Source organism: Burkholderia sp. DN3021, assembly GCF_049805555.1.
Taxonomy (GTDB): Bacteria; Pseudomonadota; Gammaproteobacteria; order Burkholderiales; family Burkholderiaceae; genus Burkholderia; species Burkholderia pyrrocinia_C.
On record NZ_JBNCAB010000046.1, the window covers coordinates 1 to 55,487 of the forward strand.

Sequence of the window (55,487 nt, forward strand, 5' to 3'; positions counted from 1 at the left end):
CGCGTCGGGCGCGGCCTGGGCGGCGGGCGACGCGCCGCCGCGCGCTGCATACGGCGGCAGCCAGGTTCGGGGAGAGGTGGCGTTCACGATCGAATCTCTTGCGGGTAAAGCGTCAACATACGGCCGGGCGTCGCGCGGACCAACCAACGATTGCGCATATCGAAACCGTGCCGACGCATAAGCGTCGATCGCGGCGTCGAAGCGGCGGCACCGCTCAACTGCCGCCGGCGGTTGCCGGATCGTCGAAGAAGTAGTCGCGCCACGACTTCGGCTCGTTGCGGATCGCGCCGGTGCGATGCATGAATTGCGCGAGCGGCAGCGTGTTCTGCGGCGCGGTCTTGAACTGCACCTGCGGATTGCGCAGGATCTTCAGCAGCAGCGCACGATCGATCTTCGATGCGTTCACGCGGATATAGGTATCGGCCGCGCGCTCGGGGTCGGCCGCGATCTGCCGCGCGGCGTCGGCCAGCGCGGCGACGAACGCGCGGTAGGTCTTCGGGTTGTCGTCGCGGAATTTCTCGGTGGCGTACAGCACGGTCGCCGAGCTCGGGCCGCCGAGCACGTCATAGGAGTTCAGCACGATATGCGCGTTCGGGTTGCCGGCAAGCTCCTGCTCCTGGAACGGAGGATTGCCGAAGTGACCGGTGATCACGCTGCTGTTCGCGAGGATCGCGGCCGTCGCGTCGGGGTGCGGAATCGCCTGCGTGAGCGCGTCGAGCTTGTCGAACTGCTTGTCGCCCCACTGCTTCGCGGCCGCGTACTGCAGCACGCGCGACTGCACCGACACGCCGACCGCCGGCACCGCGATGCGGTCCTTCGCGCCGAGGTCGGCGATCGTCTTCACGTTCGGGTTGCTGCTGACGAGGTAGTACGGGAAATTGCCGAGCGACGCGACACCCTTTACGTTCTGCCGGCCGCGCGTGCGGTCCCACACGGTCAGCAGCGGCCCGACGCCCGCGCCCGCGATATCGACCGCGCCGGACAGCAGCGCGTCGTTCACGGCCGCGCCGCCCGACAGCCGCACCCAGTCGACCTTGATGTCGATGCCGGCCTTGCGCCCTTCCTTTTCGATCAGTTGCTGGTCGCGCGCGACGTTCAGCATCAGGTAGACGACGCCGAACTGCTCGGCGATGCGGATGCGGCCCTCCGCGTGCGCGGCTTGCGGTGCGAGCGTGCCCGCAAACGCGAGCGCGGCGGTGAGCGTGGCCGCCAGCGCGCGGCGCGCCGGCAAAAACGAAAACGACATCGGAACTCCGGTCAGGATGGGGCGGAAGGATGACGCGGCACGCGGCTCAGAAAGGCGCGTCGCCTTCGATCGTCGTGCGGTACAGCTTGCGGCGCAGATGGTCGGGCGTGCCGGCGGCGAGATGCATCAGCGAACGGTTGTCCCAGAACACGAGATCGTGTTCGCGCCACCGGTGCCGGTACAGGTGTTCGGCGCGCACGCTGTGCGCGAACAGTTCGTCGAGCAGCGCGCGGCTTTCGTCGTCGGGCAGGCCGACGATGCGCGTCGTGAAATGCTCGCTGACGAACAGCGCGTTGCGGCCCGTTTCCGGATGCGTGCGCACGACCGGATGGACGACCGCATCGACCTGCGCGATCTGCTCGGGCGACAGGTTCGGCCGCCACGGGCTGCGCGCCTGCAGTTCCGCATAGCGCGCGAGATACGTATGCTCGGCGCGCCGCCCTTCGATCGCGCGGCGCAGGTGGGCCGGCAGCGTGTCCCACGCGAGATGCATGTTCGCGAACAGCGTGTCGCCGCCCTCCGCCGGCAATTCCTGCGCGTGCAGCAGCGAACCGAGGCTCGGCTTCTCCTTGTACGACAGGTCGGAATGCCAGAAATGGCCCGCGTCGCCGAGCCCGATCGGCTTGCCGTTCTCGACGATGTTCGACACGATCAGCACCTCCGGGTGGCCGGCAAGCGCGAACTGGTGCAGCACATGGATCTGCAGCGGGCCGAAGCGGCGGCTGAATGCGATGTGCTCGTCCGGCGTGATGCGCTGGTCGCGAAACACCAGCACGTGATGGTCGAGATGCGCGCGATGGATGCGCGCGAAACCTTCGGCGTCCAGCGGCCGCGACAGGTCGAGGCCGACCACTTCGGCGCCGAGCGGCGCGTCGAACGGAACGACGTCGAAGCGTTGCGCCGCACCGCTTGGCCGCGGATGCCCGACGGAAAGCGTTGCGGCGTCGCGGATGGCGGTAGTCGTCACGGCACAGCCCCTGATTCGTTCAAAACGCGAATCTACGAGTGCGTGCCGGACTGCGTCAACGAAGCGATTCGGATACGTTTATCTGCTGCGGTCATAAAGATCGCTGCTCGGGCATACGTGCGGCAACGGGCGGTTGCGCCGCGCACGAAACCGTCCGATCGGGACCTTCAGTCATGTCGATCGGGTGACGGGTCACGGAATGGACCGATGTGCCGCGGTCATTCTAACGATGTCGACGCGCGCTGCCGACCGCCGCACAGCGGCGTCGACGCGCGCCGTACGATCGTCGGACAGGCGTGCACGCTCATGTCGGTCCGGGCGAGCACAACGTAGCGTCGGCGTCGATGCACGCCGTCCCGTGCCCGGGTTGCACGCGCGGCCGGCCGGCCCCGTCGTGCGCGCCGATCACGTATCCGCCCGGATACGGAAATGCCGCCGTCCGCGATTCCATGCCATCCGGTTCCCGATCGGGAACGAAACAATCATCCAGCCACCTGCGGAGCATTTTCGTTTCCGATCGGATACGAATCGATGCCCGAACCCGCAAATTGTGCAATACTGTTCCCGCTCAGATACGAAGCACGGAGAACGTCATGCCGGAGACTCGGTCCGTCAACACGATCGGCGCCCTCGCCAACCTTATTCGCGCCGTGCGGCTCCAGCAGGGGTTCACGCGCGACGAACTCGCGAACGCCACGGGACTTTCGCCGAAATTCATCAGCCAGGTGGAAGCCGGGAAGCCGACCGCGCAAATCGGCAAGGTGCTGCTGCTGCTCGGCGAACTAGGCGTAAGCCTGTTCGCGCAGTCGTCAATCGAGATTTCGGCGGAAAACGCGCTCAAGGCCGCTCGACGCCGCAGGAGCGCTCATGGCGGCTAGAACGTTGATCGCGTCCGCGAACGGGCTGCGCATGGGCAGACTGACCGACGACAAAGGCATCTGGTCGTTCACGTACGACGCGCAGTGGCTCACCTCGCCGCACGCGTACCCGCTGTCGCCCGCGTTCGCGCTGCGCGCCGGCACCTTCACCGACAGCTCGACCGATCGCCCGGTCCAGTGGTTCTTCGACAACCTGCTGCCCGAGGAAGGGATGCGCACGTCGCTCGCGCGCGAGGCGAAGGTCGATGCCGCCGACGCGTGGGGCCTGCTCGCCTACTTCGGGCGCGAATCGGCCGGTGCGCTCACACTGCTGGCCGAAGGCGAACAGGAGGCGGCCGGCAGCATGCAGCCGCTTGGGCTCGACGAGCTCGAGCGCCGCATCCAGGCGATGCCCGAGCACGCGCTGACGGCCACCGCGCCCAAGCGCATGTCGGCGGCCGGCGCGCAGCAGAAGCTGCTGCTGATCCTGCGCGGCGACGCGCCGGACTACGCGCTGTTCGAACCGGTCGGCAGCGAGCCGTCGATGCATCTGCTGAAGCCGGACATGCGCGCCGCCGGCTATCCGCATTCGGCGATCAACGAGTTCTTCTGCATGAAGCTCGCGAAGCGGATGGGCCTCGACGTTCCGGACGTGCATTTTCTTCGCGCGCCGTCCGCGTGCTACGTGATCGACCGCTTCGACCGCGACACCGCGTCGGAGCCGGCCAGACGCCTGCACACGATCGATGCGATGCAGTTGCTGAACTACGATCGCGGCTTCAAGTACCAGCGCGCGAACGCGGAGGAGCTCGGCCGCGCGATCGGGCAGACCAGCACGCGCGCCCTCGCGCGCCTGTCGGTGTTCCGCTGGACGATCTTCAACGTGGTGATCGGCAATGGCGACGCGCACCTGAAAAACCTGTCGTTCTTCGTCGACGCGCGCGGCTACCGGCTTGCGCCGTTCTACGACATCGTCAGCACGGTCGTCTATCACACGCCGACACACCGCCCCGACCATCGCGGCGATCACTGGCCGCACTGCGAACTGACGATGCCGCTCGGCACGGCGACGCGTTTCGCCGACATCGACACGAATGCGCTGCTCGCGTTCGGCCAGGCGCTCGGGCTCAGGGAGAAGGCGGCCGCCAGCGAACTGCGGCGCTTTCTCGAACCGCTCGATCGCAACGTTGCGCTGACACTCGATGAAGTGCGCGAGATCGCGCGCCCGGATGCTGGAGAGATGCGCCTGCTGAACTCGATTGTCTCGATGCCGATCGCGGAGATGGGGCGCGCGCTTCGTCAGGCCCGCGGATGAACGGCTGCGGGCCAGCAGCGCGAACTGGTTGTAGGCGTCGATGACTTTCACGATCGCCTTGTCGAGGCGTTCCTCGGTCACGTATTTCAGATTCAGCCACGCGACCTGCTTGCGGCTGAGGTTTTTCGTGCTGGTCGCCGATGCGATCCAGAACGGGAGGCCCCCGACGGCGGAGAAGTTGCGCCGCGCGAGCCCGCACTGGATGCGGCACACGCATGCACTGGTGCGGGGCGCAGAATTGATCATGGTGCGTGACAACCTGCGCCATGCTTCGATCTCGACGGCGTCGACCTGCCTTCACAGCGACGCAGTGCAGCGAGTTCGGCAGTTCAATCAAGTGTTTGCCGCACGAAAATGAGCGGAGGGTCGTTTATATCGGCTTAAGGATAAGCGCAGGAATTTTCATAACTCAGAGGCTTATGATAGGGAATCGCGCTTATCTTGTTCGCCCCCTAAACGGCATCGTGCCCGGACGATGTATGCGACAATGCCCTACGAATGGAGCACCACCAATCATTTTTGATGCAATCGTCAGTAATTCATGCAACGACATCGCAAACCATCTGCAATAGACGATGCAACTGTCTCCTTGATTAGAAAATATTATGCTCAAGGCCAATTCGACGTCGCCATCCAGACGGCGCAGGCGCTCCTGGAACAGCATGGCGACCACGGGGAGTTGCTAAACATCGTTGGTGTGTGCCATTTGAAGCTGGGCAACGTCAGCACCGCCGAGGCTTGTTTGCACTGGGCAAGGCATGCAGCACCTCAATTGGCCGATGTTGACAATAATCTAGGTGTACTTTACCAGTCGCTCGGACGGTACGACGACGCGGAACGATCGTTTCGACTCGCCGTGTCGAAAGCACCCGGCCACGGCCAGGCGCTGCTGAATCTCGGCATGCTGCTTCGATCCGGACACCGGCTAAAAGAAGCGGAGCAGGCGATCCGCAGTGCCGTTGAGCATGCCCCTGGTAATTATGAAGCGTTGAACGCGTTGGGGCTGGTGTTGAAAGACCTAGGTTGCTACGACGAAGCCGATGCGACATATCGGCAGGCGATAGAGCTCCAACCTTGGCGTGCAGCGTCTAAACTCAATCTGGCCAATTTACTGCTGTATCGAAATAACTGGAGCGAAGGGCTGCCGCTCTTCGAAGCGCGCCACGAAACCGATTTCAAGGGAATGTTCTCAACCGCGCCTGCGGTGCCCTTTCCGCAGTGGATAGGGGAGCCGATCGATGGCGCTTCGCTGCTCATTTGGCCAGAACAAGGGCACGGTGATCAGATACAGTTGGTTCGCTATATCAAGAAACTCAAGTCACTCGGCGCGAAATGGATCACATTGGTGTGTTCCGCTGCCACCCAGCCACTTTTCTCGACTCTATCTGAAGTAGATGCAGTGGTTGCTCGCGATACGTTCAATCCGTCGACGTGCCCGCCTCACGATTTTTGGACCTATATCTGGAGTATTCCTGTTAATCTGAAGGAATCTCCTAATTCCATTCCGGCGACGCTACCTTATTTGCATGCCCCTCGTACCGAATTCAAATGGGATAAAATGATACCAGGCGGCCGTTTGCGAGTCGGTCTAGTATGGCAAGGAGCTCCAGGAAACCCGAATGATCGCGCTCGCTCATTGCCAGATCTGAAGACGCTAATCCCGTTGTGGCAGATCGAAGATGTTATTTTTGTCAGCCTTCAAAAGGAGGCAACCAGCGCGCAGATTCGAGACGGGATCGGAGATCGCTTTATCGTCAACCTGGGCAATAGTGTCGCCGATTTTGCCGACGTCGCCGCGATCATTTCCAGCTTGGATCTCGTTATTGGTGTGGATACCGCAGTGGCACACTTGAGCGCAGCGCTTGGCAAGCCTACCTGGATCTTGCTTTCGAACGTGGCTACCGACTGGCGCTGGACCTGCGCGGGTACGAAATCCGCGTGGTATCCGGACGTCGTCACATTATTCAGGCAGAAAGCGGAGGAAACGGATTGGGCCAATGCGGTCGCGCGCATTGTCCATGCGTTGTCTGCCGTGCGCAAAACATAATCCGGGATCCTCCTTGACGGCACGTTGCTCGCCATTTCATGAACAAACCGATCCGCAATGCAGATTGATTCAAGTCATGCATTTCTGATCAGTAATTTTTAGTTATATATCAGGGATTTTCTAGTGCCCTGTCATTTTAGATGCATGAAATCGGGTTCATCGCTTCGATATCAGATTGTTATGCTATATTATCGTTAACGATCGAATAACAGCCGCATTCAAGTTGGTAATTTGGCATCCGCCTCATTACGCAATTTGGCAAAACGATTTTTATTGAATGAAGAGGCGGGCGTCGCCTCCCCTAACATAAGTATTCTTATCACAACATCTCTATTCCTGAATCAAACTTGCATTTGAAAAAACGCCCCGCATGCAGCAGGGCGTGCCCCGCTCAACGCCCGATCGGCAATCCGGTCGGCTCGATCCAGCCGAGCTTGTACGCGATCAGCAGCGACAGAAACAGCGTGACCGACAGCCCGACGCGTGCCGCGAGCGACCACGCCATCCGCTTGGACTTGCCGCGATCGTGATTCATGAAATACAGCGCGAAAATCAGGCTCGCGATGATCATCGCGAATGCCACGGAGACCAGCAGGGTTTTCATGGGTGTTGCCTTTGAAGATCCGAATCGGCCTGAATCAGTTCGGCCAGTTTTTGTCGCTCGTCCGCGATGCCGCCGACGCCTGATGCCGGCCAGTCCAGCGCGACGCCGTTGCCCAGCGAATCGCGCACGAGTGCCTGGTAGCGCCGGTCGTTGATCCGGCCGTGGTCCATCGCTTCCGAGATCTCGTGCCGGAACGGCAGCGGGAAACTCGCATACGCACGCGACAGCGCCGCATATTGTCTCGCATCGATCTCTTTCGACGATGGTATGACGGTCCAGATCACCACGGCCACGATGGCCGTGAAAGGGATCGCCGTGTAGCGAAGAATGAATTTGACAGGTGTCATGAAGCAGGAGTCGAAGTCATGGCGAACGAGCCGGATATCCGGCTCGCCAGCCGATAAAAGCGGGATGAAAACAGGATTCTGCCGCGTTTCCGGCGCCCGTCGCGTCGCACGCCCTGTCGCGGCACGATGCTCGCAGGATCCCCGAACGAACGCGCTGAAAATCGCCACGGCCCCGCCTCGTCAAGCGCCGCGCGCCCGGCAGGCCGTCAGGATCCCGCGCAGCAAGTCGCGAGGCGGCGGCGGGCAGCCGGGAATCGTCACGTCGACCGGCAGGATCGACGCAACCGGGCCGCACACCGCATAGCTGTCGGCAAAGATGCCGCCCGTGCACGCGCACTCGCCGGCCGCGACGACGAGCTTCGGCGCCGGCGTCGCGTCGTATGCGGCGAGCACGGCCGCCCGCATGTTCAGCGTCACGGGCCCGGTCACGAGCAGCAGGTCCGCATGGCGGGGACTCGCGACGAACTTGATGCCGAGCCCCTCGATGTTGTAGTAGGCGTTGTTCAGCGCATGGATCTCCAGCTCGCAGCCGTTGCAGGATCCCGCGTCGATCTGCCGGATGCAGAGCGCGCGCCCGAGCAGATCGAGAATGTCCTGCCGGATGCGCCCCTCCTCGCGACGCCACGCGTCCTCCGCGGCCGGCACGGGCTCGTCGGGAAAATCGGTGCGCGCAAATTGCCGGATAAGCTGCCACATCAGAGGTCGTGCCCCGCGTAATTCAGGTTGAACGATTTGTTGATCAACGGAAAATCGGCAACGATATTGCCGATGATCGCATGTTCGAGCGCCGGCCAGTTCTGCCACGACGGATCGTGGCAATGGCACCGCGCGATCGCGTCGTCCGCTTCCGTCTCGAGCGCGACGAAGATATCGCCGCGCCATCCCTCGACCCAGCCGATCCCGCGGGCAGGCGCCGCGGCGGGCGCCACCTCGACGGCGACCGGTCCCGCCGGCAGATTCGCCAGCAGCACGCGCATCACGCGCACCGATTCGTCGATCTCGGCGAACCGCACGGCCACGCGTGCGGCAACATCGCCGCGCGGATCGCTCGCCGCGTTGACGGCGACCTCGTCGTACGGCGCGGACCGCATCGCCGCGCGCACGTCGAACGCGTGAGCGCTGGCGCGGGCGGCCAGGCCGCGCACGCCGAAGTGCGCGGCGACCTCGGCGGTCAATCTGCCGGTGCCCACGAACCGGTCCTGCAGCCCCGACTGGTCTTCGTAGATTGTCCGCATGACGCGCACGTCATGTTCGATGCGTTCGCACGCGTCCGACAGGCTCGCGACGCTGTCGTGCCCGACGTCGACCGCCACGCCGCCGGGCACGATCCGGTCCATCAGGTATCGATGCCCGAACGCGCGATCGTTCATCCGGACCCAGTCCTCCCTGAGCCGGGAAAACTGCGCGAGACCGAACCCGAACCCGGCGTCGTTGCCGAGCGCGCCGAGATCGCCGAGGTGGTTCGCCACGCGTTCGCGTTCGAGCAGGAGCGCGCGCAGATACAGCGCGCGCGTCGGCACTGCGGTGCGGCACGCGTGCTCGAGCGCCATGCAATAGGCCCACGAGAACGCGACGGTCGAATCGCCGGCGATCCGGCCCGCGACGCGATGGCCGTTCGACGCGGCCGTCCGCTCGAACAGTCGCTCGACGCCGCGATGCGCGTAGCCGAGGCGTTCCTCGAGGCGCAGCACCTTCTCGCCGACGACCGAAAACCGGAAATGTCCCGGCTCGATGATGCCGGCGTGGATGGGCCCGACCGCGATCTCGTGCACGCCGTCGCCGGCCACCGGCACGAACCGGTAGTTCGCCTCGTTCGATTCGAACGCCTCGACACCGCTCGCCGATCGTTGCAGCGGGAAATAGTCGTCGGGCCAGTTGCCGTGATTGAGCCACGGCCGCGCGTCCTGCGCGCCGCGCGCGCTCAGGCCGGTCAGGTCGAAGATCGCCCGCTGCATCCGGGCGGCGGACGGAAACAGCGGCGCCAGGTCAGGGAAATCCCCGCCGGCGTCGGGCTGCCGCCCGGTCGCGAGACGCACCCACAGGATGCCGTCGTCGCATTCGTACGCGGCGTTCACCGCAAAACCCGCGTCGCGCGCGTCGCCGCCCCACATCGCGACGAGCCGGCTCCGCTCCGATCGCGCGACGCGCGCCGTCTCGAGCCACCCCGCCGGGTCGACTTCCATCAGCGCCGCGCGCACCTGGCCCGCCCGGCATTCGAGCGGGACCGCGGCCTCCCTGGGTATCGATTCGAGTCGCATGCGTCACCCCGCCAGCATCGTCGCGGCCTGGCGATACCAGGTCGCCAGATAAGGCGGCACGTACAGGCCGAGCATCAGGCCGAGCGCCAGATGGACGAACACCGGCAACAGCGCCGGCCGGTGTCCGAGCGGTTTCGCCGTCGTCGTGCCGCCGAATACCATCCGCTGCACGCGCGCGAAGATCGCCGCGAAGGCGACGGCGAGCCCGAGCAGCAGCAACGGCGCGGTCCACGGCAGCGTGTTCATCGCGGTCGTCAGGATCAGGAATTCGCTCGCGAACACGCCGAACGGCGGCAGGCCGAGAATCGCGAGCGTGCCGAGCATCATCCCCCAGCCGACGGTCGGGCTGACCTGCAGCAGCCCGCGAATGCCGTCGATCGCCTGCGTGCCGGCCTTCTGCGCCGCATGGCCGACCGCGAAGAAGATCGCCGACTTGACGAGCGAGTGCACCGTCATGTGCAGCAATCCGGCGAAGGTCGCGACCGGGCCGCCGAGGCCGAAGGCGAACGTCACCAGCCCCATGTGCTCGATCGACGAATACGAGAACAGCCGCTTCACGTCCTTCTGCCGGAACAGCGAGAACGACGCGACCAGCACCGACACGAGCCCGAACCCGACCAGCAGCCGCCCCGGCAGTCCGTTGCCGAGCGCGCCGTCGGCCAGCACCTTGCAGCGCAGTACCGCATACAGCGCGACGTTCAGCAGCAAGCCGGACAGCACCGCCGAAATCGGCGTCGGACCTTCGGCATGCGCGTCCGGCAGCCAGCTGTGCATCGGCACGAGGCCGACCTTCGTGCCGTAGCCGACGAGCAGGAACACGAAGGCGATCGACACGATGGTCGGGTCGAGGTGCGCCTTGACCGCGACGAGGCTCGTCCACAGCAGCGCATCCCCGCCGGCCAGCTGCCGGCTTGCGGCGAGGTACAGCAGGATCGTGCCGAACAGCGCCTGCGCGATGCCGACGCCGCACAGAATGAAATACTTCCACGCGGCCTCGAGGCTCGCGGCCGTCCGGTAGACGCTGACGAGCAGCACGGTCGCCAGCGTCGCCGCCTCCATCGCGACCCACAGCACGCCGAGGTTGTCGGTCAGCAGCGCGAGCAGCATCGCGAACATGAAGAGCTGATACATCGCGTGATAGAGCCGCATCCGCGCGGCCGTCATCCGGCCGCGATCCTCCTCGACCTGCATGTACGGACGCGAGAACAACGACGTCGTCCAGCCGACGAACGCGGTCAGCGCGACCAGGTAGACGTTGAGCGGATCGACGAAGAACGCGCCGTCGAACACGCTCGACGGGCCGTTTTCGACGGTGTGCGCGGCGAGCGCGAGCGTCGCCGCGAACGTCGCGAAACTGAAGCCGGCGTTCAGGTTGCGCGCGACGCGGCTGGACCGCACGCACGCGAGCGTCGCCGCGGCCGCGAGCGGCAGGCCGAGCACGGCGAGCACGACATGGGCCTCATTCATCTTTGAGCGTCTCGAGGTGATGGATGTCCAGGCTGTCGAACTGCTCGCGGATCTGGAACATGAACACGCCCAGGATCAGGATGCCGACCAGCACGTCGAGCCCGATGCCGAGCTCGACGATCATCGGCATCCCGTTGGTCGCGGCCGTCGCCGCGAAAAACAACCCGTTCTCCATCGACAGGAAGCCGATCACCTGCGGAATCGCCTTGGCGCGCGTGATCATCGCCATGAACGACAGCAGCACGCAGGCGAGCGCGATACCGAGCGCGCCGCGCGCAACCGAGGTCGCAAGCTGGCTGATCGGCGATGCGACGTTGAACGCGACGATCACGAGCACGATGCCGATCAGCTGCGTGGTCGGGATGTTGATGAGCGGTTCGACGTCGGCGCGCACGTCGAGCCGGCGCACGAGTCGATACAGGAGCCACGGGATCACGCCGACCTTCAGCACGAGCGTCAGCCCGGCGGACACGAACAGGTGCGCGTCGCCTGTCAGCACGCCGAGAATCAGGTTGGCCGACACGAGCGCGACGCCCTGCAGCGTATAGAGATGGATCAGCGACAGCGTGCGTCGCTGGCTCAGCATCGCGAACGACAGGATCAGCAGCAGCGCCGCCAGGAAGTTGATCAGTTGCGTCGCGTAGCCGTGCATTCACGCCCCCAGCAGGATGTGCACGAGCATGCCGATCACCGCGAGCAGGAACGCGGTGGCGAGAAACTCGGGCACCCTGAACAGCCGCATCTTCGCATTGACGGTCTCGACCGCGGCGAGCGCCGCGCCGCCCGCCATCAGCTTGACGAACAGCACCGGCACCGCCAGCAGCAGCGCGAGCGGGTTACCCGCCTCGGCAATGCCCCACGGGACGAACAGCGCGAGGCCGATGCACGAATAGGCGAACAGCTTGAGGCTCGCCGCCCATTCCATCAGCGCGAGATGACGCCCCGAGTATTCGAGCATCAGCGCCTCGTGGATCATCGTCAGTTCGAGATGGGTGGCCGGATTGTCGACGGGCAGCCGTGCGTTTTCGGCGAGCGACACCAGCGTGAACGCGATGCCGGCAAACGCCAGGCTCGGATAGAGCGTGAGCTCGCCGCGCCCGAGCGTGCCGACGATGCTCGTCAGCAGCGTCGACTGCGTGATCAGCGACGCGGACAGCAGGACCATCAGCAGCGCCGGCTCCGCGAGAAAGCCGATCAGCATCTCGCGCCGCGCGCCGAGCGTGCCGAATGCCGTGCCGATGTCCATCGCGGCGAGCGACAGCGCGACGCGCGCGAGCGCGAACAGGCCGACGAGCGCGATCGCGTCCGCGGCGGGCGACAGCGGCAGCTCCGTCGACAGCGTCGGCACGATCGCGCACGCGAGCGTCATCGCGGCCCAGACGACGTAGGGCGCGCCGCGGAACACCGCGCTCGCGCCGTGCGCGACCACCGATTCCTTGTTGAACAGCTTGTGGAGCATCCGGTACGGCTGCCAGACCGACGGCGCGCGCCGGTTCTGCAGCCACGCGCGGCACTGGTTGATCCAGCCGGACAGCAGCGGCGCGGCGGCGAGCGCCACCACGATCTCGAGGATCTGCGATACCACGCCGGAGACGGTCACCATCTTCTCACCAGCATCAGGAGCAGGATCAGCACCGCGAAGCTGTAGGTCAGGTAGACGGCGATCCGGCCTGTCTGCAGCCGGCCCGCCCATTCGGCCGCGCGCAGCGTGATCGCCGCGATGCGCTCGTAGAGCAGCCAGGTGCGATCGGCGACCGACACCCGGTACGCGGGCTGCGCGTCGAACGGCGACGGCAACTGCCGCTCGATGCGCAGCAGCGGCGCGAAGATCTCGCGGATCGGCTGCCCGAACCCCTCGGCCGTGTCCTGCATCCGCGTGGTCGGAAACGGGAAGCCGCAACCCCACGGCGCGGCGCGGCGCAGCCGGCCGTGGTAGAAGCGCCGCACCAGCAGCCACGCGAGCCCGCAGCTCGCGACGAAAAACAGCATGAACACGGCCGGCATGTAGCTCGCGCGCGCGGTCGACACCGGCACGAACAGCAGCCAGCCGTGATTGTCCGCGCCGACGCCGGCGCCGACGAGCCCGCGCGTAACCGGATCCAGCAGCTTGACGAACTGCGCGGGCATCAGCCCGAGCAGCACGCTGAGCGCCGCGAACCAGCAGAACGCGAGCCGCTCCCACGCATTCGCGTCGCGGGCGCGGCTCAGTTTGGCTTCCCTCGGCTGCCCGAGAAACACGATGCCGAAGAACTTGACCATCGTGTAGCCGGCGAGCGCGGCCGACATCGCAACCAGCGCGGCCGCGATCGGCACCGTCATCGCCAGCACCGAATCCGGCAGGCCGGGCGTAAACAGGAACGCCTGCAGCAACAGCCACTCCGCGACGAAACCGCTCAGCGGCGGCAGGCCGGCGCTCGCCGCGACGCCCGCGAGCACGGCCCAGGCCGTCCACGGCATGAAACGGATCAACCCGCCGAGCTTGCCGAGATTGCGCTCGCCGGTGGCGTGCAGCACGGCGCCCGTCCCCAGGAACAGCAGGCTCTTGTATGCCGCATGCGCGACGACCTGATAGAGCATCGCGGTCAGCGCGAGCGCCGCCAGGGTCGTCATGCCGAACGCGCGAAACAGGACCGCGAGCCCGAGCGACACGAACATCAGGCCGATGTTGTCGATCGACGAATAGGCGAGCAGGCGCTTCATGTCGACCTGGATCGTGCTGAAGACCACGCCGAGCAGCGTGGTGCCGCCGCCGAGCACGAGCAGCAGCACGCCCCACCACGCGATCTGCACGTGCAGCAGGTCGAACACGGTGCGCAGCAGCCCGTAGAGCCCCACCTTCAGCACGAACCCGCTCAGGAGCGCCGACACGGGGGACGGTGCGGCCGGATGCGCATCGGGCAGCCATACATGCAGCGGAAATACGCCCGCCTTCGCGCCGAAGCCGACGAGCGCGAGCAGGAACGCGAGCGACGCCCAGGTTGCATCGAGCGACTGGGTGCGCATGTTCGCGAACGTGTAATCGCCGGTGCGCGCCTGCAGGATGCCGAAGCACAGCAGCAGCGCGAGCGCGCCGACATGCGAAATCAGGAAATACAGGTAGCCCGCACGGCGGATTTCGCCGATCCGGTGGTTGGTCATCACGAGAAAGGTCGCGGACAGCGTCAGCGTTTCCCACGCGACCATGAACGCGTACGCGTCGTCCGCGACGAGCACGAGCGCGATGCTCGCGACGCACACGTGATATTCGCAGCAGATGAGCCCGGGCGCGGCGCCCTCGCCCTTGCGGAAGTAGCCGGCGGAGAACGCGCCGATCCCGGCGCTGACGAGGCCGAGCACGAACAGGAAATAGCCGGACAGGCGGTCGAGCCGCAGATGGAACGGCAGGTCGGGCAGCCCGATCGGCAGCACCGCGACGGACGGCTCGGCAAACACGCCCGCGAGCCCCGCGGCCGCCAGCAGCAGCCCACCCAGCGCACCGAGCGGAAACAGCCCGTGCGCGACGACCCGCGTGCGATGCAGCGCCCCGAGCCCCAGCGCGCCGATCGCGAGCCAGGCAGCCACGACCAGCAGCACGAAATGGATGACCGGCACGGGTGCCATCCGGATTGTCTCCAGTACGCTCGGGTTGAACGGGGGCATGGAACGGCGACGGCAGGCGCGCCGGCTCCACGTGCATTATTGCATCGAAAGCCAAATCTGGCTAACAGGATATGATAATGGCATTATCATACAAGCCACATGATTCGAGGAAGCCGGCGACTTCGCGGGCCGCCCGTTCGGCCCGAAGGGCGCCGTCCGGCATGTCCGCGCCCGCGATCCCGGCGATTGAGCGAAGCCCCTATGCCAGCGCAGTACTTTCGAAGCCTGACGGGTAAACACCGCAGCGCAACCGCGAACCGCCAGCTCGGCTTTTCGCTCGCGTTCGTCGCCGGCGCGACCAACGCGGGCGGCTTCCTTGCGGTCAGGCAATACACGTCGCACATGAGCGGCATCGTGTCGGCGATCGCCGACCAGGCGGCGCTCGGCGACATTCCGCTCGCGCTGGCCGGCATCAGTTCGCTGGCGTCGTTTCTCGTCGGCGCCGGCTGCTCGGCGGTGCTCGTCAACTGGGGGCGCCGCCGCGGCCTGCAGAGCCAGTACGTGCTGCCGCTGCTGGTCGAGGCCGTGCTGCTCCTGCTGTTCGGGCTGCTCGGCAGCCACCTCGCGCTGTGGGAAGCGTTCTTCGTGCCCGTGACCGTGATCCTGCTGTGCTTCATCATGGGGCTGCAAAACGCGATGATCACGAAGCTGTCGGGCGCGGAGATCCGCACGACGCACATGACCGGCATCGTGACCGACCTCGGCATCGAGCTGGGCAAGCTGTTTTACTGGAACCGTTCGGCCGTCGACGTGGACATGCATGCGGTTGTCGCCAACCGCGCGAAGCTGAGGATTCACGCCACGATGCTGGCGTCGTTCTTCGTCGGCGGCCTGGCCGGCGCGATCGGCTTCAAGTACGTCGGCTATGTGTCGACGGTACCGCTCGCTGGCATGCTCGTCACGCTCGCGATCGTGCCCGTGGCCGACGACGTGCTGACCTGGTTCTGCCGGCTCGATCGCCGGCCCTGAGCCGGCGCGAAACCCGACCCGTGCGGGCGCATCCCGGCGGGCCGTCCGGATGGATGACCGGACCGCACGGCAACCGGCCGGACAACCCGTTTCGGCCGTGACGCCGAAAGCAGATGTATTATAATTTGATTAACATATCCGCCGACCTGTCCGCGCAATGGAAACCAAGACCGCCCGCCTGACCGTCCTGATCGATCCCGCCAAGAAGGAAGCATTCGAGATGCTCTGCGCGGCGCAGGATCTCACGCCGTCGCAAGTCGTACGTCAGTTGATCCGCGAGTATCTCGAGCATCACGGCGTGACCTACAAGACCAAGAGCCCGCTCGGCAAGCGCATGAAGTAACCGCGGGTCAAGCCCCGATTTCCCAGCGCCCGGGCGCTTGCTCGCGCCAGACCAGCCGCGCCGGATCGATGCCCGCGCCGCTCTTCAGCCGCCGGGCCGTGGCGGCCAGCTTCAGTTCGCCGGCAACGGCGAACTGAAGCGCGCGCTCGAGCAGGATGCGCAACGACGGCAAGCGATCGCTGCCCTTCCATGCGAACGCGACGAAATTGTTGTCGTCACCGCACGGGACCAGCGCATACGACGCACCGAACACGGCGCCCAGCCGCTCGAGGTACAGCGGCAGCGCCGGATCGTCGTCGGTGAAGTTGATCGCGAGCACGCCCGCGTCGTTCAACCGCTCGCGGCACGCCGCGAAGAAGGCGGCGCTCGCGCACCGGCCCGGCATGCCTTCGGCGACGAACGCGTCGTGCAGGATCACGTCCGCGCGCACGTCCGCCTCCGTCATGTAGTCCGCGCCATCGGCACACACCACCCTGAAGCGCGCATCGTCCGCAGGAATCCTGAACACGTCGCGCAGCGCGATCACCTCGGGATTGATCTCGACCGCATCGATCGCCGTATCGGGCAGATGCCGGTGGCAGTATTTCGCCAGCGAGCCGCCGCCGAGCCCGAGCATGCAGATGCGCGCGGGCGCGGGCTGCAGCAGCAGGAAGCCCATCATCACGCGCGTATAGCCGAGCGCGAGCGCGGCCGGATTCTTCAGCGACATGAAGCTCTGCGTGGCGAGATGATCGAAGTGCAGCGACACCGCATGGCGCGTCTCCAGCACGAACGGCCGGCCATCGCGCAACGGCGTCGACAGGAATCTGACGAACGCATCGTAGGAGGTTCGATCCTCTGCCATGCTTGCTATACCCGGGTAGTCAAACAGTCGAAGCCGCTCGAAGCGCGGGCGGCCGGCCGCGCGAACGAAGCGCCGCCGCGGCGGCGCACGCGCGCAATCACACCTTCTTCAGGAAACAGGCCTTCAGCATGAAGCCGCCGGCGTCCGTCTTGCAGTCGACTTCGTGATCGCCGCCGACGATCCGGATGCTCTTGACCTTGGTGCCCATCTTCAGCGTGATCGACGAGCCCTTCACGCGCAGGTCCTTGATCAGCACGACCGAATCGCCGTCCGACAGCACGTTGCCGTTCGCGTCCCTGACGACGTCGCCGGCCGCTTCATCGCCGGCTTCGGCACCGGCCGTCGCCGACCATTCGTGACCGCAGTCCGGGCACACGTAGAGCGTGCCGTCCGGGTAGGTGTTTTCCATCGCGCATTGCGGGCAGGCAGGGGCGGCGTTCATTGCAGCATCCATCGGGTAAGGTTCGAGTCGAAAAAACGGGCAAGCGCAGCATCTGCTGCACACGGCATTATAATACAATACACATGTTTTCCATCGCTGTACTATAATCCTCGCTTCCCGCCGTTCATCGGACTTGCTGGCGGTTTCGCTGAGGATGTCGACATGTTCGAGCTGGATGGTGCACTGCTGCGGCCCGATCGGCGCCCCGTGACGCTTCGGGAAATCACGGAAAACCGGCCGCTCGTCGTCGTGGGTGTCGGGCGCGGCGTCGAACGCGGCTTCCAGCTGATTCATCGCTTCCACGACGTCGGCGCACAGCTGGCGGCGGCCGAGATTCACCTGGCTTTCGTGTATCCGGCGGAATCGGCCCGGCACGTGACGGACCCGATCTCGGTCGCCTGCGTGCGGTTCCGGCGCCATCCGCACCTGCTGCTCGATGCCGACGACCATTGCTTCGCGCGCGGCGTGCCGCCTCGATCGCTGCGCGCCGTGTTCGTCAACCCGGAAATGGAACGACTCGCCGGCATCGACATCGACTTGCGCGACGCCGCGTGGGAAGCCGCGTTTCGCGCGTTTCTCGCGCACTGCGGGCTCGGCGCCGCGCACGGCCCCCGACGACTCAACCAGAGGCTTTCGTAAAAAACGTGGCAACCGTCGTCTACCTTCAAATCGGCGCCGCGTGGAACCGGACCCGCGCAGGCGCGGCCAGGGACGCGGTCGTCGCAGCGGCACGCCGCTTCGAAAGCGACATCGTGCTGATCGTGAACGGGTGCCGCGGCAACGCGAAAAACGGCGCCGCGATCGCGTCGCTGGAGTTGCGCGGCGGCACGTCCGCCCAGGTGCTGGCCGCCGGGCCCGATGAGGAAGCGGCGCTTCAGGCGCTGCTGCCGTTGCTGCAGGAGGGTTGACCCGCGTGCCGCCCTCCGCCTCGTCGCGCGTCGACCTGCTGCTGTCGATGCGCTCACGCCGCGAGACACGCGCCCGATGACGGAATACCTGCCGCCGCATTCCGCAGCCGCGCTGCCGCGATCCACACCGTATACCCATTCCCGGAGGAAGTCATGAGCGACCAAGACACGTCAAACGCCCCCAACCTGTCGGCGTCCGCCGTCTGGGCACTCGAACGCCTCGCCGACGTTCGCTACGGCCGGGATGCACCGGCGCTCGGCTGGTCGATCGCGCGGGAACTCGTCGGTGCGGGTTTCGCCTGCCATCCGCCGCACGGCCGCTCCGGCATTTCGATCACGTCCGCAGGACGGTCCTTCCTGAAAAGCCTGAAGTAGCAGCCGCGCGGGCGGATTCCGCGGTATCGTACCGGCACGTTCCGCGCGGCCGGTCCGCGTGCCTCCCCCTTCCTGCCCATGGAATGCCCGATGACGTCGAATGTCCCGCCGCCCGTCGCCTCCCCGCCCGTCCTCGACACGCCGCGCCTCGTCCTCGAAGGCCATCCGCTCGGCGACTTCGACGCGCTCGCCGCGATGTGGGCCGAACCGGACGTCGTCGCGCACATCTTCAACGGCGAGCCGTCCGCGCCGCGCGACTCGTGGATGCGCATGCTCGCGTATCGCGGGCTGTGGCCGCTGCTCGGCTACGGCTACTGGGCGATTCGCGAGAAGGCGTCGGGCCGTTATGTCGGCGATCTCGGCTTCGCCGATTTCCACCGGCTCGTCGAGCCGTCGATTCGCGGGGTGCCGGAAGCCGGCTGGGCGCTGGCGACGTGGGCGCACGGCAAGGGCTATGCGACCGAGGCGCTCGCGGCCGCGCTCGCGTGGCTCGATGCGCAGCAGCGGTTCGAACGCAGCGTGTGTTTGATCGCGCCGACCAACGTCGCGTCGATCCGCGTCGCGGAGAAAGCCGGTTATGGCGATCCAGTGCGCATCAGGTTCAACGACACCGATTCGTTGCTGTTTTCACGCGCGAGCCGGTAGGCACGATGGCGCAGCCGCTATCGCGGGCGTGCCGCATCCGCTTGCGGTGCGTGTGGTTCAGCCGCACTCACTCCGCAACCGGTTCGTAGAAATTCGCAAAGAGCCTGTCGTCCATCGGCCAGCAGTTGCCGCGCTCGTCGAGTAATATCCAGTCGCCAGGCTTCACCGAACGCCAACCCTCCGGCGTGGCGACCGCCCATACGCCTTCACGGTTCTCCACTCGATCATGGTCGCCATCGGCGAACCACCGTGTTGCATCGACATAATTGATGCGTTTTCGAAATCGCATACCGCCACCGAAACGTTAACCCGTGACAGGCACTTCCAAAGATCTGTCCGCGTATTGAGCATGGGCACCCGGGTAGGGACGCTCATGCGGGAAAAGAAGGGTTTCGGGATGCCATGGCATCCGCCCCGGGAGACAGCGGCTTCGCCGCCAACACCTGCGTCGCCGGCCCGGTTTCGTACAACGCAATCCAGCCCTCGGCGATAAGTGCCTCGAACGTTTCCCGGGCGACGGTGGAGATCCGGACATCGATCTCCTGCATTCTCCCGATCGCCGCGCGAACCTCGTCCGGTTGATCGGGCGCAAGCGCAATCACAAACCTTGAACGTGTTTCCGCGGCCCGGACGGCCTCGCTCCAGTCAGCCCGGGCGACCGCGACTTCGATCGCATTCGTGAGCACGTCGAGATTCTGGATGACTTGCAGTGGCGTCATTTCGCACTCCTGTCAATACGTCGTACGGTCCGGATGCTTTTTCCTCGAAGGCCCATGCGACGTCAACACCGATCCTCACGAGCTCAATGCCGGCGGTGACGCGCCGAATGCGGGCAACCTCGTGTTTTCGGTCACCGCCTTCGTCGCTGCAAGACATGCACGTCCGTCAGTTGCGAGGATTGTAGGGAACCATGCGCCGCGGCGTACGTAATATTTTGTAATGATATGTCGAGCAACCTTTACGGGGCTTCGCGTTGGCCAGCGCAAGCGGCGTTCGCGCAAGCGGTTTTCCGCAAACGTTTTTCACCCGAACGACGCCTCGCCAGGGCTCCCTGCCGGCTACGCGCCGGATATCGCTCTGAATCTTTTCACCCGAATATCGAGCCGTTCGCCGCCGACACGATTCCACACCGTCATCCGTTCGCTTTTCCGCAAGCGGGTGACGATTTCCGTGCAGGCGTGCTCAACGAACGATGCAGATTTCATCACATTCCATCGGAATGTTGCGCAGTATCATGCACCTCGCTTCGGTTACCACGCGTTCGGACTGGGCCTGACCGCTCGTCATTTTCCCGCATTGCCTCCTCGTTTACCGATGCCCATCCGAATCCTGCTCGTCGAAGACGACGTCCATTTGTCCGCGCTGATCGCAGACTATCTGCGCAAGCATCGGTACAAGGTGGACACGCTGTTCGACGGTACCGACGCCGTATCCACGATCGTCGCGAATTGCCCCGACCTCGTGCTTCTCGACATCAACCTGCCGGGCAAGGACGGCTTCGAGATTTGCCGCGAGGCACGCACGCAATATGGCGGCATCGTCATCATGGTGACGGCACGCGACGAAAAGTTCGACGAGTTGCTCGGCCTGGAATTCGGCGCGGACGACTTTCTCCGCAAGCCGATCGAGCCACGCATTCTGCTCGCGCGGATCAACGCGCAGTTGCGACGACTACGCATGCGGCCGGCCGACTGCGCGCCGGAATCGCCCCAGCGATTCGCGTTCGGCAAGTTCTCCATCGACCGGTCGGATCGCCAAGTTCATCTTCCTGACGGTAGCGCGCCTCGCCTTACCTCGGCCGAATTCGACCTGCTGTGGGCCCTTGCCAGCCGCGCCGGCGAGGTGGTCAGCCGGGAAGACCTGACGCGGCTGTTACGCCGCATCGAGTTCGACGGCCTCGATCGCACGATCGACTGTCACATCTCGAAGCTGCGCCGCAAACTGCGTGACGACGCGCTCGAACCGAAGCGAATCAAAACGATCCGCGGCAAGGGTTATCAGTTCAGCAAGCACGCTTGGGATTAGCGCCGAATCCGTGCCGGCGCGTTGCGTCGCGTGCCACATGTGCGCCGCACGAGCGCACGAGTCGATCAACTGCCCACCGGCTGTTGCGCGCGTGCCGCCCCTTGCGCGCCGCCGGCCTGCCATCCTCCGCCCGGCGCCTTGCACGACAGGCAGAGATCGGTCGTCTGCAGCGCGACTTCCCCCGCACGAACACGCCGACTGCAACCGACGCGCAACCGGCATTCACCGCGCGGATGCGTCGCGATCTGCGATGCCGCAACAGAAATGACAACCGGTTGAAAAAACGTCCGCAGTTCTCGTGCCGATCGTTCCGCAGCCGTACCGCGCCCCCATTCTCCCCGTCACGATTCGGGCGGATTGTCGGCCGGCTCGCCTTCCCGCTCGGCTGCCCGCTTCGCCATGTCGAGGTAGGTCTGCGCGAGCGCGCGCAATTCTTCCTCCGATGCGTCCTCGATCCCGATCAGCCGGTCGCTTGCCGCGTGCGTGACCGCGAGAAGCTCGTCGAGCTTCAGATGCAGCGCGACGCTGTCGCGGTTCTGGTTGCGTTGAAGCAGGAACACCATCAGGAACGTGATGATCGTCGTCCCGGTATTGATGACGAGCTGCCACGCATCCGAATAGTGGAAGAGCGGCCCGGTGAAGAGCCACAGCACCGTGACGGCGACCGCGCTGCCGAACGCGACCGGCGAACCGGCCCACACGGTAACGTGCGACGCGAAGCGTTCGAAGAGGCGCGTGACGGGATGGCGCGCCGGCCGGTACGCCGCTGCGACGCCGGCTCTGAGTTCGCCGCCCGCGTCCTGCCGGACGCGGGAAGGATCGTTCGATTCGCGCATGGCGCCTCCCGGATACGAATGTCGGATCGCGGCGCATGCCCGGGGTTCGGTCCCGTATGCAAGCGCTGCACACCCAGGAGCAGGTCGCATGCCCGGTCGCCTCGCCGCGCAGTGCCACGCACGGCACCGATGACATAGTGGGCGCTATCGCGGTAGCGCTGCGGCAAAGTCCTCATCCCGGCAAGGAACAAGAGCCGCGCTCCCGGCAACTCCCTGGCATATGCGGCCGCTATCGAGCGGCGACCGCTTCGGATGCGCCAGGTTGCCAGCCGCCACCGAGTGCCTTGAACGCGGCAACCGCTGCTCGTGCCGATTCTGTTTGCGCCTGCACGCGCTCATCGGAGGCACGCAGCAAGCTTTCATCGGCCTGCAAGACCTCGATCAGACTGACGACGCCTTTCTGGTAGGCCGCAAACGATGCCGCCCGCGCCCTGCCGAGCGAGTTCACTCCGTCGGCCAGAACGGTAGCCTGCTCCTCGCGCTTGACGAGCGCCGAGAACGCGTTTTCGACGTCCTCGGTGGCGTGCAGCGCGGCGAGCCGGTAGGCGGCCAGCATTTCGGCCTCCTGTCCTTTTGCCTGCGCGATCTGCGCATTGATCCGGCCGAAGTCGAACAGACGCCAGCGCAAGCCGAGCACGCCGGCAGCCTGATTCGCGCCGCCGGAAAACAGGTTGCCCGCGCCCATTGTCGTTGCGCTGCCGATCAGCCCGCTCAGCGAGAACTTCGGGTAATACTCGGCAATGGCCATACCGATGCGCGCGTTCGACGCCGCGACGCGACGCTCGGCCACGAGCAGGTCGGGCCGGCGCCTGAGCAGCTCTCGCGGGGATCCCATCGTCGCGATCTGCGGCGCAACCGGGATATCACCGTCGTCCAGAAGTTCGGCCCGATGTGTGCCGGGCTGCGAACCGAGCATCACATCGAGCGCATTCATCGACGCTTCCAGCGCCGCTTCCAGCACCGGGACAGATGCGCGAACCTGGGCCAGCGCGCCTTCGGCCTGCCTGACCTGAAGCTCCGCCGCCAGACCTTTTCCATACAACAGATTGATGGTCGACAGCAGATCCTGCTGCGTCTGCACCTGGCGCCGCGCGACCTTCAGGCGGCCCTGCAACCCGCGAATGACGATGTAAATGTCCGCGGTCTGCGCCGCGACGGCCAGCCGCGTCGCCACCGCCCCCGCTTCCGAGGCCCGATAGTCGGCGAGCGCCGCTTCCCGGCCGCGGCGCAGGCCGCCGAACACGTCGAGTTCCCAGCTCGCGCTGAAATTGGCCTCATAGTCGTTGCCGTAACGGTCGAAACCGGGCGTCGAATTCAACACCCGTCCCAACGGGGTCTCGACAGACTGGTAGACGCGCGCGGCCTGGCCGCTGACATTGCCGGACGGCAACAGCGCGGCGTTCGCCGACCCTAGCGCCGCGCGGGCCTGCGCGACGCGAGCTGCGGCCTGCGCAAGATCGAGGTTCTGCGCGAGCGCGAGCGTGACGAACTGCGTCAATTGCGGATCGCCGAAACCCGTCCACCACGTCGCGAGTTCGGCTTCGGCGGCCGCGTGCCGCTGCTCCACGGCGGCCTGGCCCTGGAACCGCTCCGGCATGGCCGGATCCGGCTGCACGTAGTCGGGCCCGACGGCGCAGCCGGCCGACAGAGCGGCGGCAAGAACCGCGGCAACGATGGGTTTGGGTAGCATGAGGGGCTTCGCAAGAATCCGGTAGTGACTATAATACCAAATAGTCACTCGTTGTCCATTCCTGTCAGCCCGCAGCCCATGAAAAAAGACGCCCCTCCCCCGATCCCCGCACGCGGTCCGGCCGACCACGACGTCCGGGATCAGATCGTGGCCGCCGCCACCGAGCACTTCAGCCGGTACGGCTATGAAAAAACGACCGTGTCCGATCTCGCCAAGTCCATCGGCTTTTCGAAGGCGTATATCTACAAGTTCTTCGAGTCGAAGCAGGCGATCGGCGAAATGATCTGCGCGAACTGCCTGCACCAGATCGAAACCGACGTCCGGGCGGCCGTGGCCGACGCCAGCCTGCCGACCGAAAAGCTGCGGCGGATGTTCCGGGTCTTTACCGAAGCGAGCCTCCGGCTGTTTTTCCGCGATCGGAAGCTGTACGACATCGCCGCATCGGCCGCCACCGGGAACTGGCAGTCGGTGCAGGCGTACGAAGCGCGCGTGCAGACGCTGCTGCAGGACGTGCTGCAGGAAGGCCGCCAAAGCGGCGACTTCGAGCGCAAGACGCCGCTCGATGAAACCGCGATGGCGATCTACCTGGTCATGCGGCCGTATCTCAATCCGCTGCTGTTGCAGTACAACCTCGACACGATCGACGTCGCGCCCGCCCAACTGTCCAGCCTCGTGCTTCGCAGCCTGTCGCCGTGATGCGGCACCGTTTGTGACTATTGACTAATTTAGTCACTGGAACCACAATGAAAGTCCCGATCACTTCGCCAATGGGACTTTCATGCTTCGGCGTCGCCTCGCTCTGTCCGCACTCGCTTCCGCACTGCCCTTCGCGCTAGTCGCTTGCAGCGGAAAAGCGCCTTCCGATCCGCGCACGGAGGCGCCGCTCGTGCGTACCGCCATCGTGCAGGCAGCGGCGCCCGCGTCCCGCTCGTTTACCGGCACCGTCGCCGCCCGCGTGCAGAGCGACCTCGGGTTTCGCGTGTCCGGCAAGGTGCTCGAGCGGCTCGTGGACGCCGGGCAAACCGTCAGGCGCGGCCAGCCGCTGATGCGGATCGATCCCGTCGACCTGAAGCTCGCGGCGCGCGCACGCGACGAGGCCGTCGCGGCCGCGCGGGCCCGCGCGCGGCAGACTGCCGAGGACGAAGCCCGCTACCGCGACCTGCGCGGCACCGGCGCAATCTCGGCATCGGCGTATGACCAGGTCAAGGCGGCGGCCGATGCCGCGAAAGCGCAACTGAGCGCCGCCGAAGCCGACGCCGACGTCGCGCGCAACGCGACGAGCTATGCGCAGCTCGTCGCGGACGGCGACGGCGTCGTCATGGAAACGCTGGCGGAGCCGGGCCAGGTCGTCAGCGCGGGCCAGCCGGTGGTACGCATCGCCCACGCCGGTAGCCGGGAAGCCGTGATCCAGTTGCCGGAAACCCTGCGCCCCGCCATCGGCTCGGCCGCGCAAGCCGAGCTGTTCGGCAAGCCGGGCGTGAGCGTTCCCGCGACGCTGCGCCAGCTCTCCGATACCGCGGATATCCGCACGCGCACCTTCGAAGCGCGCTATGTGCTGCAAGGCGCGCTGGCCGACGCCCCGTTGGGCACGACCGTCACGATCGAGATCCCCGACGCGCGTGCGACGCTGGCGGGCGGCCTGCAGGTGCCGATCGGCGCGCTGCTCGACGCCGGCAAAGGGCCCGGCGTGTGGGTGGTCGCAGGCGAGCCGGCCAGGGTGGCGTGGCGGCCGGTCGCGGTCGAGCGTCTGGACGACGACAGCGCCCGCGTGTCCGGCGCACTGAAGCAAGGGGACCGGGTCGTCGCGCTCGGCGCGCAGTTGCTGCACGAAGGCGCACAGGTCCGGATGTCCGGTCAGACCGTCGCGGCGGCCAACGAAGGAGCACGGCCGTGAGCGAAGGTCGATTCAATCTGTCGGCGCTCGCCGTGCGCGAGCGCGCGATCACGCTGTTCCTGATCTGCCTGATCTCGCTGGCCGGGCTCGTTTCGTTCTTCAAGCTCGGCCGCGCGGAAGACCCGGCGTTCACGGTCAAGGTGATGACGATCGTCACCGCATGGCCGGGCGCCACCGCGCAGGAAATGCACGACCAGGTTGCCGAAAAGATCGAGAAGCGCATGCAGGAGCTGCGCTGGTACGACCGGACCGAAACCTACACGCGGCCCGGCCTCGCGTTCACGACGCTGACCTTGCTCGACAGCACGCCCCCGTCGGAAGTGCAGGAGCAGTTCTATCAGGCGCGGAAAAAGATCGGCGACGAGGCAAGCAACCTTCCGGCCGGCGTGATCGGGCCGCTGGTCAACGACGAATATGCGGACGTCACCTTTGCGCTGTTCGCGCTGAAGGCGAAGGGCGAACCGCAGCGCCTGCTGGTGCGCGATGCGGAAACGCTGCGCCAGCGGCTGCTGCATGTGCCGGGCGTGAAGAAGGTCAACATCGTCGGCGAGCAGGCCGAACGCATCTACGTGCAGTTGTCGCACGACCGGCTCGCGACGCTCGGCGTCAGCCCGCAGGACGTGTTCGCCGCGCTCAACGGCCAGAATGCGCTGACGCCCGCCGGCTCCGTCGAGACCCGCGGGCCGGAGATCTTCATTCGGCTGGACGGCGCGTTCGACAAGCTGCAGAAGATTCGCGACACGCCGATCGTCTCGCAGGGCCGCACGCTGAAACTGTCGGACATCGCCACCGTCGAGCGCGGTTATGAAGATCCGGCGACGTTCATGATCCGCAACAACGGCGAACCCGCGCTGCTGCTGGGCATCGTGATGCGCGACGGCTGGAACGGGCTCGACCTCGGCCACGCGCTGGACAGCGAAGTCGGCGCGATCAATGGCGCGCTGCCGCTCGGCATGAGCCTCACCAAGGTCACCGATCAGGCCGTGAACATCAGCTCGGCCGTCGACGAGTTCATGGTCAAGTTCTTCGCCGCGCTGCTGGTGGTCATGCTGGTGAGCTTCGTCAGCATGGGCTGGCGCGTGGGCCTCGTCGTCGCCGCGGCCGTGCCGCTGACGCTGGCCGTCGTGTTCGTCGTGATGGCCGCGACCGGCAAGAACTTCGATCGCATCACGCTCGGCTCGCTGATCCTCGCGCTGGGGCTGCTGGTGGACGACGCGATCATCGCGATCGAGATGATGGTCGTGAAGATGGAGGAAGGCTATGGCCGCATAGCCGCGTCAGCCTATGCGTGGAGCCATACGGCCGCGCCAATGCTGGCCGGCACGCTGGTGACCGCGGTCGGCTTCATGCCGAACGGCTTCGCACGCTCCACCGCCGGCGAATACACCAGCAACATGTTCTGGATCGTCGGCATCGCGCTGATCGCATCGTGGGTCGTTGCGGTGGTGTTCACGCCATACCTCGGCGTGAAGATGCTGCCCGACTTCAAGAAGGTCGAAGGCGGTCACGACGCGATCTACGACACGCCCCGCTACAACCGCTTCCGCACGCTCCTGACGCGCGTCATCGCGCACAAATGGCTCATCGCCGGTTCGGTCGTCGGTCTTTTCGTGCTCGCCATTCTCGGCATGGCGATCGTGAAGAAACAGTTCTTCCCGATTTCCGACCGTCCCGAAGTGTTGATCGAGGTTCAGATGCCATACGGCACGTCGATCTCGCAGACCAACGTCGCCGCGTCGAAAGTCGAGGCGTGGCTCGCGAAGCAAAAGGAAGCGAGAATCGTCACCGCTTATGTCGGACAGGGTGCGCCACGATTCTATCTGGCGATGGGACCGGAGTTGCCCGATCCGTCATTCGCGAAGATCGTGGTCCGCACGGACAGTCAGGACGAGCGTGACGCATTGAAGCAGCGGCTGCGTCAGGCAATCGCAGGCGGTCTCGCTCCTGAAGCGCGCGTGCGCGTCACGCAACTCGTGTTCGGGCCATATTCGCCGTTCCCAGTGGCTTATCGGGTCACCGGCTCCGATCCCGACAAGCTGCGCGGTATTGCCGCTGAAGTTGAGCGGGTGATGGACGGCAGCCCGATGATGCGCACGGTCAATGCCGACTGGGGCACGCGTGCGCCGACGCTGCATTTCACGTTGCAGCAGGATCGCCTTCAGGCGGTGGGGTTGACGTCGAGCGCCGTCGCGCAACAACTGCAGTTCCTGCTCACCGGCGTGCCGGTCACCGCCGTGCGCGAGGATATTCGCACCGTGCAGGTCGTCGCGCGCTCGGCCGGCGATGCGCGGCTCGACCCGGCCCGCCTCGGCGACTTCACGCTCGCCGGCGCGAACGGGCAGCGCATTCCGCTGTCGCAGGTCGGCAAGGTCGACGTGCGGATGGAGGAGCCGATCATGCGCTGGCGCGATCGCGTGCCCACGATCACGGTGCGCGGCGATATCGCCGAGGGTCTGCAACCACCGGATGTCTCGACAGCGATCACCAAGCAGCTTCAGCCGATCATCGCGAAACTGCCGAGCGGTTATCGGATCGAGCAGGCCGGCTCCATCGAGGAATCGGGCAAGGCGACAACCGCGATGCTGCCGCTGTTCCCGATCATGCTCGCGGTCACGCTGATCATCATCATCTTCCAGGTGCGCTCGATCTCCGCGATGGTGATGGTGTTCCTGACGAGCCCGCTCGGCCTGATCGGCGTGGTGCCGACGCTGATCCTGTTCGGGCAGCCGTTCGGCATCAACGCGCTGGTCGGCTTGATCGCGCTGTCGGGGATCCTGATGCGCAACACGCTGATCCTGATCGGGCAGATCCATCAGAACGAACAGGCCGGGCTCGATCCGTTCCATGCAGTGGTCGAAGCCACCGTGCAGCGCGCGCGCCCGGTGATCCTCACGGCCATGGCGGCGGTGCTCGCGTTCATCCCGCTGACCCATTCGGTGTTCTGGGGCACGCTCGCGTACACGCTGATCGGTGGCACGTTCGCCGGGACGGTCCTCACGCTGGTGTTCCTGCCGGCCATGTACGCGATCTGGTTCAGGATCCGGCCCGGCCATACCGCCGGTTCGCGCGACGGCCGGCATGCGCAGATGTTGCCTGTCGAGCCCGCGCTTCAGCGTGCGCTGGACGCGCGCGATTGACACCCCTCCATTCACCGTATCGAAGGAAACAGCCATGTCGAATTCCACCGTTGTTCTCGTGACCGGGGTGTCGTCGGGTATCGGGCGCGCCGCCGCAGAGAAGTTCGCCAAACGCGGGTGCCGCGTGTTCGGCACCGTGCGCAGCATCGCGAAAACGGCGCCCGTCGCCGGCGTCGAGCTGATCGAGATGGACGTTCGCGACGATGCGTCCGTTCAATCAGGTATTCGAACGATCGTCGATCGCGCCGGGCGTATCGACGTGCTCGTCAACAATGCGGGAACAAGCCTGATCGGCGCGGTGGAGGAAACCTCCGTGACGGAAGCAACGGCATTGTTCGACACCAACGTGTTCAGCATCCTGCGTACGACCCAGGTCGTACTTCCGCACATGCGGGCACAACGGCGCGGACGGATCGTCAATGTCAGCTCGGTGCTCGGCTTTTTGCCGGCGCCATACATGGGACTCTATGCGGCGTCCAAGCACGCGGTGGAGGGGCTGACCGAAACGCTGGATCACGAGGTGCGCCAGTTCGGTATTCGCGCGACGCTGGTCGAACCGTCGTTTACGCGGACCAACCTGGACGTCAATGCGCCGCAAGCAAGCGCGCCGATCGCCGATTACGACCGCGAGCGAACGCTTGCATCGCGCGCGGTCGTCGACAGCGTGAAAGCCGCGCCCGAGCCCGACGGCGTGGCCGCCACCATTGTCGATGCGGCGCTCGGCGCATGGCGCATGCGGCGCACGCCGAACGGCGAGGCATCGCTGTTGCGCAAGTTGCGGCGCTTCATGCCGGCGGGCCCTGTCGATGCGAGCCTGAGAAAGAAATTCCGGCTCGCATAATGCGGCGGGCAGCGAAGCGGCTTTGAACGAGCGCTGCCGGATTGCTGCCGCCAGATCGTCGCCGTCGCGCATGCTTCGGCTCTTTTAACCTCCAAAGAGGTCAACGATGACCCGAACGCCCATTGAACACGATCGAAGACGGCATGATCTCCGTGTGGCGCGACTATTTCGATCCGGCCGATTTCGATCGGCAGCTTGCGTTGATCGCGCGCTGATCACGATCACGGGTCGAGCCTTTCGGCTCGACCCGTGATCGACCGGGACCTATCGCCCCGACGCGCAACGCTTACGGTGACGTACACGTATAGTTCGCCGCCAGCGTCGCCGCCTTGGCGTCATTGGCGGGCCCGGTATAGCGCGGGTACTGCGGATACGCGCACAAGGGCCGGGTGAACGCGACGCTGCCGTCCGTGTTCAACTTCGATGCGACCAGATTCTGCGGCGCTTGATCCGTCGTTACCCATTGATCCAGCGCGGCCAACAGGTCGACGGAATCCGCACCGGGTCCGCCCGCGCAGTGATCGCCCCCCGGCGCCTGGTAATACCGGGCGAACGAGTCGACCGTCGAGGCGCCCAGCGTGGCTTGCAGCTTCTGGTAATACGCGGTCGTTGCACGGTGACTCAGCGCCATGTCCGACGTGCCGTGCCAAAGAAGCAGCTTTCCGCCATGGCTGACGAACGGGCTCAGGTCCGCATTCGTCGCGCTATTGAGCGAAGCCATCGTGAACAATGCCGCCGGGTTCGAATTCCAGTCGTACGTCAGCGAATTCGCGTTGGGGTCGTTGCTCAGGTAGAACTTCACCGTGGCATCCTGAAGAAAGGACTGGGCCGAACCGCTACCGTTGCCCGTTGGGCCCGTGAGCCATTGCGACCATCCGCCCGGGTCGTCTTCGTTGCCCGTCAGCGCCCAGCCTTGATAGGCGTACGCACCATTGGCAAAACTCGACGCGCTCGTCCAGCTGTCGACCACGGCAAGCTGCGCGTCGGACAGACACGAATCGCCGGCATCGCTCCCGCCGGCACAGCGAAGCACCGCGGGATCGAAGCGGCATGCGGACGGGTTGGAGACCACGCCATCCGCGATTCCGTCCGCGGCGTCGCACTGGTCGCGAACCGCTTTCGCCAGCAACGAAATCTTCCCGGCGGTGAATGCCGCCCCGGGGGCCGCGATTGCCTTGGCGTTGCGATTGAATGCGCCCATGAAGCCCGGCCAGTCGTATGCCGGCGCCCGGGCAATCACGCCGTCGAAGAGATCGGGGTTCCGCTGGGCCGCCATCAGGCCCTCGCGCCCGCCGTTGGAGCAGCCTTCGTAATAGGACCGATCCGGTGCCTTGCCATAGACCAGATGCAGCATGTCCTTGGCCGCCGCCGCCGCCGTCGGGACGGAGCCCGAGCCGAACAGGTATGCCAAAAACGGATCGGTAGCGAATGACGCGTCCGCGACGGAAGTACCGATGTGCCCGCCATTGCTTTGAACGATCGCGTACCCTGCCTTCAGGACGTCCGGCCCGCTCCATACGAAATTCTGGATCGAACCGTCGTAACCACCACCGCCCGCATACAGCAGTTTGCCGTTCCAGTTGTCGGGTAGCTGCACCTGCATGACGAGTTGAGGCGAGATCAGCGCCGATATCTTGCAGTACGCCGGCGTAGCGCTCGTCGCCGCCACCATCGATGCATCGGTTACCGATGCGCCCCCTGCTGACTTGCCCTTCAACGCATCGCACGCTTGTTGAGCGGTCACCGATATCCGGGCCGGTGGAGCGTCGTCGCTTCCGCCGCAACCCGATATCCCCATGGATGCAATGACGGCCAGGGTCATGGCCAACACCGGCTGTTTGGGCGTCTTTCTCACCTTCGTCTCCTCCTGATTGGAATCGCATAGCGCCACGGTCGAGAGCGCAATGAAATGCTGCCCGCGTTGGGCGTCCGCATTTGTCTTGCGAATGACATTCGTTGGCTATGCAAACCGTTTTCGGGAAAACACCTATCGGAAAGCGGGCCGATGCATCGCACGTCATCTTGTTATGTGCCGAGCTTTGCGCACCTTTCGAGAAAGTGATGCAGGGGTTCGATAGCGATTGCGCAATTTGACGCCTGACGCCACGGAGGTCAGGGCGAGGAACCGCGCGATCGCGAGGCGCTTCAGGCCTGGCTGGCTCGTTTGGCAGCCCGCGGAACAAGCACGGAGCCCGTCGCGCGCACGCATGGTCGCCCTGCCTCATCCTTGACCGAGCCGTCGAGGTCCAACAAGCGCCCGTTGCGGTGCGGCCGAATTGCCGATACTTCCCACGCGAGATCTATCCGCTCGTCGGGAAAGACCGGCTGCAATAATTCGAACTGGAAGCGCACTCCAACCACCTCCCCCATTCGGGCGAAGTGCGAGGCCGCTAGCCCCATCAGCAACGCGACGGTATAGGTGCCGCTTACGATCGGTCGTCCAAAACGGGTGGTCGCTGCGTAGGCCGCGTCGTGGTGCAGGGGATTGTCGTCTCCGGAAGCGAGCGCGAATGCGCGAGCCTCGTTGTCGTTACAGATTTGGCTGCGTGAAAACCTGTATCCGGTTTCGATCGCTGACGTGTCCATTCCCATGTACCTCGATCAAAGTCGAATTCATCCTGCCTGAAGAATCTGCCGGGCCGCATCTTCGTTTTCGAGACTGCTCGTCATCGGAGCACCGCGTCTCGGCGGAGCGCTTGCGGCGCCGGATTCGCGAAACGGCGAGCACCAGGCGATCCGGATTGCATTCGCGAACGACGGCGACTACGGTTATAAAACACGTCGATGTACTCGAACAAGTCCGCGGCGAGCTCCGTAGAGGAAGCCGCCGTCCTTGATGACGCCAGCTGCAGCAATGCAGCCTGTCGTGGACTACACGCCTGATAAAGCTGTAATGGCTTCTCGACTTCCGACCAGTTCCCGAAGCCGGAATTTCTGGATCTTTCCCGTGCCGGTCTTGGGCAGTACCCCGTAGACGACTCGCACAGGGCATTTGTAGTGGGCAAGCCGTTCGCGGCAAAAGCCGATGATCTCGGCTTCGTCCGGGACCGAGGCGCCTGGCTTCAACTCGATGAAGGCGCAGGGCGATTCACCCCATTTGGCATCGGGCTGAGCGACTACAGCTGCGATGAGAACCGCCGGATGCCGATGCAGAACGTCTTCGACTTCAACCGAAGAGATGTTCTCTCCCCCCGAGATGATGACGTCTTTCGAGCGGTCGGTGATCTGGATATAGCCGTCCGGATGCACCACGGCGACGTCGCCCGTATGGAACCACCCTCCGCTGAACGCAGCCGCTGTCGCGGCCTCGTTCTTGAGGTAGCCCTTCATCACGATATTGCCCCGGATCAGCAGTTCGCCTTGCGTCTTGCCGTCCCAAGGCACGGGCGTACCGCTACCCTGATCCGCGACACGGAGCCCCTCCAGGCCCACCGCCCGACTACCCTGTCTCGCCATCAGACGCGCCTTGTCGTCCGACGGCAGATCGTTCCACGCGGGCTCGACGAAGCAACTCACGGGCGTCCCCGACGCTTCGGTGATGCCGTAGACGTGCTCGACGTCAAAGCCCATCTCCGACACGGCCTTCAGTACGGTAGCCGGTGGAGGCGAACCGGCCGTGCGCACACGAACGGTATGCGGCACCGGCAAGCGCTCCGCTTCGGAAGAACTGGCCAACGATGCGAGCACGATGGGCGCGGCGCAGAAATGATCGACGCGGTGCTGCCGAACGGCCTTGAAGATATTCGAGGCCGTCACCTTTCGCAGGCAAACATGCGTGCCCGCCACCGCCGTAACGGCCCACGCGAAGCACCAGCCGTTCGCGTGAAACAACGGAAGCGTCCAGAGATATACCGGGCGACGCGGCATCCCCCAATCCGTCAGTTGAAGCATGCTCATCAGGTACGCGCCGCGGTGGCTCGGGACAACGCCCTTGGGGTCCGAAGTCGTTCCCGACGTGTAGTTCAAGGCGATTGCATCCCACTCGTCCGATGGCCAGACGCCGGAAAAATCGGGATCGCCTTCCGCAAGGAACGCGTCGTACTCGAGCTCGCCTATCGGATCTCCAAACGCCGCGTCGATATCGGCAATATCAATGACCAGCGGCTTGTTCTCGAGCTGTTCAAGCGCGCTTGCCGCCAACGAAGAAAACTCTCTGTCCACCAACAAAATCTTGCATTCGCCATGACGCAGGATGAACCGGACGCCATCGGCGTCCAATCGGCAGTTGATCGCGTTGAGGACTGCCCCGGACAGCGGCACTCCGTGATGCGCTTCGACCATCGCCGGGGTGTTCGGAGCAAGGATGGATACCGTGTCCCCACGCTTGATCCCGCGCTTGACCAGCGCGCTGGCTAGACGACGACACCGCTCCCTTGTCTGTTTCCATGACTGCGTCAATTCTCCATGAACAATTGCAGTGTGATCGGGATACTGGTCCGCGCATCTGTCGAGAAAGTGAAGCGGTGTCAGCGGCACGTGATTGGCCGGCGTGCGATCCAGCCCTTTCCCATAGATGTTTTCGCTCATTTCCACGTCTCCTCATCGGTTTATGAATGCTCGTCCTTCGAGGCATCCCGTCTTTGATCTGCTACAGCAGTCTAGAGAAGGTTCGGCGGGCGAAATGTCACCCCCGAGACATTCCCGCGGAGCATGAAAATTTCATCGAAGCGAAACGCCGATTGTCTTGTGCAAGACATTGGTGCCGGAGGTAGATGGCTACTCTCGTCGTGTGGACATGCGGTCCGCATGACTGGATAGCGAGGTCGTAGATGGAACGAGTAGCAGCACCGCCGGATGAACTGTCAGCGATCCGGTCGGCCGTTGAATGGGCAATTACCACGCGACGCAGCGCACGAGCCTATCTCCCGACGCCAGTGCCCGAGGCGACCATCAAGGCAATTCTTGACGTGGCTCGCTACGCGGCAACCGGCGTGAACATTCAACCGTGGAAAGTCCACGTCGTCGCCGGCGCGGCTCGAGATCGCGTATGCAACGCGATCAAAAAAATCGACGCCGATCCGTCGCTGGCAGACATGCACGCCGATGAGTGGGACTACTACCCGAACGAATGGGTATCCCCCTACATCGACCGGCGCCGCGCGCTCGGATGGACGCTATACGGGCTGCTCGGCATCCAAAAAGAAGACAAATCGAGGATGCGCGAACAGCACGGCCGCAACTACCAATTCTTCGATGCGCCCGTCGGGCTGTTCTTCACCATCGACCGCGTGATGCAGCAGGGCAGTCTGCTCGACTACGGGATGTTCTTGCAGAACATCATGATCGTCGCGCGCACCCATGGCATCAGCACGTGCCCGCAGGCCGCCTTCATGAAGTATCACAAGATCATCGAGAAAGAGCTTGCTCTCGAGTCCGGCGAAATGTTCCTGATCGGAATGAGCATGGGCTATGCGGACGAAAGCCGCATTGAAAACGCACTCGTCTCCGAGCGAGCGCCCTCTTCCTCTTTCACCGTCTATCACACCACCTGAATCCGCCCACAGAGCGGTCGCTTGCAGCATCCACGAAATCCATAAGGAAATGGAGGAGACAATGAGTAACGACATCGATGTTCAGAAGATTGTTCAGGGCGCAAGGCTCTCCCGGTTTCACGGCGTAATTCTGTTCTGGTGTGTGCTGATCCTGGTGCTCGACGGCTACGACCTCGCCGTCGTCGGCGCAGCGCTGCCGTCGATCATGAAGGATATGGGCGTCAACGCCGCAAAGGCCGGCTTCATGGCGAGCTCGGCACTGTTCGGCATGATGTTTGGCGCCATTTACCTCGGAACACTGGCTGACAAGATCGGTCGTCCGATTTCGATCTGTGCATGCATCGGGTTATTCAGCGTCTTTACCGCTGCAGCCGGTCTCACACACGATCCCGTGTCCTTTAGCATCACCCGGTTTCTGGCCGGCCTGGGAATCGGCGGCGTCCTTCCGATCGTAACCGCGCAGATGGGCGAGTTCGCACCACGTGCCATCCGGGCGCGCCTCGTGACGATCGTGTTTGGCGGCTACTCGATCGGCGGGATTCTCGTCGCGCTGACCGGCAAGCAGATGATCGAATCCTATGGCTGGCAATCGGTCTTCTTCATCGCCGGGACACCGGTATTGCTTATCCCGTTCATCCTGATGACGATGCCCGATTCTCTCGCTTTCCTGGTCCGGAAAAATCGCACCGAGAAGATCGCAAGGATGATTCGGAAGATTGCACCGAATGTCCGGCTTCACCCCGGCGATCGGTTCGTCATACCGCAACAGGCAATGGGCAGCACGCCCGTGGCGGGCCTGTTCCGCGATGGCCGCGGATTCAGCACGGTCATGATCTGGATCGCGTTCTTCATGGGCCTCTTCATGGTGTACGCGCTGAGTTCCTGGCTGACGAAACTCATGGCAATGTCGGGCTACAGCCTGGGGTCGGCATTGACGTTCGTACTCGTCTTCAACGTCGGTGCCGTCATCGGCGCAGTCGGCGGAGGGTGGCTTGGCGACAAGTACAACATCAAGTATGTGCTGGTTGCGTTCTATGCTGCGGGCGCCGTCTCGCTGGCGTTGATGGGGTATGCCAGGTCCACCGAACTGCTGTTCCTGATCGTGTTCGTGGTGGGCGGCTCGACGCTCGGAACCCAACTCCTGGCCTACGCGTATGCCGGGGAGTTTTACCCTGCGGTGATCAGATCGACGGGCGTCGGGTTCGCGTCGGGCGTCGGTCGCCTTGGCGCGATTGCCGCGCCCGTGCTGATCGGCATGTTGGTCACAATGCGCCTGCCCCTCGAACAGAATTTTCTGGCAATCGCTTTTGCGGGCGTACTTGGCACCATCGCGGTCACGATGATCGACCATCGCCGCAGCGCGGCATCTCTGCGCGATGCGGACATGGCTCCGACGCGCCTCGATGCCACATCGTCCGCCAGCAGCTAGACGGTTCATTTCCAGGCCGGGGCCCGGTCGATGCAGATCGGTAACGGCGCATCGATACCTGGTGATCAGGGTTCGCGTTCACGCGCTGAAGCTGCAAGATCGCCAGCGAAGAGGACGCTGCGCCGGCATTCGAAGCCGCAATCGCATTGGGCCCGGCGAACCGTGCCTGCCGCGTCCCCGCAGACGATGTCGCTACCGCGCGACCGTTACCGGCAGTACCTGCGAGCCGGAAACTCCACGCAAGCAAAACGTGATGATAGCCGTCACGTGGGCGCTCATCTGCTCTGCATCGGGCGCGGCGCTGCTGGTTAACGGGACGACCAGTCCCTCGAAAAGACACCCGACAATGCAGTCCGCCGAAGCCATCGCATCTTGTGCCGGGAACTCTCCATCCGCCATCCCCTGCTCGATGATGGTCTTGAATACCCTCGCCAACGCCCTGTGATAGGTCAGGCGCATTGCCTCGACATCGGGCTCGACAGGTTCGGCAACCAGCGAATAGGCCAGGCGCCGCCCTCGCAACGCGCGGCTGGCGAAAGTCCAGACCGCGGCGCCTAGCCGCTCTGCGGCTGTGCCGTCGCGCATGGCGATGCCCGCGACAACATCGACTTCACGCTGCGCCGTCGTCCTGACCACCTCGACCATCAGGTCCGTCTTCGATGCGAAATAGCGGTACAGCGTGCCGATCGCTATCCCGGCGGCTTCCGCGATCGCACACATCTGCGCGTCGCGAAACCCCACTTCGGCAACCAGATCGCGAGCAGCTTTCACGATCAACGGATGCTTGTCGGCCCCTCTGCGGCGAACGCGAACACGCGCCGGACTACCTAGAATTTCCATTTCATTTACCGTCACATCTGAAGCGCACGCTGGAATCCCGTCGTTCTTCCATGCACGACCATGATCACTGACGTCGAATCGTCTGACCGTTGAGCCCTTGTACGTCGCGAATGATACGCCTATGCGAAACATCGAGCATGGGTTTGCAATGTGCCGGTACAAACACCTATCGCCCGCTTCTTGACAGCCAGTATGCCGGAATCTACTCTTAAGCGAACTTGAATTCTATTTAACGGATCGATCGACACCTCCAGATTTTCCGGACGGCACACGGACCTTCGCACCACGTGATCCGTGGCGCAAAGAGCCCTCACGCAACGGCACGCTACTGTTCCGAACGATGAATCAACTTTGTGGCATGCAAACCATCAAGGCAAAGCGGGAAGCTGCGCCTCCGGCCACGGAGATAACCCGGCCCTGCAACCCGGAAGATCTCGGCGTCCGAAAACATGACGAAGGTCCCGGTAAATCCGAAGGCCTTGCCGTCGACGACTTTCTCGCCCGCTGCTCCTGGTACGGCAATCTGACCGAGGGCCAAAGGGAGATAGTCAAGCGCGATTGCTTCGACAGGTCTTACAGTCCCGGTGCAATTGCTTGCCACCGGGGCGACGCCGTGGACCATTGGCTCGGTGTGATCGAAGGAATAGTCAAAGTCGATACCGCGTCGAAAAAAGGACGTGTCGTAACGTTCGCAGGTATCCCGGCAGGCTCGTGGTTCGGGGAAGGCAGCGTGTTGAAGGAAGAACCTCGCGCCTACTCCGTCACCGCGGTCCGGGACAGCCGGCTGGCCTTCATGCCTCGTTCGACATTTCTTTGGCTCCTGGAGAACAGCCACACGTTCAGCCGCTATGTGATCGACCAGCTCAACGCCCGATGCGGCTACTACATCGGTCTGGTTCAAAACTTGCGGATACACGAAGCGCCCGCCCGCGTGGCGTTTTGCCTGACCGAGCTGTTCAACCGGCAGTTGTATCCTGCTACGGCGATGACGCTGGGCTTCTCGCAGGAAGAGATCGGCAGGCTGTCGGGGCTCTCCCGCCAGAACGCCAATCGCGCGCTTCGCACGTTGGCCGATGCAGGCCTGATCCTCGCCGAATACGGGGCGGTGCACATCCTGGATCTTGAAGGCCTGAGGGAATTCGCGCATTCGGAGGATTGAACCCGTACGCAATCGACGCCAGCGGCATACGCCGGATTCCTGACAAGTTGAGCACCATCGGCGATCACCGTTGCAGCACCGCCACCGCCTTGATCTCGACGATATAACCGGGCGCGCCGCCCAGCATGTGCGCGCCGACCGCCGTCCACGCCGGCTTCGGATGCGCATCGATGTAACGGTCGCGAACCTGCATGAACAGCGGCAGGTCGCGCATGTCGGTATGGAACGTCGTCAGGTCGACCACATCGTTGAACGATGCGCCGGCGGCTTCCAGCACGAGCTTCAGGTTCTCGAACGCCTGCACGATCTGCGCTTCGCGGCCTTCGACCAGCTGCATCGCCGCGTCGCGGCCGATCTGGCCGGACACGTAAAGCGTATCGCCGACCTGCAGGCCCGGCGCGTAGCCGATTTTTTCGTACACCGCTTCCATTCCCGCCGGAACGATGGCTTTGCGATCACGCATGAATGTCTCCGTGGCCGGCGTCTTGGCGCCGGCCGGTTGATTGTCGATGAATAAAGGCAAGCGGCGCACCGCTCAGCCCGTATCGCCGCCCGCGACCGGCAGCACCGTGCCGGTGATGTAGCTCGCTTCGTCGGATGCCAGGAACAGGATCGGCGCGATCTGCTCGTCGAGGCTACCGTAGCGCTTGAAGAACGTCGAATCGGTCACCTGCCGCACGGCTTCGCTCATCCACGCCTGTTCCTGCTCGCTGTCGCCGGCCGCATTGCGCGGCACGCGGCGCGGCGGCGCGCTGGTGCCGCCCGGCGCAGTCGCGACGACGCGGATGTTGTGCTCCGCGTATTCCATCGCGAGCGCCTGCGTCAGCGCATTGACGCCGCCTTTCGCCGCCGAATACGGCACGCGGCGAATCCCGCGCGTCGCGTTCGACGAGATGTTGACGATCGTGCCGCCGCCGCGCGCAAGCAGGTGCGGCAGCACCGCGTGGCACGTGTAGAGCGTCGGCATCAGCGAGCGGCGGATCTCCGCGTCGATCTGCGCCGGCTCGAATTCGGCGAACGGGCGCATCCGAATCGCGCCGCCGACGCCGTTGATCAGGATGTCGATGCCGCCGAACGTCTGCACCGCACACGCGATTGCCGCGTGCGCGCCTTCGTAGGTTTCGAGATCCGCGACGAATCCGGCCGTCTCGCCGCCCGTCGCTTCGGCCGCCACCTCGGCGACGAAATCCGCGCGATCGACGAACAGCACCTTGCCGCCTTCGGCCGCCGCGCGCAGCGCGACGCCGCGGCCGATGCCCTGCGCCGCGCCGGTAACGACGACGACCTTGCCCGAGAATCGTTGCATGATCATGCCGCCTTTGCCGTGACGTTGGGGGTGAACTTCTCGTAGTGGAAGCTGTTCGGCTTCACGCCTTCGTCGTCGAAGTACGTGCGCACCGCGTCGACCATCGGCGGCGGCCCGCACAGATAGACGTCGACGTCGCCGTCGTTCAGCGCATCGGCCGGAATGTGCTGCGTGACCCAGCCCTTGCGCGGATGGCTCGACCCGGCGTCCGCGACGACGGTCGCGAAGCTGAAGTTCGGCAGTTTCGCCGCATACGCTTCGATCGCGTCGACCAGCACGAGATCGAGATCGCGCGTCACGCCGTAGATCAGGTGCACCTTCTGCTGCGAACCAGTACGCGCCAGCACCTCGAGCATCGACAGGAACGGCGCGAGGCCCGTGCCGCCCGCGAGGAACAGCAGTGGCCGCTGCACGTCGCGCAGGTAGAAGCTGCCGAGCGGCCCGTGCAGCTCCAGCCTGTCGCCCGGCCGCGCCGATTCGAGCCACGTGCTCATCACGCCGCCGGGAATCTTCTTGATCAGGAAGCTGACCTTCGCATCGGCCGGCGCCGACGAGAACGAATAGGAACGGTGCTGGCCGCTCGCGGGCACGTCGATGTTCACGTACTGGCCCGGCAGGAACACGGGCGCGGCCGCGCCGACGTCGAGTTCGAGCACGACGGCCGCATCGTTGTGCTGCTCGACCTTGGTCACCGTCGCGGCGAACCCGCTATGGCCGGTCTTGCATGCGACCGACGACGTCGGCACCGCGATCACGCAATCGCTTTGCGGCACCATCTGGCAGGTCAGCACGAGGCCGCCGTCCTTTTCGTCTTCGGTGAGCGCGTCGTCGATGTAGTCGTCGCCGAGGTCGTAGCTGCCGCTTTCGGCGCGGCACTTGCAGGTGCCGCACACGCCGTCTGAACAGTCCATCGGCAGGTTGATCTTCGCGCGGAAGGCCGCGTCGAGAACCTTCTCGCCGGCCTTGCAGTCGATGAAGCGGGTCACCCCGTCCTCGAAATTCAGTGCAATCTTGTAGCTGGACATGGCATCACCTCCACTTCCCTTCATGACAAAACAACGGCGTCAGACGTGATAGACGTCGAGCACCTGCCGGATGTAGTCGTTCTTCAGCACGATCTTCTTGTACGAGATCAACCACGCGTCGCCCGCCTTGCGCAACGTGACGAACATCGTGCCGAAGAAGTGATCGGTCACGCGGTAACGATGGTTCAGCGTATGAAAGTTGTAGCGCACGTCGACCTCGTCGCCGCGTTCGGCCAGCACCTCGACGTTCGTCACGTTGTGGCTGGTACGCGGCTCGGGCGTCGACGCGCCGCTGCGCTCGGTCTTGATCCGGAACACGCGATCCTCGAGGCCGCCGCGATCCGGGTAGTACATCAGCGAGATCTGGCTCTGGTGGTCGTCGGTCGGCCGATCGTCGTCGTCCCACGCGGGCATCCAGTACGTGACGTCTTCCGCGTAGCAGGTCAGCCACTCGTCCCACTGGCGATCGTCGAGCAGGCGCGCTTCGCGATACAACGCTGCGCAGATAGTCCGGTAATCGAAGTTCATGCCGCCACCTCCCCGCGTTCCTTCTTCAGCGCATCGCGCATCACCTGCACCCAGTGTTCGTGCTGGCACACGAACAGCCCTTCGTCCTCGCTGCGCTCGCCGGAAATACGCGGGTTCAGCCCCATCTTCCTCGCGTTCTCGTCCGGGCCGTCGACCCACAGCGGCGCGCCGCGCGACAGGTCGTTCCACATCGCCGTGATGCCCGCGTAGCCTGCCTGGCATGCGCGGAACTCCTCGAGATCGTCGGCGGTACCCATGCCCGTCACGTTGAAGAAATCCTCGTACTGACGAATGCGGAGCGTGCGGTCGGCTTCGCTCTCGCCCTTCGGCGCGAAACAGAAGATCGTGACTTCGGTCTTGTCGACGCCGAGCGGCCGCACGACGCGAATCTGCGTGCTGAACTGGTCCATCAGGAACACGTTCGGATACACGCACAGGTTGCGCGTCTGGTTGACGATGAAATCGGCCTGCACGTCGCCGACGCGCGCCTTGATCTCTTCACGGTGCTGGTACACGGGCCGCACTTCCGGGTTCATCGTTTTCGTCCACAGCAGGATGTGGCCGTTGTCGAAGCCGTACACGCCCGCGACCGACTTGCTCCAGCTGTTCGCGTCGACGGCCTTGGTGCCGTCTTCCTTGCGGCGGCCCATGGTCGCCGCGTAGTTCCAGTGCACGGTGCTGACGTGGTAGCCGTCGCAACCGTTCTCCATCTGCATCTTCCAGTTGCCTTCGTAGATGTAGGACGAGTTGCCGCGCAGCACTTCGATCCCGTTCGGCGCCTGGTCGACGATCTGGTCGATGATCACGCGCGTTTCGCCGAGGTAGTCCTCGAGCGGCAGCACGTCGGCGCTGAGGCTGCCGAACAGGAAGCCGCGATAGTTCGCGAAGCGCGCGACCTTCTTCAGGTCGTGCGACCCGTTCGTGTTGAACTGCACCGGATACTCGGTCGTCTTCTCGTCCTTCACCTTCAGCAGCTTGCCGGTGTTCGAGAACGTCCAGCCGTGGAACGGGCACGTGAAGCTGCCCTTGTTGCCGTGCTTGCGGCGGCACAGCATCGCACCCTTGTGTGCGCACGCATTGATCACCGCGTGCAGCTCGCCGGCCTTGTCGCGCGTGACGACCACCGGCTGACGGCCGATCCACGTCGTGTAGTAGTCGTTGTTGTCCGGGATCTGGCTTTCGTGCGCCAGATACACCCAGTTGCTCTCGAAGATGTGCTTCATCTCGAGCTCGTACAGCTCGGCATTGGTGAAGATGTCGCGGCGGCAGCGGAATACGCCGGCCTCCTTGTCATCCTGCACGGCGGTGGCAAGCAGGTGATCCAGTTCGTTGGCTTGGTCGAGGGTGGCGGACATGTTGGCTCCTCCCATGCGCGTGCCGCGTCCTGCAACGCACGCTCGCATCGGTATCGGTTGAATCTCTCGGGGACCCGGCCGGCGGCGGCGCATGCGCGCCGCGCCGGCGGGCGGTCAGGCCGTCGCGGCTGCGCGCAGGCGGTGGACGATCTGGTTGTCCTTGCCCTGTACCAGCGGCGTCAGCACGAAGTTGAACTCGATGTCCTGGTACGCATCGGCCTTCATGCCAAGTGCCGCGCCGCCGGTCTTGTCGACCACCGGCGGGATCAGTTCCTCGCGCGTCGCATACGCGAAGTCGTCCCAGATCAGCGGATCGCCGGCGATGTTGAACTGCGTCGTCAGCTTGCGGTGGTCGTGGCTGTCGACGAAGAAGTGCACGTGCGCCGGGCGGTTGCCGTGGCGGCCGAGGCCGTTCAGCAACTGCTGGGTCGCGCCCTGCGGCGGGCAGCCGTAGCCGACCGGCATCAGCGTGCGGAATTCGTACTTGCCGTCCGCGCCCGTCCTCACCGCGCCGCGCAGGTTGAATTCGGTCTGCGCGCCGGTCGGGTCGAAGTGCGAGTAGAAGCCCTTCGAGTTCGCGTGCCAGCATTCGACCACCGCGCCCGCTACCGGCTTGCCGTCGAGGCCGGTCACCGTGCCGTGGATCACGAGCGGGCCCGCGCCGTCGTCCGCGTCGAGGTCGATCTTCGATACGCCGTCGCGCACCGGCGCGCCCGCCACATACAGCGGCCCTTCGATCGTGCGCGGCGTGCCGCCGTCGAGGCCGACCGCCTTGTCCTCGGCGTCCATCCGGATGTCGAGATACTTCTCGAGGCCGAGGCCGGCCGCGAGCAGCGCTGCTTCGCCATCCTGACCAAGCTTGTTCAGATAGTTGACGCCGGCCCACACTTCGTCGGGTGTGATGTCGAGATCGTCGATCGCCTTGAACAGGTCGCCGAGCAGGCGCAGCACGATCTGCTGCGTGCGCGCGTTGCCGCCGTTCCCGCCGGCGTTCGACGCGGCCTTCAGCAGATCCTGCACTTCCCGGGTATCGAAAACTTTGACGCTCATGATGGTGTCTCCACGTGTATTTGGGGGAATGACGGCTTTGCGTGACTCGGGCTACCGCGCGACTTTCGTCAGCCCGTCGCGGGTGAAACGCCTGACCTTGTCCTCGTCGAGTTCGATGCCGAGACCGGGGCCGTCCGGCACGGTCAGTTCGAAATCGCTGTAATCCAGCGGCTGCGTCAGGATCTCTTCGGTGATCAGCAGCGGCCCGAACAGTTCGGTGCCCCACTGCAGGTTCGCGAAACTCGCGAACAGGTGCGCGGAAGCGACCGTGCCGAACGCGCCTTCGAGCATCGTGCCGCCGTACAGCTCGATGCCGGCCGCGTCCGCGATCGCGGCCACGCGTTGTGCCGCGAACAGCCCGCCGCTCTGCTCGATCTTGATCGCGAACACGTCCGCGCCGTGATGCTTCGCGATGTCGAATGCGCTGTCGGGGCCCTGCAGGATTTCATCGGCCATCAGCGCGACCGGGAAGCGGCGCATCAGGCGCGCGAGCGCCGCGGCCGACGCGACCGGCTGCTCGACCAGCTCGCAGCCGGCATCGGCCAGCGCCGGAATCGCGCGCGCGGCCTGCGTTTCGCTCCACGCCATGTTCACGTCGACGCGCACCGATGCGCGCTCGCCGACGGCCCGCTTGATCTCGGCCACGTGCCGGATATCCGCGTCCGGCGACTTTGCGCCGATCTTCAGCTTGAACACGTTGTGGCGGCGCAGGTCGAGCATCCGTTCGGCTTCGGCGATGTCGGTGGACGTGTCGCCCGAAGCGAGCGTCCATGCAACCGGCAGGCGGTCGCGCCGGCGCCCGCCGAGCAGTTCGCCGACCGACACGCCGAGCCGCTTGCCGTGCGCGTCGAGCAGTGCGGTTTCGAGCGCGCTCTTCGCGAAGTGGTTGACCTTCGCGAGCTTGCCGACGAACGCCATCAGCGTCTGGATGCGCGTCGCGTCCTTGCCGACGATCGCCGGTGCAAGATACGTGTCGATCGCGAGCTTCATCGTCTCGGGGCTTTCCGGGCCGTAGGCCATGCCGGCGATCGTGGTGCCTTCGCCGATGCCCGTCGCGCCGTCGCTGCAGAACACCTTCACGAGCATCAGCGTCTGCCCGTGCATCGTCGCGACCGACAGCTTGTGCGGGCGGATCGTCGGCAGGTCGACGAGACGGGTTTCGATGCGTTCGATGGTGACGGTGGACATGGGGCGCGCTGCTTGTGGGGAGTTCATGGGACGGATTTATACGCGCCGGGCAAATTCACCGTCCAATACTTTTAGTCGCGGATTTTTATACCTGACAGGTATTGAAATCCGGGAATATTCGCATTTTAGTGCGATGCACCATACCTTTTTTGGCTGATTATTGGTGCGCAGAGCCTTGCTGGAGCGGGATAAGGACGGATGCGGGAAGCGGCCGGTCGAGCGTTGCGCCGAAGGCGCTTGCAGGCGGATAACGACCGCGGAAATCAGCGGTCGTCACGGGAAGGTAAGGGTTTTCCTGATGGGAAAGCAGGCCGGGCGGCAGCGGCATGATCGGCCGCTGCTTCGTCCCGCCAGCGTGAATATCCGTTCAGCGGCCAGCCGCCGCGACCGACGCCTGCCATTGCGCGGCCACGCCGGCGTAATCCTTGACCTTGAAAGCCGAGCCGTCCTGGACATGGACCAAGCCAAGCGTCCGGTCGGCCAGCGGCTTGTCGTGCTCGTCCGTCGCGATCTTGACGATCGCATGCGCGCGAATATGCACGAGACCTTCCGGATAGTCGGACGACGGGTTCGCCAGCGTCACCGTCACGAACGGGCCGAGATCCTGCAGAAGTTGAGCGGCCGGCGGATGATCGGCCATCAGCAAACTGCCGCCCTTGACGCGGTCGTCCACGCGAATGGCCATGCTGTCCGGCCGCCGCTGCGCGGCGCTCGGCAGCGACATCCAGAGCACATGATCCGGGTTCATATAAACGACATCGGGATCGCCCATGGCGTCGCGCGTTTCAATCCGGGGTATCGGCATGAGGGTCTCCAGTCGATCGTTGGGCACTTGGCACAGGTGCGTCGGCCCCATGATGATGCCGCAATATGTCGGCTTTCCACGTGCCTTGCGACGCGGGCCGGCGAACCTCGTCAGGTCCGCACCCGGAGATGGCGCGACCGCCCGTGACCGGTTGGCCTCGCCACGCGCACGTTATTGCCTCGTCGGTGCGCCGATTCCGTCGATGTCGGGTGCCCAGCCCGTCGGGTTGGAGAACTTCAGCGTGTTGGCGCTGCCCTGTTTGAACGCGCCCGTCACCGTCAGCGTCGATACGCTCCCCCACCCGCCGGTCGACGGGAACGCCACGGAGATCGGCGCTGCACCGTCGAAACTGAGCTGCGCGTTCCGCGGTGTCGAATCGCCGTTCACGTACGCGATCGCGACGCTGTACGTGCCGTCCGCCGCAACCGAGATGCCGTTGATCGTCAGCGTCCCGTTGCTGGTGCCGTCACCGTTCCCGATATAGCCGACGTCCTGTCTGCCGGAACAAGCGCCGCATGACGACACGCGGGCCGCACCGCCGAGCGTGTTGCCGGTGGCCTCTGCCTCATAGGCCAGCGGCGGCGGCGGCGGCACCTTCACCGGCCCGGCCACCACGGCGATCGACGTGATCGCGGGCGACGCAGTCGTGCCGTCGAGGCTCGACAAGGTCAACGTGTTCTGCCCGGACTGCAGGTTGACGAAGGCCGTCACCGTGCCGATCGCACTGCCCGTGGGCGGAAACGCGAGCGTCGTTCCGTTGCCGCCGTTCGCACCAAGCTGCGCCTTGACGGTTTCCGTTCCGGTGTTCTGGTAGGCGATCTGAATGTAGCCGCCTGCCGTTTGCGAGGTCACGTTATTGAACGTCACCGCACCCAACCCGATGACCTTCTTCCCGCTTGCGCAGGCAGGGCAGTCCGAATACGAGGCGCCGCCCGTCAACGTGCCCGGCAGGTACGTCGTCGACGGAAGGTCCGTGCCGCCCAGCACCAGCATCACGGTGCCGCCGGCGGGCACGCTCGCGACCGTATAGGAACCGGTGGCCGTGCCGAGATTCTTGTGCGCCCAGATATCGCGGACGGTGGCCGAAGTACCCGCGGCGAAACCCAGTTGCTGCCACGTCACGGTCATGTCGCTTGCCGCCGTACCGTTGTTGAACAGCAGAACGGCGCGTTTCCCGGCACCGGCCAGCAGCTTCGCCCAGACCTGCCGCCCATTGGCATCCGCGACCTTCAATCCCTGCAGGCCCAGCATGTCCTGGTCGATCGCGATCAGTTCGGGATTGGTGAGCAGGCTCACCGTATCGCCCGAGAGTGTCTTCGACAGGTCGTTGCCGAGAATCATCGGCGCGCCGGCAACGGCCCACAGATTCACGTGTGCGAGGTCGTTCGCCGCCGTCATGCCCATGCCGGCCACCATCATGTCCGGATCGTTGTAGTAACCGGTATGCTGGCCTTCGGGATGATAGTTGCCGTTGAAGTTGCCCAGCACGGAGCCGAAGTTCGGGACACCGCTCCCCGGCCCGTAGATATCGCCCGTCGTCCGCCACGACGTTGCGATGCCGGCCGCCCAGTCCCACGGCCCGAGGCCGGCATCCGGATATCCGCTTTTGCCGAGCGTGCCCCAGTCGCACATGTTCAGCACCAGCAGTTTTCCGGTGGCGGCATAGGCTTTCTGAATCGCCTGCGATATCGCCGTATAGGCTTGCTGGGGATCGTATCCGGCCGCGCTGCCGCCACACCAGTCGACCTTGACGAAGTCGTAGCCCCATTGCGCGAACTGCAGGAAATCATGATCGTAGTGCGCGTAATCGCTGCCGACAAAATGCGTGCCGTTCGTGTTTCCGCAGCCCTGCGGACCCGAGTCGATATAGATGCCGGCCTTCAACCCCTTGCCATGAATGTAATCGGCCATCACCTTCATCCCGCCCGGCCATTGGTTGGTGGGATTGCCGTTCATGTCGACGTTGATGATGAAGTTGCCGTTCGCATCGCGCTTTCTGGAGGTCCACCAGCCTTCGTCGATATTCACATACTGGTACTTGTTGCCCGTCGCGAGGTTCGCATTCAGTGCGGCCAGCCCGTCGGCCTGGGCCTTGATCGTATTGAAGCTGACGTTCTCCTCGAGGCTGTTCCACGACGACCAGCCCATCGGTGGCGGATTCACCGCGATCTGCTGCATTGCCGTCGGCGACGTACCCGTGGTTCCGCCGCCTCCGGTCGTCGGCGTCGTTCCGGTGGTCGACGTCGCCCCAGTCACCGCCGTGCCCGTTGCCGACGACGAACCGACATCGTCGCCGCCACATGCGGACAATCCTATCGCCGCAGCAACGAAGCACATCGTCAATATTCCTAAATTATTTATGCCCTTCATCTCCGTCTCCCGGTTGTTGTGAATGGCGCGCGCGGCTCGCTTCGCACGCGTACGCAGATTAATGACGTTTCTTTCCCTGTTTCAATCTTTGCAGCATGCGGTCAAATACTGGGAGATGACGGGTTTTCGAATCGGGAATGTTTTATCGTTAATAATTCAAATAATTGACAGAAACAACCCAATCTTTGGAGATGCGCGCGACGAAACGAAAATAATCCGGATGGCTATGCAGGTTTATGGCGAAACCGGAGGTTCACCCCGCTTCGCCACGACTTGATTTATCGCCGGGAAACACGGCGCCACCGCCTACCCTCGCCACGTTGCCTGCGCCAGCTTCGCCACGAGTTCGTCGTACACCACCCTGATACGACGGGGCATCGGGCCACGCCGCGGCCGATAGACGTGCAACTTCCACGGTTCGGGTTCGAGGCTCGACAGCAACCGCACCAGGCGCCCCTTCTTGATGGTCGGTCGGACGAGATACTCCGAGCACTGGCCGAATCCCAGCCCTGCGCACACGGCCTCGATCTCAGCCTCGGCGTCGTCGGTCAGATAGGCCGGCGACGCAGGCTTGAATTGCTGCTCCCCGCGAAAAATCCACGGCCACGCCCGACCGCTCGCGCGGTCGATCAGGCACGTCACCGGCATCGATTCGAGTGCCTTGAGGTTTTTCGGCTCGCCCAGCCGTTTGATCAGCGACGGGGCGCCAACAACCCACATCGGCAACGGCCCGACCATTCGCGCGACAAAGCGGTTATCTCCGATCGCCCCGACCCGCACGCCGATATCGATCTGCTCGTCGACCACCGGCGAAGGCACATCCGACAGCCTCAGATCCGGCACGAGCCCCGGATACCGCTGCATGAGATCGGTCAGGATCGGCTGGACATAATGACGCCCCATGCCTGACGGGGCCGTGATCCTGACGACGCCGACCGGCTCGTCGACCTGAGCGTTCGCGGGCCCGAACAGCCCGTCGACGGCAGTAAGCGCCGCCTGCGCTTCAAGCGCAAACGACTGCCCGAAGGCGGTAATCCGGATACTGCGGGTCGTCCGATGGAACAGGGTTTCGCCCAGCATCTCCTCCAGTTCGCGCACCGCGCGCGTCACGACCTGCGGCGACACACCGAGCCGCGCGGCCGCCTCGCGGAACGTGGGCGCCGCGGCCGCCGCGGAAAAGATCTTCAGGATGTCGAGCCGGTTGAGCATGAGGAACCCTTTTGACGCTCGCGAAGAAGCGATTTTAATTCCCGAAACGGGAATTCTGAATGCGCCATTGTTCCATTTTTTTGCGACCGGCGAACGACCACAATGAGCGTCAGACGTCGTTTCGACGTGAATGGTCAACCACTCTGGGGAATCTCATCATGAACGCAAGCACATATCCGGCTCAACTCGAGGGCCGCATCGCACTGGTGACGGGTGCGAGTTCCGGCATTGGCCGCGCATCCGCGATCGAACTCGCGCGGCGCGGCGCGAAGGTCGTCGTTTCCGCACGGCGCAAGACCGAACTGGATCGACTGGTCGAGGAAATCACGGCCGCCGGCGGCGAAGCGAAGGCCTTCGCCGCGGACGTCGCGAATGAAGACGAGCTCCGCACGCTCTTCGATTTCACGGTATCGACCTACGGACGCCTCGACATCGCGTTCAACAATGCCGGCACGGAAGGCGTGTTCGCGCCGCTGCTCGAGCAGGATGCCGAACGGTTCGACATGGTGTTCGAACCGAACGTGCGCGGCGTGTTCAATTCGATGAAGTACGCGGCCGAAATCATGCTGCGTCAGGGCTCGGGCAGCATCATCAACAACGCGTCGATGGGCGGGCTCATCGGCTTCGAGAATGCGTCGGTCTATATCGCGAGCAAGCACGCGGTGATCGGGATGACGAAGACGGCTTCGATCGAGTGGTTCAAGCGAGGCGTCCGCGTCAACGCACTGTGCCCCGGGCTGATCGAAACGCCGTTCCATCATCGCGGCATCTGGCCGTCGGACGATGCACGGCAGGGCTTTGCCGCAGCGACACCGGCAGGACGGTGGGGGTCCGCCGAGGAAATGGCGACGATCGTCGCGTTCCTCGCATCGGACGATTCCAGCTATGTGTCGGGGCATGCGCTCGTGGCCGACGGCGGCTATTCGATTGCATGACACCTGAAGCGCGAACCTGAATTCCGTGGCGGCCCATCGTCGCGTAACCGGACCGACAGCGCGAAATGACTGCGCGCGGTCGGTTCGCGCATCCCGGTTCGCACGGGAAGCAAATGCATCGGGCCGCTGCCGCCTTCACTTCACTGCACGCCGGCGGTCGGTGTCGGCTCCGCCATCGCCCGCTTCGCGTGAAGACGCAACGCGAGCCACGCGATCCCGACCGCGAACGCGCCGACCACGCCGCCGAAGGTGCCGACCCACGGCAGCCCGAAGTCGCCCGCGATATGGTTGCCGAGCAGTGCGCCGGCACCGATGCCGACGTTGTACAGGCCCGAGAAGATCGACACGGCCAGGTCGGTCCCCTCCGGCGCCAGCTTCAGCACCCATGCCTGCATCGCGAGGCCGAAACAGACGATCGCCCCGCCCCAGACCAGCGTATGCACGGACAGCGTGACGATGTTTAGCGCGCACGGGAACAGGATCAGCAGGCATCCCGACAACGCAACGATCGACGCCAGCAGGAAATCGTCCGGCCGGTGCGGATAGACGCGATTGAAGCAGAGCGCGGCCGGCATGCCGGCGATGCCGAACAGGATCAGCACATACGTGATCCGGCTGCTGCTCGCGTGGTTCACGCTCTGGACGAAGGGCTCGATATACGTGTACGACGTGAAATGCGCGGACACGACGAGCACGGTGATCGCGTACAGCGCCACCAGCGCCGGCTTGCGCAGAAACACGCCGATGCTGCCGACGGATCCGGCGCCCTGGCTCGGGAGTTCCGGCAACGTCGCGCGCAGCAGCAGCAACGCGACGCCCGCCGCGCCCGCGATGATCAGGAACGTGACGCGCCAGCCGAACGCCTCGCCGATCACGCGCCCGAGCGGAATGCCGGCGACCATCGCGATCGACGTGCCCATCGCCAGCATGCCGAGCGCGCGGCTTTTCCGGTCGCTCGGCGCGAGCCGCACGGCGAGCGGGACGGAAATCGACCAGAACACCGCGTGCGCACACGCGATGCCCAGCCGGCCGACCATCAACACCGCGAAATTCCACGCGATACCGGTGACGATATGGCTGACGATGAACGCCACCAGCGCCCAGACCAGCAGCCTGCGGCGCTCGACATGGCGCGTGACCAGCGTCAGCGGCAGCGACACGACGGCGACGGCCCACGCATAGATCGTCAGCATCAGGCCGACGTCGGTCGGCTGCATGTGCAGGCTGTCGCCGATCGCGCTGAGCAGCGCGACGGGGACGAACTCGGTGGTATTGAAGATGAAGGCGGTGAGTGCCAGGGCCCATACGCCCCACCACGATTGACTGGAACTGACGGCGTCCGGTGTTGCCATACCTGGAATCGACGAGGGTTGGGGGTGCGTACGGCGCGGAAAAGTCCGGCCCCGCGCATCGCGCGATTGTACCAGCGGCGCCTGACTCGTCGCGGCACGGCGCGGCACGTTGGGGCCACGGGACATCGCCATGACATGGCCGCTCGCCGATAATGTGTCGGCAGGATTTTCATCGACGATTCGCTCGAACCCTATCGAGCCAGGAGATTCACATGCGCATTGAAACGTCTTTTCTGTTCGATCTCGACGGCACGCTCGTCGACAGCGTCTATCAGCACGTGCTCGCGTGGAAGGAAGCGCTCGATGCCGAGGGCATCGAACTGTCGGTGTGGCGCATCCACCGCAAGATCGGGATGAGCGGCGGCCTGTTCCTGAACCAGCTGCTGCGCGAGACGGCGGGCGACATCGACGCCGAGCGCGTCGAACGGCTCGCCCGGCTGCATGCGGCCGCGTACCAGCGGCTGCGCGCGCAGGTTCGGCCGCTGCCGGGCGCGCGCGAGCTGCTGGCCGCGCTGTCGAGCGCGGGCATCCGCTGGGCGATCGCCACCAGCGGGCGGATGGAAACGGCCGCCATCAATCTCGAGGCGCTCGGCGTCGATCCGGCAAGGAACGTCGTCGTCACGCGCGACCAGGTGAAATATGCGAAACCGGACCCCGACCTGTTCCTGACCGCGGCCGCGCAACTGAACGTGCCGATCGAACACACGGTGGTCGTCGGCGACAGCATCTGGGACATGCTCGCCGCCAGCCGCTGCCGCGCGCTCGGCGTCGGGCTGCTGTCGGGCGGCTACGGCAGCGACGAACTGGAACGCGCGGGCGCGCTGCGCGTGTACGACGATCCGGCGGATCTGCTGTGGCATCTGGATGAAATCGCCGCGCGGCCGTAGACAATCCGCCTCACCGGGGTCGCCTTCGCCGGATCGAAGCCCCCGCGCGCTTCACGCGGCCGGCACGGCGAACAGCATGCGGCCGGCCAGGTTCACGTCGATTTCGTAGCGGCTGCAGGCAAGGCCGCGCGTCGCGGCCGGGGCCGTACCGGCAGACGGCGCGGGTACGCGGATCGTGCGTCGATGCGCCCCGGTCAATCGTCGTCGACGCGCTTGTCGATCAGATAACGGCCGCGCTCGACGCCCGCGCGCAATGCTTCGTTCTCGGTCAGCCATTCGGGGCCGGCGGCCGCCGGCTCGACCAGCTCGATGCGCTCGCCGCCGACATACACCTGCACCTCGTCGCGCCATGCGCCGCTATCGTTGCGCCGCGCCCATACGAGGATCTCGTGGCCGCGATACGGGTCTCGAACCTGTGCATCCTGTTGATGTTGCACGATGGCCTCCTGTGCTTATCTGCGATAACGATGCAAAAAATACGCGCCGCCCGATCGCCGCGCGCGCCGGCCGCCCTGCTCGCACGCAGCGTGCCCGGCCGGCACGCGCCTTGCGCCCCCTTACGTCCCCTTGCGTCCCCATTGCGCGTCGAACCGCTACCGGTACGCGCCTGGGTGAAACGGAAGGAATGCACATCATGATCGGGCACCTCGAACGCGTCGGACGCCTGCTACCGGCCGCGCTACCCGGCACTCGTGATGCTCGCGGCTCGAATGCCGCCTCATCGCGCAGCGTCAACCGCGCACGCCGCGCTCGTCGTCGAGCATGGCGATCTCACGCTCGGCACGCTGCACGATACACCCTGCGCGGGACGCGTGCGCGTGAAGCGGTTCATCGTCCAGCAGTCGGACGACGATCCGGACACCGACGACATCCCGGCCCCGTTCTCGCGCACGAGCGGACCGGAATTTGCAACGCTCGGCAAGACGCTGCAAAACATCGCCGGCGTGCGGACCTGCCGCCCCGACACTTCGTCAAGGAGCTTCGTGTGACCCAGACCGACCTGCTCTCCTATCTCGTGACGAGCGAACTGGCCGCCCGCATGCGGTTCGGCGGATGGCTCACCATCAGCCAGCGCGTCGGTGCGCTGCGCGCGTGGCTCGCGTGCCATCACGCCGAATGCAGCTGGCACGACCGGATCAGGATCGCGAGCGCGGCCGCGACGATCGCGCAGGAGATCTACGAGATCGCGGTCGCGCACGGCCTTGAAAACGGCGAACGCGTGCGGCTCGACGCCCGTTCGCCGGAGCTGCAGGCGCTGCGCGCCCGCTGCGACGCGCTGCTGCAGCGCATCGACGGCGACCGGGACGTCGACGCACGATGATCGCGCCGGACCGCAGGAGCGTGCGGCTCGCCGCCATCGCAACGGCAGGCCCGGACGATGCAGCGGCCGCCGCGCTGCCGCCGGGCGACGCGTCGCGACACGGCCTGCTCGAACGCGGCCGCAACTGCGACGCGATTTGCCATGCGGACCGCTTCGCGACGCTCGTCGACGGCGATGCGTATTTCGCGACGCTGCGCGCCGCGCTGCTGCGGGCACGCCATACGGTATTCATCGTCGGCTGGGACGTCGACAGCCGGATGCGGCTTGCGCCGGGCGGCGCAGGCGATGGCGACGCCTTCCCCGACACGCTCGCTGCGTTCCTGCACGCGCTCGCCTCCGCGCGGCACAACCTGCGCATCTACGTGCTCGCGTGGGACTTCGCGATGATCTACGCGCTGGAGCGCGACTGGCCGCCCGTGTATCGCGCCGGCTGGCGCGCGCATCGCGGTATCCGCTTTCGGCTCGACGACACGCATCCGCGCGGCGCATCGCATCATCAGAAACTCGTCGTGATCGACGACCGGCTCGCGTTCGTCGGCGGCCTCGACCTCACGCGCGCGCGCTGGGACACGCCCGCGCATGCGGCCGGCGACCCGCGCCGCCGCGACGAGCACGGGATGCCGTACGCGCCGTTCCACGACGTGCAGGCGATGTTCGACGGCGACGCGGCCGCCGCGATCGGCGAGCAGGCGCGCACGCGCTGGCTGCACGCGTGCGGGCGGCCGATCGCGATCCGCGCGCAGCGGCACCTCGAGCGGCCGGACGACGATCCGTGGCCGCCCGATGCGCGCGTCGACGTGCGCGACGTGCGGCTCGGCATCGCGTATACGGCGCCGCGCCACGGCGGCCGCGAGCCGGTGCTGCAAGTGCGCGCGCTCGTCGGCGACGCGATCCGCGCCGCGCGCCGGCACCTGTACGTCGAGAACCAGTATTTCACCGCGGCGGTCGTGCGCGAGACGCTGTCCGCGCGCCTCGCCGACGCGCACGGGCCGGACGTGACGGTCGTCGCGCCGCGCGTGCAGAGCGGCTGGCTGCAGGAAGCGACGATGGGCGTGCTGCGCGCGCGCCTGCACGCGACGCTCGCGGCGGCCGACCGCTTCGGCCGCTACCGGCTGCTGTATCCGCATGTCGACGGGCTCGGCGACGCGTGCGTGAACGTGCACAGCAAGCTTGCGATCGTCGACGACGAATGCCTCGTGATCGGCAGCGCGAACCTGAACAACCGCTCGATGCTGCTCGACACCGAATGCTGCATCGCGCTCGTCGCGGCCGGCGACGCGCGCATCCGCGCGGCGATCGCCGGCACGCGCGAGCGGCTGCTGGCCGAGCATCTCGGCATGACACCCGCCGCGGTTACCGCCGCATTCGCCTGCGCCGACCGGCCGAACGCCGTGCTCGACCGGCTGCGCGCGAAGCATGGCCGCACGCTGCGCACGCTCGATCCGGCCGTCGCACCGCAACTCGACGCGCTCGTGCCGGTCAGCACGCGGCTCGATCCCGAGCAGCCGATCGAACCCGACCGATTCGTCCGCGAATTCGT

Annotated in this window: 56 protein-coding genes and 3 pseudogenes (1 of these 59 running past the window's edge); 25 read left to right on the top strand and 34 right to left on the bottom strand. The window is 65.0% G+C overall.

Annotated elements, in window-relative coordinates; translation table 11 throughout:
• Window positions 1–181 (top strand): hypothetical protein (locus tag ACPUER_RS21785; RefSeq protein ID WP_425132080.1); only part of this gene is annotated, 181 nt, incomplete at its 5' end.
• A gap of 33 nt (window positions 182–214) precedes the next feature.
• On the opposite strand, the gene ACPUER_RS21790 is transcribed toward ACPUER_RS21785, so the two are convergent.
• Both ACPUER_RS21790 and ACPUER_RS21795 read right to left on the bottom strand, forming a co-directional pair.
• A complete protein-coding gene (locus ACPUER_RS21790; protein ID WP_175961696.1) occupies window positions 215–1,246 on the bottom strand; it encodes an ABC transporter substrate-binding protein in 1,032 nt (343 codons plus the stop codon).
• A 46-nt stretch (window positions 1,247–1,292) separates the two neighbouring features.
• On the bottom strand, window positions 1,293–2,213 hold the full coding sequence (locus tag ACPUER_RS21795; RefSeq protein WP_425132081.1) for a TauD/TfdA dioxygenase family protein: 921 nt from the start codon (window positions 2,211–2,213) through the stop codon (window positions 1,293–1,295).
• Between the two features lie 593 nt (window positions 2,214–2,806).
• On the opposite strand from ACPUER_RS21795, the gene ACPUER_RS21800 reads away from it, so the two are divergent.
• Window positions 2,807–3,091, top strand: a complete 285-nt coding sequence (locus ACPUER_RS21800) for a helix-turn-helix domain-containing protein (protein ID WP_175961698.1) — start codon at window positions 2,807–2,809, stop codon at window positions 3,089–3,091.
• Window positions 3,081–4,385 (top strand): HipA domain-containing protein, encoded by a 1,305-nt coding sequence (locus ACPUER_RS21805; RefSeq protein ID WP_425132082.1) that lies wholly within the window; start codon window positions 3,081–3,083, stop codon window positions 4,383–4,385. The genes ACPUER_RS21800 and ACPUER_RS21805 overlap by 11 nt, the downstream gene beginning before the upstream one ends.
• Before the next feature lie 15 nt (window positions 4,386–4,400).
• Here the strand turns inward: ACPUER_RS21805 and ACPUER_RS21810 are convergent.
• Window positions 4,401–4,526 (bottom strand): annotated as a pseudogene (locus ACPUER_RS21810) (Tn3 family transposase); the annotation flags it as partial.
• Between ACPUER_RS21810 and ACPUER_RS21815 the strand changes: the two are divergent.
• Window positions 4,504–4,743 (top strand): annotated as a pseudogene (locus tag ACPUER_RS21815) (integrase); the annotation flags it as partial. The pseudogenes ACPUER_RS21810 and ACPUER_RS21815 overlap by 23 nt on opposite strands.
• A 183-nt stretch (window positions 4,744–4,926) precedes the next feature.
• Window positions 4,927–6,432: a tetratricopeptide repeat protein gene (locus tag ACPUER_RS21820; protein ID WP_425132083.1), complete on the top strand. Its 1,506-nt coding sequence runs from the start codon at window positions 4,927–4,929 to the stop codon at window positions 6,430–6,432.
• A 391-nt stretch (window positions 6,433–6,823) separates the two neighbouring features.
• On the opposite strand, the gene ACPUER_RS21825 is transcribed toward ACPUER_RS21820, so the two are convergent.
• From ACPUER_RS21825 to hyfB, 8 genes are all read right to left on the bottom strand, one after another.
• Window positions 6,824–7,036: a twin transmembrane helix small protein gene (locus ACPUER_RS21825; RefSeq protein ID WP_006489184.1), complete on the bottom strand. Its 213-nt coding sequence runs from the start codon at window positions 7,034–7,036 to the stop codon at window positions 6,824–6,826.
• Window positions 7,033–7,419 (bottom strand): hypothetical protein, encoded by a 387-nt coding sequence (locus tag ACPUER_RS21830; protein WP_425132107.1) that lies wholly within the window; start codon window positions 7,417–7,419, stop codon window positions 7,033–7,035. Before ACPUER_RS21830 ends, ACPUER_RS21825 begins: the two co-directional genes overlap by 4 nt.
• Window positions 7,420–7,563: 144 nt before the next feature.
• Window positions 7,564–8,079: an NADH-quinone oxidoreductase subunit B family protein gene (locus ACPUER_RS21835; RefSeq protein WP_072437921.1), complete on the bottom strand. Its 516-nt coding sequence runs from the start codon at window positions 8,077–8,079 to the stop codon at window positions 7,564–7,566.
• The gene (locus ACPUER_RS21840) at window positions 8,079–9,641 is read right to left on the bottom strand and encodes an NADH-quinone oxidoreductase subunit C (RefSeq protein WP_425132084.1); all 1,563 of its coding nucleotides are present in this window, start codon (window positions 9,639–9,641) and stop codon (window positions 8,079–8,081) included. Before ACPUER_RS21840 ends, ACPUER_RS21835 begins: the two co-directional genes overlap by 1 nt.
• A 3-nt stretch (window positions 9,642–9,644) precedes the next feature.
• Complete coding sequence (locus ACPUER_RS21845; protein ID WP_175961702.1) at window positions 9,645–11,108, bottom strand: hydrogenase 4 subunit F; 1,464 nt, start codon at window positions 11,106–11,108, stop codon at window positions 9,645–9,647.
• Window positions 11,101–11,760, bottom strand: a complete 660-nt coding sequence (locus ACPUER_RS21850; RefSeq protein ID WP_072437918.1) for a formate hydrogenlyase — start codon at window positions 11,758–11,760, stop codon at window positions 11,101–11,103. Before ACPUER_RS21850 ends, ACPUER_RS21845 begins: the two co-directional genes overlap by 8 nt.
• Window positions 11,761–12,711 carry a respiratory chain complex I subunit 1 family protein gene (locus tag ACPUER_RS21855; protein ID WP_034184415.1) on the bottom strand — a complete coding sequence of 317 codons (951 nt, stop codon included), beginning with the start codon at window positions 12,709–12,711 and terminating at the stop codon, window positions 11,761–11,763.
• Window positions 12,705–14,708: a hydrogenase 4 subunit B gene (hyfB, locus tag ACPUER_RS21860; RefSeq protein ID WP_425132085.1), complete on the bottom strand. Its 2,004-nt coding sequence runs from the start codon at window positions 14,706–14,708 to the stop codon at window positions 12,705–12,707. The genes ACPUER_RS21855 and hyfB overlap by 7 nt, the downstream gene beginning before the upstream one ends.
• A 240-nt stretch (window positions 14,709–14,948) precedes the next feature.
• Here hyfB and ACPUER_RS21865 point away from each other — a divergent pair, with 240 nt between their 5' ends.
• On the top strand, window positions 14,949–15,716 hold the full coding sequence (locus ACPUER_RS21865) for a YoaK family protein (protein ID WP_425132086.1): 768 nt from the start codon (window positions 14,949–14,951) through the stop codon (window positions 15,714–15,716).
• 157 nt (window positions 15,717–15,873) lie between these two features.
• Complete coding sequence (locus tag ACPUER_RS21870; RefSeq protein ID WP_034184418.1) at window positions 15,874–16,059, top strand: ribbon-helix-helix protein, CopG family; 186 nt, start codon at window positions 15,874–15,876, stop codon at window positions 16,057–16,059.
• A 7-nt stretch (window positions 16,060–16,066) separates the two neighbouring features.
• On the opposite strand, the gene ACPUER_RS21875 is transcribed toward ACPUER_RS21870, so the two are convergent.
• Complete coding sequence (locus tag ACPUER_RS21875; RefSeq protein ID WP_310133927.1) at window positions 16,067–16,903, bottom strand: fused MFS/spermidine synthase; 837 nt, start codon at window positions 16,901–16,903, stop codon at window positions 16,067–16,069.
• A 97-nt stretch (window positions 16,904–17,000) separates the two neighbouring features.
• The gene (locus tag ACPUER_RS21880; protein ID WP_034184663.1) at window positions 17,001–17,345 is read right to left on the bottom strand and encodes a zinc ribbon domain-containing protein YjdM; all 345 of its coding nucleotides are present in this window, start codon (window positions 17,343–17,345) and stop codon (window positions 17,001–17,003) included.
• 162 nt (window positions 17,346–17,507) lie between these two features.
• Here ACPUER_RS21880 and ACPUER_RS21885 point away from each other — a divergent pair, with 162 nt between their 5' ends.
• The 4 genes from ACPUER_RS21885 to ACPUER_RS21900 all read left to right on the top strand — a co-directional run bounded on the left by ACPUER_RS21885 (window position 17,508) and on the right by ACPUER_RS21900 (window position 19,273).
• A complete protein-coding gene (locus ACPUER_RS21885; protein ID WP_175961707.1) occupies window positions 17,508–17,984 on the top strand; it encodes a hypothetical protein in 477 nt (158 codons plus the stop codon).
• A gap of 5 nt (window positions 17,985–17,989) precedes the next feature.
• Window positions 17,990–18,253, top strand: a complete 264-nt coding sequence (locus tag ACPUER_RS21890) for an HPr family phosphocarrier protein (RefSeq protein WP_175961708.1) — start codon at window positions 17,990–17,992, stop codon at window positions 18,251–18,253.
• Window positions 18,254–18,406: 153 nt separating this feature from the next.
• Complete coding sequence (locus ACPUER_RS21895) at window positions 18,407–18,628, top strand: hypothetical protein (protein WP_175961709.1); 222 nt, start codon at window positions 18,407–18,409, stop codon at window positions 18,626–18,628.
• A 90-nt stretch (window positions 18,629–18,718) separates the two neighbouring features.
• Entirely contained in the window at window positions 18,719–19,273 is a 555-nt protein-coding gene (locus ACPUER_RS21900) for a GNAT family N-acetyltransferase (protein WP_425132087.1), read from the top strand.
• A gap of 67 nt (window positions 19,274–19,340) precedes the next feature.
• Here ACPUER_RS21900 and ACPUER_RS21905 read toward each other — a convergent pair whose 3' ends face one another.
• Together ACPUER_RS21905 and ACPUER_RS21910 are read right to left on the bottom strand one after the other, a co-directional pair.
• Window positions 19,341–19,562: a hypothetical protein gene (locus ACPUER_RS21905; RefSeq protein WP_175961711.1), complete on the bottom strand. Its 222-nt coding sequence runs from the start codon at window positions 19,560–19,562 to the stop codon at window positions 19,341–19,343.
• 82 nt (window positions 19,563–19,644) lie between these two features.
• Complete coding sequence (locus tag ACPUER_RS21910; protein WP_310133916.1) at window positions 19,645–19,992, bottom strand: hypothetical protein; 348 nt, start codon at window positions 19,990–19,992, stop codon at window positions 19,645–19,647.
• Between the two features lie 595 nt (window positions 19,993–20,587).
• On the opposite strand from ACPUER_RS21910, the gene ACPUER_RS21915 reads away from it, so the two are divergent.
• Complete coding sequence (locus ACPUER_RS21915; protein ID WP_425132108.1) at window positions 20,588–21,298, top strand: response regulator; 711 nt, start codon at window positions 20,588–20,590, stop codon at window positions 21,296–21,298.
• Between the two features lie 341 nt (window positions 21,299–21,639).
• Here ACPUER_RS21915 and ACPUER_RS21920 read toward each other — a convergent pair whose 3' ends face one another.
• Both ACPUER_RS21920 and ACPUER_RS21925 read right to left on the bottom strand, forming a co-directional pair.
• Entirely contained in the window at window positions 21,640–22,134 is a 495-nt protein-coding gene (locus tag ACPUER_RS21920) for a low affinity iron permease family protein (RefSeq protein WP_175961712.1), read from the bottom strand.
• Window positions 22,135–22,363: 229 nt separating this feature from the next.
• On the bottom strand, window positions 22,364–23,824 hold the full coding sequence (locus ACPUER_RS21925; protein ID WP_425132088.1) for an efflux transporter outer membrane subunit: 1,461 nt from the start codon (window positions 23,822–23,824) through the stop codon (window positions 22,364–22,366).
• A 78-nt stretch (window positions 23,825–23,902) separates the two neighbouring features.
• Here ACPUER_RS21925 and ACPUER_RS21930 point away from each other — a divergent pair, with 78 nt between their 5' ends.
• The 4 genes from ACPUER_RS21930 (at window position 23,903) to ACPUER_RS21945 (ending at window position 29,696) form a co-directional block, all read left to right on the top strand.
• Entirely contained in the window at window positions 23,903–24,520 is a 618-nt protein-coding gene (locus ACPUER_RS21930; protein WP_425132089.1) for a TetR/AcrR family transcriptional regulator, read from the top strand.
• An 82-nt stretch (window positions 24,521–24,602) separates the two neighbouring features.
• Window positions 24,603–25,718, top strand: coding sequence for an efflux RND transporter periplasmic adaptor subunit (locus tag ACPUER_RS21935; protein WP_175961714.1), 1,116 nt, complete (start codon window positions 24,603–24,605; stop codon window positions 25,716–25,718).
• On the top strand, window positions 25,715–28,855 hold the full coding sequence (locus tag ACPUER_RS21940) for an efflux RND transporter permease subunit (protein ID WP_425132090.1): 3,141 nt from the start codon (window positions 25,715–25,717) through the stop codon (window positions 28,853–28,855). Before ACPUER_RS21935 ends, ACPUER_RS21940 begins: the two co-directional genes overlap by 4 nt.
• Window positions 28,856–28,889: 34 nt before the next feature.
• Entirely contained in the window at window positions 28,890–29,696 is an 807-nt protein-coding gene (locus ACPUER_RS21945) for an oxidoreductase (RefSeq protein ID WP_425132109.1), read from the top strand.
• Window positions 29,697–29,982: 286 nt separating this feature from the next.
• Here ACPUER_RS21945 and ACPUER_RS21950 read toward each other — a convergent pair whose 3' ends face one another.
• The 3 genes from ACPUER_RS21950 to ACPUER_RS21960 all read right to left on the bottom strand — a co-directional run bounded on the left by ACPUER_RS21950 (window position 29,983) and on the right by ACPUER_RS21960 (window position 34,223).
• Window positions 29,983–31,551 carry a tannase/feruloyl esterase family alpha/beta hydrolase gene (locus tag ACPUER_RS21950; protein ID WP_425132091.1) on the bottom strand — a complete coding sequence of 523 codons (1,569 nt, stop codon included), beginning with the start codon at window positions 31,549–31,551 and terminating at the stop codon, window positions 29,983–29,985.
• A gap of 290 nt (window positions 31,552–31,841) precedes the next feature.
• Window positions 31,842–32,282, bottom strand: coding sequence for a MaoC family dehydratase (locus ACPUER_RS21955; protein ID WP_244137337.1), 441 nt, complete (start codon window positions 32,280–32,282; stop codon window positions 31,842–31,844).
• Window positions 32,283–32,567: 285 nt separating this feature from the next.
• Complete coding sequence (locus ACPUER_RS21960) at window positions 32,568–34,223, bottom strand: acyl-CoA synthetase (RefSeq protein WP_425132092.1); 1,656 nt, start codon at window positions 34,221–34,223, stop codon at window positions 32,568–32,570.
• A 242-nt stretch (window positions 34,224–34,465) separates the two neighbouring features.
• Between ACPUER_RS21960 and ACPUER_RS21965 the strand changes: the two genes are divergently transcribed.
• Together ACPUER_RS21965 and ACPUER_RS21970 are read left to right on the top strand one after the other, a co-directional pair.
• Entirely contained in the window at window positions 34,466–35,188 is a 723-nt protein-coding gene (locus tag ACPUER_RS21965) for a nitroreductase (protein WP_425132093.1), read from the top strand.
• Between the two features lie 61 nt (window positions 35,189–35,249).
• Entirely contained in the window at window positions 35,250–36,617 is a 1,368-nt protein-coding gene (locus ACPUER_RS21970; protein WP_425132094.1) for an MFS transporter, read from the top strand.
• A gap of 192 nt (window positions 36,618–36,809) precedes the next feature.
• Here ACPUER_RS21970 and ACPUER_RS21975 read toward each other — a convergent pair whose 3' ends face one another.
• Window positions 36,810–37,457: a TetR/AcrR family transcriptional regulator gene (locus tag ACPUER_RS21975; protein ID WP_425132095.1), complete on the bottom strand. Its 648-nt coding sequence runs from the start codon at window positions 37,455–37,457 to the stop codon at window positions 36,810–36,812.
• Window positions 37,458–37,815: 358 nt separating this feature from the next.
• On the opposite strand from ACPUER_RS21975, the gene ACPUER_RS21980 reads away from it, so the two are divergent.
• Complete coding sequence (locus ACPUER_RS21980; protein ID WP_175961722.1) at window positions 37,816–38,616, top strand: Crp/Fnr family transcriptional regulator; 801 nt, start codon at window positions 37,816–37,818, stop codon at window positions 38,614–38,616.
• A 64-nt stretch (window positions 38,617–38,680) separates the two neighbouring features.
• Here the strand turns inward: ACPUER_RS21980 and ACPUER_RS21985 are convergent, their stop codons facing one another.
• The 9 genes from ACPUER_RS21985 to ACPUER_RS22025 form a co-directional block, all read right to left on the bottom strand.
• Window positions 38,681–39,079: a RidA family protein gene (locus ACPUER_RS21985; protein ID WP_425132096.1), complete on the bottom strand. Its 399-nt coding sequence runs from the start codon at window positions 39,077–39,079 to the stop codon at window positions 38,681–38,683.
• Window positions 39,080–39,151: 72 nt separating this feature from the next.
• Window positions 39,152–39,928: a benzoate diol dehydrogenase BenD gene (gene benD / locus ACPUER_RS21990; protein WP_425132097.1), complete on the bottom strand. Its 777-nt coding sequence runs from the start codon at window positions 39,926–39,928 to the stop codon at window positions 39,152–39,154.
• Window positions 39,925–40,947: a benzoate 1,2-dioxygenase electron transfer component BenC gene (gene benC, locus ACPUER_RS21995; protein WP_425132098.1), complete on the bottom strand. Its 1,023-nt coding sequence runs from the start codon at window positions 40,945–40,947 to the stop codon at window positions 39,925–39,927. The genes benD and benC overlap by 4 nt, the downstream gene beginning before the upstream one ends.
• A gap of 39 nt (window positions 40,948–40,986) precedes the next feature.
• A complete protein-coding gene (gene benB, locus ACPUER_RS22000; RefSeq protein WP_105391530.1) occupies window positions 40,987–41,475 on the bottom strand; it encodes a benzoate 1,2-dioxygenase small subunit in 489 nt (162 codons plus the stop codon).
• Window positions 41,472–42,830 carry a Rieske 2Fe-2S domain-containing protein gene (locus ACPUER_RS22005; protein WP_175961726.1) on the bottom strand — a complete coding sequence of 453 codons (1,359 nt, stop codon included), beginning with the start codon at window positions 42,828–42,830 and terminating at the stop codon, window positions 41,472–41,474. The genes benB and ACPUER_RS22005 overlap by 4 nt, the downstream gene beginning before the upstream one ends.
• Window positions 42,831–42,944: 114 nt before the next feature.
• Window positions 42,945–43,880, bottom strand: a complete 936-nt coding sequence (gene catA, locus ACPUER_RS22010) for a catechol 1,2-dioxygenase (RefSeq protein ID WP_310133888.1) — start codon at window positions 43,878–43,880, stop codon at window positions 42,945–42,947.
• 51 nt (window positions 43,881–43,931) lie between these two features.
• Window positions 43,932–45,068, bottom strand: coding sequence for a muconate/chloromuconate family cycloisomerase (locus tag ACPUER_RS22015; protein ID WP_425132099.1), 1,137 nt, complete (start codon window positions 45,066–45,068; stop codon window positions 43,932–43,934).
• Window positions 45,069–45,435: 367 nt separating this feature from the next.
• Entirely contained in the window at window positions 45,436–45,924 is a 489-nt protein-coding gene (locus ACPUER_RS22020) for a hypothetical protein (RefSeq protein WP_425132100.1), read from the bottom strand.
• A gap of 120 nt (window positions 45,925–46,044) precedes the next feature.
• Window positions 46,045–48,036 carry an alpha-galactosidase gene (locus ACPUER_RS22025; RefSeq protein WP_425132101.1) on the bottom strand — a complete coding sequence of 664 codons (1,992 nt, stop codon included), beginning with the start codon at window positions 48,034–48,036 and terminating at the stop codon, window positions 46,045–46,047.
• Window positions 48,037–48,070: 34 nt separating this feature from the next.
• Between ACPUER_RS22025 and ACPUER_RS22030 the strand changes: the two genes are divergently transcribed.
• A complete protein-coding gene (locus ACPUER_RS22030; RefSeq protein WP_425132102.1) occupies window positions 48,071–48,265 on the top strand; it encodes a hypothetical protein in 195 nt (64 codons plus the stop codon).
• A 284-nt stretch (window positions 48,266–48,549) separates the two neighbouring features.
• Here ACPUER_RS22030 and ACPUER_RS22035 read toward each other — a convergent pair whose 3' ends face one another.
• Window positions 48,550–49,452: a LysR substrate-binding domain-containing protein gene (locus tag ACPUER_RS22035; RefSeq protein WP_425132110.1), complete on the bottom strand. Its 903-nt coding sequence runs from the start codon at window positions 49,450–49,452 to the stop codon at window positions 48,550–48,552.
• Between the two features lie 158 nt (window positions 49,453–49,610).
• Between ACPUER_RS22035 and ACPUER_RS22040 the strand changes: the two genes are divergently transcribed.
• The gene (locus ACPUER_RS22040) at window positions 49,611–50,387 is read left to right on the top strand and encodes an SDR family NAD(P)-dependent oxidoreductase (protein WP_175961732.1); all 777 of its coding nucleotides are present in this window, start codon (window positions 49,611–49,613) and stop codon (window positions 50,385–50,387) included.
• Window positions 50,388–50,527: 140 nt separating this feature from the next.
• Here the strand turns inward: ACPUER_RS22040 and ACPUER_RS22045 are convergent, their stop codons facing one another.
• Window positions 50,528–51,739: a sugar transporter gene (locus tag ACPUER_RS22045; RefSeq protein ID WP_425132103.1), complete on the bottom strand. Its 1,212-nt coding sequence runs from the start codon at window positions 51,737–51,739 to the stop codon at window positions 50,528–50,530.
• A 212-nt stretch (window positions 51,740–51,951) separates the two neighbouring features.
• Between ACPUER_RS22045 and ACPUER_RS22050 the strand changes: the two genes are divergently transcribed.
• Entirely contained in the window at window positions 51,952–52,626 is a 675-nt protein-coding gene (locus ACPUER_RS22050; RefSeq protein ID WP_072437872.1) for an HAD family hydrolase, read from the top strand.
• 51 nt (window positions 52,627–52,677) lie between these two features.
• Here the strand turns inward: ACPUER_RS22050 and ACPUER_RS22055 are convergent, their stop codons facing one another.
• Together ACPUER_RS22055 and ACPUER_RS22060 are read right to left on the bottom strand one after the other, a co-directional pair.
• Window positions 52,678–52,824, bottom strand: coding sequence for a hypothetical protein (locus ACPUER_RS22055; protein WP_425132104.1), 147 nt, complete (start codon window positions 52,822–52,824; stop codon window positions 52,678–52,680).
• Window positions 52,821–53,063, bottom strand: a complete 243-nt coding sequence (locus ACPUER_RS22060; protein WP_034184441.1) for a DUF6566 family protein — start codon at window positions 53,061–53,063, stop codon at window positions 52,821–52,823. The genes ACPUER_RS22055 and ACPUER_RS22060 overlap by 4 nt, the downstream gene beginning before the upstream one ends.
• 268 nt (window positions 53,064–53,331) lie before the next feature.
• On the opposite strand from ACPUER_RS22060, the pseudogene ACPUER_RS22065 reads away from it, so the two are divergent.
• The 3 genes and pseudogenes from ACPUER_RS22065 to ACPUER_RS22075 all read left to right on the top strand — a co-directional run.
• Window positions 53,332–53,615: pseudogene (locus ACPUER_RS22065) on the top strand (MgtC/SapB family protein); the annotation flags it as partial.
• Window positions 53,612–53,947 carry a hypothetical protein gene (locus ACPUER_RS22070; RefSeq protein WP_310133873.1) on the top strand — a complete coding sequence of 112 codons (336 nt, stop codon included), beginning with the start codon at window positions 53,612–53,614 and terminating at the stop codon, window positions 53,945–53,947. The pseudogene ACPUER_RS22065 and the gene ACPUER_RS22070, both read left to right, overlap by 4 nt.
• Window positions 53,944–55,487: the 5' portion of a VTT domain-containing protein gene (locus ACPUER_RS22075; RefSeq protein ID WP_425132105.1), read on the top strand. It continues 685 nt past the right edge of the window; the window shows 1,544 of its 2,229 coding nt (coding positions 1–1,544); its start codon is at window positions 53,944–53,946; the stop codon falls past the right edge of the window. The genes ACPUER_RS22070 and ACPUER_RS22075 overlap by 4 nt, the downstream gene beginning before the upstream one ends.

What these genes read in the sequence shown, in the direction of transcription:
- ACPUER_RS21825 (WP_006489184.1), bottom strand. Translation starts at nt 7,036, where the DNA reads ATGAAAACCCTGCTGGTCTCCGTGGCATTCGCGATGATCATCGCGAGC.
- ACPUER_RS21980 (WP_175961722.1), top strand. Translation starts at nt 37,816, where the DNA reads ATGCAAACCATCAAGGCAAAGCGGGAAGCTGCGCCTCCGGCCACGGAG.
- hyfB (WP_425132085.1), bottom strand. Translation starts at nt 14,708, where the DNA reads ATGGCACCCGTGCCGGTCATCCATTTCGTGCTGCTGGTCGTGGCTGCC.
- ACPUER_RS21955 (WP_244137337.1), bottom strand. Translation starts at nt 32,282, where the DNA reads ATGGACACGTCAGCGATCGAAACCGGATACAGGTTTTCACGCAGCCAA.
- ACPUER_RS21880 (WP_034184663.1), bottom strand. Translation starts at nt 17,345, where the DNA reads ATGAACGCCGCCCCTGCCTGCCCGCAATGCGCGATGGAAAACACCTAC.
- ACPUER_RS21850 (WP_072437918.1), bottom strand. Translation starts at nt 11,760, where the DNA reads ATGCACGGCTACGCGACGCAACTGATCAACTTCCTGGCGGCGCTGCTG.
- ACPUER_RS22005 (WP_175961726.1), bottom strand. Translation starts at nt 42,830, where the DNA reads ATGTCCGCCACCCTCGACCAAGCCAACGAACTGGATCACCTGCTTGCC.
- ACPUER_RS21905 (WP_175961711.1), bottom strand. Translation starts at nt 19,562, where the DNA reads ATGCGATTTCGAAAACGCATCAATTATGTCGATGCAACACGGTGGTTC.
- ACPUER_RS21845 (WP_175961702.1), bottom strand. Translation starts at nt 11,108, where the DNA reads ATGAATGAGGCCCATGTCGTGCTCGCCGTGCTCGGCCTGCCGCTCGCG.
- ACPUER_RS22015 (WP_425132099.1), bottom strand. Translation starts at nt 45,068, where the DNA reads ATGTCCACCGTCACCATCGAACGCATCGAAACCCGTCTCGTCGACCTG.
- ACPUER_RS21900 (WP_425132087.1), top strand. Translation starts at nt 18,719, where the DNA reads ATGACGTCGAATGTCCCGCCGCCCGTCGCCTCCCCGCCCGTCCTCGAC.
- ACPUER_RS21865 (WP_425132086.1), top strand. Translation starts at nt 14,949, where the DNA reads ATGCCAGCGCAGTACTTTCGAAGCCTGACGGGTAAACACCGCAGCGCA.
- ACPUER_RS21790 (WP_175961696.1), bottom strand. Translation starts at nt 1,246, where the DNA reads ATGTCGTTTTCGTTTTTGCCGGCGCGCCGCGCGCTGGCGGCCACGCTC.
- ACPUER_RS21965 (WP_425132093.1), top strand. Translation starts at nt 34,466, where the DNA reads ATGGAACGAGTAGCAGCACCGCCGGATGAACTGTCAGCGATCCGGTCG.
- ACPUER_RS22045 (WP_425132103.1), bottom strand. Translation starts at nt 51,739, where the DNA reads ATGGCAACACCGGACGCCGTCAGTTCCAGTCAATCGTGGTGGGGCGTA.
- ACPUER_RS21875 (WP_310133927.1), bottom strand. Translation starts at nt 16,903, where the DNA reads ATGGCAGAGGATCGAACCTCCTACGATGCGTTCGTCAGATTCCTGTCG.
- ACPUER_RS21915 (WP_425132108.1), top strand. Translation starts at nt 20,588, where the DNA reads ATGCCCATCCGAATCCTGCTCGTCGAAGACGACGTCCATTTGTCCGCG.
- ACPUER_RS21835 (WP_072437921.1), bottom strand. Translation starts at nt 8,079, where the DNA reads ATGTGGCAGCTTATCCGGCAATTTGCGCGCACCGATTTTCCCGACGAG.
- catA (WP_310133888.1), bottom strand. Translation starts at nt 43,880, where the DNA reads ATGAGCGTCAAAGTTTTCGATACCCGGGAAGTGCAGGATCTGCTGAAG.
- ACPUER_RS22020 (WP_425132100.1), bottom strand. Translation starts at nt 45,924, where the DNA reads ATGGGGCCGACGCACCTGTGCCAAGTGCCCAACGATCGACTGGAGACC.
- ACPUER_RS21800 (WP_175961698.1), top strand. Translation starts at nt 2,807, where the DNA reads ATGCCGGAGACTCGGTCCGTCAACACGATCGGCGCCCTCGCCAACCTT.
- ACPUER_RS21920 (WP_175961712.1), bottom strand. Translation starts at nt 22,134, where the DNA reads ATGCGCGAATCGAACGATCCTTCCCGCGTCCGGCAGGACGCGGGCGGC.
- ACPUER_RS21960 (WP_425132092.1), bottom strand. Translation starts at nt 34,223, where the DNA reads ATGAGCGAAAACATCTATGGGAAAGGGCTGGATCGCACGCCGGCCAAT.
- ACPUER_RS21895 (WP_175961709.1), top strand. Translation starts at nt 18,407, where the DNA reads ATGAGCGACCAAGACACGTCAAACGCCCCCAACCTGTCGGCGTCCGCC.
- benB (WP_105391530.1), bottom strand. Translation starts at nt 41,475, where the DNA reads ATGAACTTCGATTACCGGACTATCTGCGCAGCGTTGTATCGCGAAGCG.
- ACPUER_RS21945 (WP_425132109.1), top strand. Translation starts at nt 28,890, where the DNA reads ATGTCGAATTCCACCGTTGTTCTCGTGACCGGGGTGTCGTCGGGTATC.
- ACPUER_RS21805 (WP_425132082.1), top strand. Translation starts at nt 3,081, where the DNA reads ATGGCGGCTAGAACGTTGATCGCGTCCGCGAACGGGCTGCGCATGGGC.
- benD (WP_425132097.1), bottom strand. Translation starts at nt 39,928, where the DNA reads ATGATCATGCAACGATTCTCGGGCAAGGTCGTCGTCGTTACCGGCGCG.
- ACPUER_RS21820 (WP_425132083.1), top strand. Translation starts at nt 4,927, where the DNA reads ATGCAACGACATCGCAAACCATCTGCAATAGACGATGCAACTGTCTCC.
- ACPUER_RS21985 (WP_425132096.1), bottom strand. Translation starts at nt 39,079, where the DNA reads ATGCGTGATCGCAAAGCCATCGTTCCGGCGGGAATGGAAGCGGTGTAC.
- benC (WP_425132098.1), bottom strand. Translation starts at nt 40,947, where the DNA reads ATGTCCAGCTACAAGATTGCACTGAATTTCGAGGACGGGGTGACCCGC.
- ACPUER_RS21885 (WP_175961707.1), top strand. Translation starts at nt 17,508, where the DNA reads ATGTTCGAGCTGGATGGTGCACTGCTGCGGCCCGATCGGCGCCCCGTG.
- ACPUER_RS21975 (WP_425132095.1), bottom strand. Translation starts at nt 37,457, where the DNA reads ATGGAAATTCTAGGTAGTCCGGCGCGTGTTCGCGTTCGCCGCAGAGGG.
- ACPUER_RS22035 (WP_425132110.1), bottom strand. Translation starts at nt 49,452, where the DNA reads ATGCTCAACCGGCTCGACATCCTGAAGATCTTTTCCGCGGCGGCCGCG.
- ACPUER_RS21970 (WP_425132094.1), top strand. Translation starts at nt 35,250, where the DNA reads ATGAGTAACGACATCGATGTTCAGAAGATTGTTCAGGGCGCAAGGCTC.
- ACPUER_RS21925 (WP_425132088.1), bottom strand. Translation starts at nt 23,824, where the DNA reads ATGCTACCCAAACCCATCGTTGCCGCGGTTCTTGCCGCCGCTCTGTCG.
- ACPUER_RS21870 (WP_034184418.1), top strand. Translation starts at nt 15,874, where the DNA reads ATGGAAACCAAGACCGCCCGCCTGACCGTCCTGATCGATCCCGCCAAG.
- ACPUER_RS22050 (WP_072437872.1), top strand. Translation starts at nt 51,952, where the DNA reads ATGCGCATTGAAACGTCTTTTCTGTTCGATCTCGACGGCACGCTCGTC.
- ACPUER_RS21840 (WP_425132084.1), bottom strand. Translation starts at nt 9,641, where the DNA reads ATGCGACTCGAATCGATACCCAGGGAGGCCGCGGTCCCGCTCGAATGC.
- ACPUER_RS21930 (WP_425132089.1), top strand. Translation starts at nt 23,903, where the DNA reads ATGAAAAAAGACGCCCCTCCCCCGATCCCCGCACGCGGTCCGGCCGAC.
- ACPUER_RS21910 (WP_310133916.1), bottom strand. Translation starts at nt 19,992, where the DNA reads ATGACGCCACTGCAAGTCATCCAGAATCTCGACGTGCTCACGAATGCG.
- ACPUER_RS22040 (WP_175961732.1), top strand. Translation starts at nt 49,611, where the DNA reads ATGAACGCAAGCACATATCCGGCTCAACTCGAGGGCCGCATCGCACTG.
- ACPUER_RS21855 (WP_034184415.1), bottom strand. Translation starts at nt 12,711, where the DNA reads ATGGTGACCGTCTCCGGCGTGGTATCGCAGATCCTCGAGATCGTGGTG.
- ACPUER_RS21935 (WP_175961714.1), top strand. Translation starts at nt 24,603, where the DNA reads ATGCTTCGGCGTCGCCTCGCTCTGTCCGCACTCGCTTCCGCACTGCCC.